General features: G+C 41.3%; 47 protein-coding genes, 1 tRNA gene, 2 pseudogenes and 1 riboswitch. Of the genes and pseudogenes, 27 read left to right on the top strand and 23 right to left on the bottom strand.

What is annotated here, in order from left to right; translation table 11 throughout:
* Nucleotides 1-140: 140 nt before the first annotated feature.
* Complete coding sequence (locus V7K67_RS09765) at nucleotides 141-5861, bottom strand: PAS domain S-box protein (protein ID WP_335166312.1); 5721 nt, start codon at nucleotides 5859-5861, stop codon at nucleotides 141-143.
* Between the two features lie 687 nt (nucleotides 5862-6548).
* Between V7K67_RS09765 and V7K67_RS09770 the strand changes: the two genes are divergently transcribed.
* The gene (locus V7K67_RS09770; protein ID WP_334731561.1) at nucleotides 6549-7052 is read left to right on the top strand and encodes an Hsp20/alpha crystallin family protein; all 504 of its coding nucleotides are present in this window, start codon (nucleotides 6549-6551) and stop codon (nucleotides 7050-7052) included.
* Between the two features lie 127 nt (nucleotides 7053-7179).
* Here the strand turns inward: V7K67_RS09770 and V7K67_RS09775 are convergent, their stop codons facing one another.
* Nucleotides 7180-7539 carry a Rieske (2Fe-2S) protein gene (locus tag V7K67_RS09775; RefSeq protein ID WP_179068165.1) on the bottom strand — a complete coding sequence of 120 codons (360 nt, stop codon included), beginning with the start codon at nucleotides 7537-7539 and terminating at the stop codon, nucleotides 7180-7182.
* A 300-nt stretch (nucleotides 7540-7839) separates the two neighbouring features.
* Between V7K67_RS09775 and V7K67_RS09780 the strand changes: the two genes are divergently transcribed.
* The 5 genes from V7K67_RS09780 to V7K67_RS09800 all read left to right on the top strand — a co-directional run bounded on the left by V7K67_RS09780 (nucleotide 7840) and on the right by V7K67_RS09800 (nucleotide 14115).
* Nucleotides 7840-9708, top strand: coding sequence for a vWA domain-containing protein (locus V7K67_RS09780; RefSeq protein ID WP_334731560.1), 1869 nt, complete (start codon nucleotides 7840-7842; stop codon nucleotides 9706-9708).
* Between the two features lie 114 nt (nucleotides 9709-9822).
* Nucleotides 9823-10866, top strand: a complete 1044-nt coding sequence (gene gap, locus V7K67_RS09785) for a type I glyceraldehyde-3-phosphate dehydrogenase (protein ID WP_334708841.1) — start codon at nucleotides 9823-9825, stop codon at nucleotides 10864-10866.
* A gap of 319 nt (nucleotides 10867-11185) precedes the next feature.
* Nucleotides 11186-12616 (top strand): pyruvate kinase, encoded by a 1431-nt coding sequence (pyk, locus tag V7K67_RS09790; RefSeq protein WP_334731559.1) that lies wholly within the window; start codon nucleotides 11186-11188, stop codon nucleotides 12614-12616.
* Between the two features lie 239 nt (nucleotides 12617-12855).
* On the top strand, nucleotides 12856-13860 hold the full coding sequence (locus V7K67_RS09795; protein WP_334708843.1) for a transaldolase: 1005 nt from the start codon (nucleotides 12856-12858) through the stop codon (nucleotides 13858-13860).
* Nucleotides 13861-13947: 87 nt separating this feature from the next.
* Nucleotides 13948-14115, top strand: coding sequence for a hypothetical protein (locus V7K67_RS09800; RefSeq protein WP_334708844.1), 168 nt, complete (start codon nucleotides 13948-13950; stop codon nucleotides 14113-14115).
* 19 nt (nucleotides 14116-14134) lie between these two features.
* Here V7K67_RS09800 and V7K67_RS09805 read toward each other — a convergent pair whose 3' ends face one another.
* Nucleotides 14135-16285: a PAS domain-containing sensor histidine kinase gene (locus tag V7K67_RS09805; RefSeq protein ID WP_335166315.1), complete on the bottom strand. Its 2151-nt coding sequence runs from the start codon at nucleotides 16283-16285 to the stop codon at nucleotides 14135-14137.
* Nucleotides 16286-16747: 462 nt separating this feature from the next.
* On the opposite strand from V7K67_RS09805, the gene V7K67_RS09810 reads away from it, so the two are divergent.
* The 3 genes from V7K67_RS09810 to V7K67_RS09820 all read left to right on the top strand — a co-directional run bounded on the left by V7K67_RS09810 (nucleotide 16748) and on the right by V7K67_RS09820 (nucleotide 18448).
* Nucleotides 16748-17098, top strand: coding sequence for a TniB family NTP-binding protein (locus V7K67_RS09810; RefSeq protein WP_335166317.1), 351 nt, complete (start codon nucleotides 16748-16750; stop codon nucleotides 17096-17098).
* 266 nt (nucleotides 17099-17364) lie between these two features.
* Nucleotides 17365-17844 carry a type II toxin-antitoxin system antitoxin SocA domain-containing protein gene (locus tag V7K67_RS09815; RefSeq protein WP_334731556.1) on the top strand — a complete coding sequence of 160 codons (480 nt, stop codon included), beginning with the start codon at nucleotides 17365-17367 and terminating at the stop codon, nucleotides 17842-17844.
* Nucleotide 17845: 1 nt separating this feature from the next.
* Nucleotides 17846-18448 (top strand): type II toxin-antitoxin system PemK/MazF family toxin, encoded by a 603-nt coding sequence (locus V7K67_RS09820; protein ID WP_335166319.1) that lies wholly within the window; start codon nucleotides 17846-17848, stop codon nucleotides 18446-18448.
* 289 nt (nucleotides 18449-18737) lie between these two features.
* On the opposite strand, the gene V7K67_RS09825 is transcribed toward V7K67_RS09820, so the two are convergent.
* From V7K67_RS09825 to V7K67_RS34330, 3 genes are all read right to left on the bottom strand, one after another.
* Nucleotides 18738-18810: transfer RNA gene (locus tag V7K67_RS09825), tRNA-Arg, on the bottom strand.
* 58 nt (nucleotides 18811-18868) lie between these two features.
* A complete protein-coding gene (locus V7K67_RS09830) occupies nucleotides 18869-20074 on the bottom strand; it encodes a murein hydrolase activator EnvC family protein (RefSeq protein WP_334731564.1) in 1206 nt (401 codons plus the stop codon).
* A gap of 144 nt (nucleotides 20075-20218) precedes the next feature.
* Nucleotides 20219-20638 carry a DUF2752 domain-containing protein gene (locus V7K67_RS34330; RefSeq protein ID WP_442943801.1) on the bottom strand — a complete coding sequence of 140 codons (420 nt, stop codon included), beginning with the start codon at nucleotides 20636-20638 and terminating at the stop codon, nucleotides 20219-20221.
* A 227-nt stretch (nucleotides 20639-20865) separates the two neighbouring features.
* Between V7K67_RS34330 and V7K67_RS34335 the strand changes: the two are divergent.
* From V7K67_RS34335 to V7K67_RS09860, 5 genes and pseudogenes are all read left to right on the top strand, one after another.
* Nucleotides 20866-21516, top strand: a pseudogene (locus V7K67_RS34335) (CHASE2 domain-containing protein).
* Between the two features lie 166 nt (nucleotides 21517-21682).
* Nucleotides 21683-22657 (top strand): L-histidine N(alpha)-methyltransferase, encoded by a 975-nt coding sequence (gene egtD / locus V7K67_RS09845; protein ID WP_334731551.1) that lies wholly within the window; start codon nucleotides 21683-21685, stop codon nucleotides 22655-22657.
* A 41-nt stretch (nucleotides 22658-22698) separates the two neighbouring features.
* A complete protein-coding gene (gene ovoA / locus V7K67_RS09850; RefSeq protein WP_334731550.1) occupies nucleotides 22699-24030 on the top strand; it encodes a 5-histidylcysteine sulfoxide synthase in 1332 nt (443 codons plus the stop codon).
* Between the two features lie 19 nt (nucleotides 24031-24049).
* Nucleotides 24050-24544 (top strand): DUF427 domain-containing protein, encoded by a 495-nt coding sequence (locus V7K67_RS09855; RefSeq protein WP_334731549.1) that lies wholly within the window; start codon nucleotides 24050-24052, stop codon nucleotides 24542-24544.
* Between the two features lie 3 nt (nucleotides 24545-24547).
* Entirely contained in the window at nucleotides 24548-25906 is a 1359-nt protein-coding gene (locus tag V7K67_RS09860) for a hypothetical protein (protein WP_335166322.1), read from the top strand.
* On the opposite strand, the gene V7K67_RS09865 is transcribed toward V7K67_RS09860, so the two are convergent.
* Nucleotides 25901-27457 (bottom strand): glycine betaine ABC transporter substrate-binding protein, encoded by a 1557-nt coding sequence (locus tag V7K67_RS09865; RefSeq protein WP_335166324.1) that lies wholly within the window; start codon nucleotides 27455-27457, stop codon nucleotides 25901-25903. The genes V7K67_RS09860 and V7K67_RS09865 overlap by 6 nt on opposite strands.
* A 551-nt stretch (nucleotides 27458-28008) precedes the next feature.
* A complete protein-coding gene (ilvC, locus tag V7K67_RS09870; protein ID WP_334709877.1) occupies nucleotides 28009-29004 on the bottom strand; it encodes a ketol-acid reductoisomerase in 996 nt (331 codons plus the stop codon).
* A gap of 264 nt (nucleotides 29005-29268) precedes the next feature.
* Between ilvC and V7K67_RS09875 the strand changes: the two genes are divergently transcribed.
* From V7K67_RS09875 to V7K67_RS09890, 4 genes are all read left to right on the top strand, one after another.
* Complete coding sequence (locus V7K67_RS09875) at nucleotides 29269-30195, top strand: DUF4349 domain-containing protein (RefSeq protein WP_334731547.1); 927 nt, start codon at nucleotides 29269-29271, stop codon at nucleotides 30193-30195.
* A 234-nt stretch (nucleotides 30196-30429) separates the two neighbouring features.
* Nucleotides 30430-31785 (top strand): NAD(P)/FAD-dependent oxidoreductase, encoded by a 1356-nt coding sequence (locus V7K67_RS09880; protein ID WP_335166327.1) that lies wholly within the window; start codon nucleotides 30430-30432, stop codon nucleotides 31783-31785.
* Nucleotides 31786-32131: 346 nt separating this feature from the next.
* The gene (locus V7K67_RS09885) at nucleotides 32132-33367 is read left to right on the top strand and encodes an LL-diaminopimelate aminotransferase (RefSeq protein WP_334731545.1); all 1236 of its coding nucleotides are present in this window, start codon (nucleotides 32132-32134) and stop codon (nucleotides 33365-33367) included.
* A 148-nt stretch (nucleotides 33368-33515) separates the two neighbouring features.
* Nucleotides 33516-34247, top strand: a complete 732-nt coding sequence (locus tag V7K67_RS09890) for a Uma2 family endonuclease (RefSeq protein ID WP_334731544.1) — start codon at nucleotides 33516-33518, stop codon at nucleotides 34245-34247.
* A gap of 11 nt (nucleotides 34248-34258) precedes the next feature.
* Here the strand turns inward: V7K67_RS09890 and V7K67_RS09895 are convergent, their stop codons facing one another.
* On the bottom strand, nucleotides 34259-35578 hold the full coding sequence (locus tag V7K67_RS09895) for a voltage-gated chloride channel family protein (protein WP_335166329.1): 1320 nt from the start codon (nucleotides 35576-35578) through the stop codon (nucleotides 34259-34261).
* Between the two features lie 95 nt (nucleotides 35579-35673).
* Nucleotides 35674-35758: riboswitch (Fluoride riboswitch) on the bottom strand.
* Between the two features lie 108 nt (nucleotides 35759-35866).
* Here V7K67_RS09895 and V7K67_RS09900 point away from each other — a divergent pair.
* Together V7K67_RS09900 and V7K67_RS09905 are read left to right on the top strand one after the other, a co-directional pair.
* The gene (locus V7K67_RS09900) at nucleotides 35867-36517 is read left to right on the top strand and encodes an IS607 family transposase (protein ID WP_335166331.1); all 651 of its coding nucleotides are present in this window, start codon (nucleotides 35867-35869) and stop codon (nucleotides 36515-36517) included.
* A gap of 9 nt (nucleotides 36518-36526) precedes the next feature.
* Nucleotides 36527-37603 carry an RNA-guided endonuclease InsQ/TnpB family protein gene (locus V7K67_RS09905; protein ID WP_335166333.1) on the top strand — a complete coding sequence of 359 codons (1077 nt, stop codon included), beginning with the start codon at nucleotides 36527-36529 and terminating at the stop codon, nucleotides 37601-37603.
* Nucleotides 37604-37813: 210 nt separating this feature from the next.
* Here V7K67_RS09905 and V7K67_RS09910 read toward each other — a convergent pair whose 3' ends face one another.
* Nucleotides 37814-38797, bottom strand: coding sequence for an RNA polymerase sigma factor, RpoD/SigA family (locus V7K67_RS09910; RefSeq protein WP_334709869.1), 984 nt, complete (start codon nucleotides 38795-38797; stop codon nucleotides 37814-37816).
* Between the two features lie 475 nt (nucleotides 38798-39272).
* Here V7K67_RS09910 and V7K67_RS09915 point away from each other — a divergent pair, with 475 nt between their 5' ends.
* The gene (locus tag V7K67_RS09915; RefSeq protein WP_334731542.1) at nucleotides 39273-39401 is read left to right on the top strand and encodes a hypothetical protein; all 129 of its coding nucleotides are present in this window, start codon (nucleotides 39273-39275) and stop codon (nucleotides 39399-39401) included.
* Between the two features lie 18 nt (nucleotides 39402-39419).
* On the opposite strand, the gene V7K67_RS09920 is transcribed toward V7K67_RS09915, so the two are convergent.
* Entirely contained in the window at nucleotides 39420-41150 is a 1731-nt protein-coding gene (locus tag V7K67_RS09920; protein ID WP_335166344.1) for an ATP-binding protein, read from the bottom strand.
* A gap of 148 nt (nucleotides 41151-41298) precedes the next feature.
* Nucleotides 41299-42093 (bottom strand): glutathione S-transferase family protein, encoded by a 795-nt coding sequence (locus tag V7K67_RS09925; protein ID WP_334731541.1) that lies wholly within the window; start codon nucleotides 42091-42093, stop codon nucleotides 41299-41301.
* 649 nt (nucleotides 42094-42742) lie between these two features.
* Here V7K67_RS09925 and V7K67_RS09930 point away from each other — a divergent pair.
* A complete protein-coding gene (locus tag V7K67_RS09930) occupies nucleotides 42743-43600 on the top strand; it encodes a fasciclin domain-containing protein (RefSeq protein ID WP_335166336.1) in 858 nt (285 codons plus the stop codon).
* A 103-nt stretch (nucleotides 43601-43703) separates the two neighbouring features.
* Here the strand turns inward: V7K67_RS09930 and V7K67_RS09935 are convergent, their stop codons facing one another.
* From V7K67_RS09935 to hemL, 4 genes are all read right to left on the bottom strand, one after another.
* Nucleotides 43704-44006 carry a hypothetical protein gene (locus V7K67_RS09935; protein WP_334731539.1) on the bottom strand — a complete coding sequence of 101 codons (303 nt, stop codon included), beginning with the start codon at nucleotides 44004-44006 and terminating at the stop codon, nucleotides 43704-43706.
* A gap of 115 nt (nucleotides 44007-44121) precedes the next feature.
* Nucleotides 44122-44424, bottom strand: coding sequence for a hypothetical protein (locus V7K67_RS09940; RefSeq protein ID WP_334731538.1), 303 nt, complete (start codon nucleotides 44422-44424; stop codon nucleotides 44122-44124).
* A 129-nt stretch (nucleotides 44425-44553) separates the two neighbouring features.
* Nucleotides 44554-45462: a polysaccharide deacetylase family protein gene (locus tag V7K67_RS09945; protein WP_334731537.1), complete on the bottom strand. Its 909-nt coding sequence runs from the start codon at nucleotides 45460-45462 to the stop codon at nucleotides 44554-44556.
* A gap of 561 nt (nucleotides 45463-46023) precedes the next feature.
* Entirely contained in the window at nucleotides 46024-47322 is a 1299-nt protein-coding gene (gene hemL, locus V7K67_RS09950) for a glutamate-1-semialdehyde 2,1-aminomutase (RefSeq protein WP_334706124.1), read from the bottom strand.
* A gap of 300 nt (nucleotides 47323-47622) precedes the next feature.
* Between hemL and hisIE the strand changes: the two genes are divergently transcribed.
* Together hisIE and V7K67_RS09960 are read left to right on the top strand one after the other, a co-directional pair.
* On the top strand, nucleotides 47623-48273 hold the full coding sequence (gene hisIE, locus V7K67_RS09955) for a bifunctional phosphoribosyl-AMP cyclohydrolase/phosphoribosyl-ATP diphosphatase HisIE (RefSeq protein ID WP_334731536.1): 651 nt from the start codon (nucleotides 47623-47625) through the stop codon (nucleotides 48271-48273).
* A 267-nt stretch (nucleotides 48274-48540) separates the two neighbouring features.
* Nucleotides 48541-48684, top strand: a complete 144-nt coding sequence (locus V7K67_RS09960) for a hypothetical protein (protein WP_334731535.1) — start codon at nucleotides 48541-48543, stop codon at nucleotides 48682-48684.
* Nucleotides 48685-48800: 116 nt separating this feature from the next.
* Here V7K67_RS09960 and V7K67_RS09965 read toward each other — a convergent pair whose 3' ends face one another.
* Nucleotides 48801-49922 carry an alpha/beta hydrolase gene (locus tag V7K67_RS09965; RefSeq protein ID WP_335166346.1) on the bottom strand — a complete coding sequence of 374 codons (1122 nt, stop codon included), beginning with the start codon at nucleotides 49920-49922 and terminating at the stop codon, nucleotides 48801-48803.
* Nucleotides 49923-50090: 168 nt separating this feature from the next.
* Nucleotides 50091-50564, bottom strand: a complete 474-nt coding sequence (locus tag V7K67_RS09970; RefSeq protein ID WP_334731533.1) for an MFS transporter — start codon at nucleotides 50562-50564, stop codon at nucleotides 50091-50093.
* A 485-nt stretch (nucleotides 50565-51049) separates the two neighbouring features.
* Between V7K67_RS09970 and V7K67_RS09975 the strand changes: the two are divergent.
* Together V7K67_RS09975 and V7K67_RS09980 are read left to right on the top strand one after the other, a co-directional pair.
* A pseudogene (locus V7K67_RS09975) lies at nucleotides 51050-51241 on the top strand (DUF2811 domain-containing protein); the annotation flags it as partial.
* Nucleotides 51242-51798: 557 nt separating this feature from the next.
* Nucleotides 51799-51981: a hypothetical protein gene (locus tag V7K67_RS09980; protein ID WP_334706120.1), complete on the top strand. Its 183-nt coding sequence runs from the start codon at nucleotides 51799-51801 to the stop codon at nucleotides 51979-51981.
* A gap of 217 nt (nucleotides 51982-52198) precedes the next feature.
* On the opposite strand, the gene V7K67_RS09985 is transcribed toward V7K67_RS09980, so the two are convergent.
* Nucleotides 52199-52918, bottom strand: coding sequence for a response regulator transcription factor (locus tag V7K67_RS09985; RefSeq protein ID WP_334706129.1), 720 nt, complete (start codon nucleotides 52916-52918; stop codon nucleotides 52199-52201).
* A 648-nt stretch (nucleotides 52919-53566) separates the two neighbouring features.
* On the opposite strand from V7K67_RS09985, the gene V7K67_RS09990 reads away from it, so the two are divergent.
* Complete coding sequence (locus tag V7K67_RS09990) at nucleotides 53567-54193, top strand: CPP1-like family protein (RefSeq protein WP_334706119.1); 627 nt, start codon at nucleotides 53567-53569, stop codon at nucleotides 54191-54193.
* 266 nt (nucleotides 54194-54459) lie between these two features.
* Here the strand turns inward: V7K67_RS09990 and V7K67_RS09995 are convergent, their stop codons facing one another.
* From V7K67_RS09995 to V7K67_RS10010, 4 genes are all read right to left on the bottom strand, one after another.
* The gene (locus V7K67_RS09995; RefSeq protein ID WP_334731531.1) at nucleotides 54460-55152 is read right to left on the bottom strand and encodes an HAD family hydrolase; all 693 of its coding nucleotides are present in this window, start codon (nucleotides 55150-55152) and stop codon (nucleotides 54460-54462) included.
* 67 nt (nucleotides 55153-55219) lie between these two features.
* Nucleotides 55220-55660 (bottom strand): GNAT family N-acetyltransferase, encoded by a 441-nt coding sequence (locus tag V7K67_RS10000; protein ID WP_334731530.1) that lies wholly within the window; start codon nucleotides 55658-55660, stop codon nucleotides 55220-55222.
* Entirely contained in the window at nucleotides 55657-56799 is a 1143-nt protein-coding gene (gene hppD, locus V7K67_RS10005) for a 4-hydroxyphenylpyruvate dioxygenase (protein WP_335166341.1), read from the bottom strand. Before hppD ends, V7K67_RS10000 begins: the two co-directional genes overlap by 4 nt.
* A gap of 106 nt (nucleotides 56800-56905) precedes the next feature.
* Nucleotides 56906-57610 (bottom strand): SDR family oxidoreductase, encoded by a 705-nt coding sequence (locus V7K67_RS10010; RefSeq protein WP_334731528.1) that lies wholly within the window; start codon nucleotides 57608-57610, stop codon nucleotides 56906-56908.
* Nucleotides 57611-57671 lie beyond the last annotated feature (61 nt).

Genomic DNA, 57671 nt, shown 5'->3' on the forward strand with positions numbered 1-57671 from the left:
GTATGTCCCATATTACAGCAGAAAATTCGTCGCTCATTCCTGCTTCATAGTCTTTTTAATTTGTCAATACTCTCTACTCGACCGGCGCTCTAGGGGACTGCGGGGGGTATTATTATGTGTATCTTCATACAGAATTGGTATTAACTGGATAATACTCCAGCAATACTCGTCAATTCCATAATTTTTTCAAACTGAAAATCATGAGCTAAATTCTTGATGAAATTTCGTAGTGCAGTATTTTCTGAAGGGATTTGCTCAACCAATTCTAAAATCAAATCATCACTGCATTGGGCTGCCGCAGTGTACAACTGTTTCACCCATTCAGATGACATTTCAGATAATAGAGAAACTAAATCGGTGAGCGTCAATATCGATTTTGAACCTTCTTCATTTGTGTTTGTTAGCTGATAGCTTTCTTCTTGGTAAATATACTGAACTCCTAAATATTCGCTTAATTTTTCTAGTAATTGTTCTTCGCGGAAAGGCTTATTAATATAATCATCACAGCCTGCTTTGATCGTTGCTTCTCGTTGTTCTTCAAAGGCATTAGCAGTTAAAGCAATAATAATAGTTTTGCGATTTTGAATTGAGGTTTCTTCTCTAGCTTTAATAATTCTTGTGGCTTCATAGCCATCCATAATTGGCATCCGCATATCCATTAAGATTAAGTGTGGTTGCCATTTCTGCCAAAGTGCGATCGCTTCAGTACCATTTCCTGCTTCCTGGACTGCAAAACCAATGGATGTCAGAATTTTCACTAGCACTAAACGGCTATCTGTAGCATCATCAACTACTAAAATGCGGTATTCGCTTTGAGCGGGAGCTAAACTAATAACCTGGCATCTAGTTTTTTTGACTTGGATTTCGCTAGCTGTGGCTAGATTAATTTGAATATCAAAAGCAAATTTACTTCCCTCGTCAATAGTGCTGGCGACGCTAATATTTCCCCCCATTAGTTCCACGTATTTGCGGCTAATTGCTAAACCTAGTCCTGTTCCCTGTTGCGATTTTCTTCCGGTTTCAGTTTGCCCAAAAGCTTCAAACAGTAGGTCAATTTCTTGTGGCGCAATACCGCGACCGGTATCTTGTACCTCGAAGATTAGGGATTGGGGATTAGGGATTGGGGATTGGGCATTGGGGATTGGGCATTGGGGATTAATTATTCTTCTCTGCTCCCCTTTCCCCAGTCCCCAGTCCCCAGTCCCCAGTCCCCTTTCCCCTTTCCCCAGTCCCCAGTCCCCAATCCCCAGTCCCCAGTCCCCAGTCCCCACCCGCAGCGTTACCCTCCCAGTATCGGTAAATTTGATGGCATTTCCCAGGAGATTAAGTAAGACTTGACGCAGTTTACTTTCATCCGCTTGGATGTACTGAGGGAGACGAGATGTATATTCAAAGACTAATTCTAATCCTTTGGAGGTGGCACGGAAGCGCAACATTTCTTCGAGGTTTTCCAAGAGGCGAATTAAGTCAAAACTGTTGAGATTTAATGTTATTCTGCCAGCTTCGATTTTAGACATTTCCAAAATGTCGTTGATTAAGTTGAGGAGATGTTCGCCGGCACGATTGATGATTGCTAGATTTTGCTGATGTTCAGTGGATAAAGCATGATCGTGGCTCATGACTTGGGTAAAACCAAGGATGGCGTTAAGTGGGGTACGCAGTTCGTGGCTCATGTTAGCGAGGAATTCGCTTTTGGCGCGGTTAGCAGCATCAGCAATGATCACAGCTTCTTGCAATGCTTGTGACTGTCTTTGAGTTTGCGCTAGCAATTGTGCTTGCTGTAAAGCAACACCCAATTGATTGCCAATTTGAACCACGATGTTGATTTCTTCTGGTTTCCATTGGCGGGAATCGGAATTTTGATAACTCGCCAGTAATCCCCAAAGCTGACTACCATACAAAATGGGGACAATAATGTAGGCTTTGGCCTGAAAGCGCTCTAAAAGGTTGATATAAGTAGGATGAAATTCAGCGTTGTAAATGTCTGGGACACAGCGAAAACTTGTACCTGGGGTTGCTTGCAGATCGGGATCTTCTACTGAGTTATTTGCACTATCCAAAATTTTTGCTAGGCAACGGCCATCTTGTAAAACACCCTCTGTAAAATTGGGGTGATTGTTGTGTTCTTCTATGAGAGAAATCCAACCATTACCCACTGACTCGGAGACAAATTCGCCATTCCACTGGGGATTGAAACGATAGACAACAACACGATCGCAGTCAAGTACTTGCCGTAATTCTTCGGTTGTAGCTGCAAATATCGTCTCTAGATCCAGTGTTTGGCGCATTCTTTGAATTACTTGAGCGATCGCTTTTTCTCTTTCTGCACTCTCACACAAGGCTTCTTCTGCTAATTTTCTCTCAGTAATATCTGTAATTGTACCAATATAGCCTTTAATTTCTCCATCATCTCCAAATTCTGGCAAAGCCTGACAAATTACCCAGACGACTGTACTATCATTACGTAAGAAGCGATGTTCGCATTTATATGTTGACTTACCAGATGTTGCTTGATTCCATTTCAACAACAGCTGCTTGCGGTCGTCTGGATGTACAGCATTTGCCCAACCTGTTCCCAGAGACTCTTCTATACTGTATCCAGTAATTTCACTCCAGCGTTGATTAAAATATAAGGCATTGCCATTAATATCAGTATGAAATATACAAGCTGGTGAGGCTTCTGCTAGAAGTTGATATCGTTGCTGACCTGATTGCAAAGCTAATTCTGCCAATTTGCGATCGTTAATGTCTGCCCAATAACCAACCCATTCGATGGGGAAGTTAGCTTCGTCACGAATTAACCTCATCTTTTCGTAGAACCAGTGATAAGTTCCGTCAACGTGTAACCAACGGTATTCGTAAGAAATATACTCCTGTTCAACAAAATGGGAAAATTTTTTCGAGATGAGTTCAATATCTTGGGGATGGACGTGATGAAGCCAAAAACTGGAGTTATTGATAAATTCCCGCGCTTCGTAGCCTACCATTTCTTTAACGTTCTCACTAATAAAGGTAGTGCCGAAATCTTCTGATATTTTGCTGCTATAAATGACCACAGGGCTAGAGGTGAGTAGATATTGTAGGCGTTCGTTGGCTAAACGCAGTTCTTGTTCGACGTGTTTACGATAGCTAATTTCTACTAAAACTGTGCCGACACCAGAGGGGCGATCGTCTTCACCAAGAATCGGAAAATAAGAAGCTAAGAAGTGGCGGATAATATCTGGTTCTTTAATTGATGCACCGCTTAATTCCTGATTGATAATGGGTTGACCAGTCAACAAAACCTGTTGATAAATTGGTTCCACTAGAGGGGCGATGTGAGGTAAAATTTCATGGATAGTTTGGCCAATATGATCTTGCTGAGGTACTCCATTAATCTCTGCCAGCAGTTGATTGATTTGCACAAACCGCAGTTGTTTATCTAAAATGTTCATGCCGACGGGGGCACTGCTAAAAAAGGCATTGAGGCGAGCTTCTCTCAGTGCTAATTCTTGTTCTAGGGTTTTGCGCTCAATCAACCCACCCAACTGAGCCGCAACAGCACTGACTAGCAAGAGCAAACGCCGATCGACCAATACTGAGCTACGTTTAAAAAATACTAAAACAGCTAATACTTGGCTTCCGGCCACTATGGGAACACCAAAACCAGCTTTTAATCCTACCTTGGCTGCTTGTTGCGATCGCAAAAAAATTGGCTCTGTAACTTTAGAAACATCTTCTATCCATTCTGGTTCCTCGTTTTGCCAAACTCTTCCTGGTAGTCCCACTCCCAGAGCAAATTTGATAGCTTGGCTTTGGCGGGAAAATTCTGCTAAACTACACTCCTCACTGTACCAACCTAGACTGTGTTTTAAAACAGTCCCATCTTCATTAGGTATCCATGCTTCACCAAAATCCCAGCCAATGGTTTGACAAATTAAGCGCAAAACTACTCCTAATGCGCTTTTGACATTACTGGCGCGAGTGATAGCTTGGGTTGTCAACAGCAGTAAACGGCTTTCATTTTCTGCCTGCTTGCGTTCAGTAATATCTTTCGCTGTGCCCAGTACGTAACAGTGCCCATCAATCTTAATCATTTCCGCACTCAACAGTGTTGTCCTGATTTCTCCTGTTGTCGTGCAGACATCAATCTCAAAGTTGCGGATGGCTTTTGTTTGTTGCAAGACATGGGTGAGAAAATTATATTCTTCTGGATTCACCCAAAAATTTAATTCTTCATCGGTGCGATTGATCACCTGAGAACGAGAATAACCAAAAAACCGACAAAAGCTGTCGTTAACTTCAATATAGTGTTTGTTGGGAATCTTAATTAAGGCAATTGGATCGGGAGATGACCGAAAAGCTGATGCTAACTTTTCTTCAGAAGCTCGTCGCGCTGCTTCTGCCCGTTGGCGTTCTTTTGCCTCCAACACCAAGGAGACTAAATTGCCCAAAGAGCGAGCAAAATTTTGGTCTTCTAGCGTCCAATGATGAGTAACTTTCACTGCCTGCAAACATAAAACTCCTACGGTCTTTCCTTCCAGCCGAATGGGTGTATCAAGTACAGAGGTAATGTTTAATCTTGAGTAAGACGCCGAAAATTCTTTAGTTCTGGGATCGGTATGGGCATCATCTGCGGCAATTGGTTGTTCTTGCTGCAAAGCTGCAAAATAAGCTGGATAGTCTGCTGCTGATAAGGAAAGTCCTTGACTATGTTGATTGCGACTACCTTCAAATAGATCGAAACACTGGATTTTCATGCCTGTTTTGTCATATAGCCAGACACTAGCTCGTTCCATCCCAATATTCTTGACAGCTGCTTCTGTAATTTTACTTAAAGCTGTTTTTAAATCACCCTGATAAAGTGTCTGATTTTGTGCCAATTGCGTGAGGACTAGGTTATGGTTGCGGAGCTTAATTGCACTTTCTTGGAGTAATTTTTCCACTCCTCGACGCTGCGTAATATTACTAGCAGTGCCAGTTATACCTATAACTTGACCTTCTTCGTTGCGTAATGCGATCGCATTAAACATTAGATAAAGTAAAGTACCATTTTTAGCAACACAGGTAGTTTCATGTTGAAAGATCGACTTTCCCTGAAGAACCCGCTCAAACGCTACTTTATCTTGAGCAACTTGTGTAGGCGAGATGAAATCAGTCAAGACACGCCCGATCATTTCTTGGGGTTCATAGCCATAAATCTGTTTGACTGCTGGGTTGACAAAGGTAATTAGTCCGTTAATGTCTACCGACCAGATCATATCCTGGGATGTTTCCACTAAATGGCGATACTGAATTTCACTCTTCTTCAGGGCAGCTTCGACTAAAAGGCGTTCGCTTTGGTAAACCTCTCTACAAATGGCTTTGCTAAGGCTAACGGGAATTTCTTTAAAAATATCTTCTATTTGTCTGTTGCGAATATTTAACTCAACTGCAACCAGTTGACGCTCTTGAATCTCCTGTTGCAGTTGAGAATTTTGTGCTTTTAATTGTTTTTTCAGCCTTTGGATATTGAGTTGATTTTGTACGCGTAATAAAACTTCTTTAGTTCGGAATGGTTGAGAAATATAGTCAATATTGCCTAAATCGAAAACATCGTTTTTTTCAAAAAATTCATCTAAAGCACCGAAAAAGATTATCGAAATCTCTTGAGTTTTATCGTTAGCTTTCAACCTTTGACAAACTTCATAACCATCCATCTCCTGCATCAAAAAATTTAGCAAAAGCAAGTCAGGAGGAGAAGCAAGCGCCTCATTAATTGCCAATTCTCCAGAAATAACACTTTGCACTTGATAACCTTGGTGTTGAAGGATGTCTGATAAAAAATGTAAATTCTCTAAGTTGTCATCAACTAATAAAATTTTGATTTTTTGAGCATCCATATCAGTTCCTAAGTTAATTTTCAATCAAGAATAATTTGTTGAATCAAACTGAACATGAAATCAGAAAGCAAAACTCTATCACCAGATTGTAAATAAAATCATCGTTCCTTACCACCATATCTTCAGTATAGAGTGTATAGAAAAATTTCAGATTAAGCAGGATAACATGTTAATACTGCCAAATCTCTGTGACGCAAGAAGATCGAAATACAAAGATACAACAACGCGGACATTGCCCATACTCCTTGTTGATTTGATGGTTTGGCATTCACTGCTTGTTCTTTTCCATTTACAGCAAGCTACGTGTAGTGTATCTGTCAATACAATAATCAGCGGCTTTAGCCCTTAGTATTGGGCTAGAGCTTCTGAGTACAAGCGAATGTAATTAAATTTACATTACGTAACGCAGTTTAATTTATTATTGCATACTTAGTTTGATATCAGCTATTCTCAAGCTTTTCATCCTTTTTTTGTTTGATACGGTAAATCCAACCGATGTTTGTACGGTTTACCCAACTGTTTTGAGATTTTGATTTTATTAAATTATTTACTAGAGAGAAGAAATAAAGCTCCTCTCAAAAAAACTAGAGGTTCGATAATTACTTAAATATCTGAAACTTCTAGATACCTCTAAAACTTTGTTTGATTACCCAAAATTGAATTAGAAAGTTAAGGAGAGATTGAAATATGGCACTCATTCGTTGGGAACCATTCCGTGAAATGGAGATTTTGCGTCGTCAAATGGATCAACTCTTCTCTGATCTGACAGTAGCCGAGCGCGGCAACTCTGAGATTTCTCCATCATCGAGAACAGCATGGGTTCCTGCTGTTGAATTATATGACAATGGTTTCGAGTTGCTATTAAGAGTTGAGATTCCAGGTGTTGAAGCTAAAGACTTGGATGTTCAAGTCACTCAAGATGCAGTTTCGATTGTTGGCGAGCATCGTTACGAAAAGCAGTCCCAATCTAACGCTAAAGTTCATTCTGAATTCCGGTATGGTAAGTTCACTAGAGTAATACCTCTACCAATCAAAGTTCAGAATCAACAAGTTAAGGCAGACCTAAAAGATGGGATTTTAATTTTGACTTTACCCAAACTGGAGCAAGAGCAAAGCAAGGTATTCAAAGTCAATTTAGGTCAATCTCAAAGTGCTAAAGCTTCTATAGAAGCCGGCACAGATAATACATAACCCAAAATTACATCGCAAGAAAGTGTTCAAACTGCGTAAATTTTAATAGAAACCCCAGCTAAATTTATTAGCTGGGGTTTTTCTTTTTTTGACTCAGAATCGTTTCAGCAAATTCAGGGAGAGGGTATTATTCCTCTTGTACATCAACCCAGATGCTACCTTCTTCCACACGAATTGGAAACACTGGTAAAGTCTTTGGTTGTGAAACTAGCGAGAGTACCTTACCTACACCAGGAGGCCAAGAACACCAATCTTTGACCTCACCAGTCCGCAGATCAAAAGCACTGTGATGGAAAGAACAAACAATTGCCCCACTTTCGGTTATTTTCCCACTCTTCAGCGGTAATTTTAAGTGAGGACAGGTATTATCTACAGCATAAAGCTGATTTTCGTGATTCAAAAGCAGAATTTTCCGGTTGCCAACTTTCACCACTTCTCGCGCACCTGGGGAAAGTGCTTCGACTGCCAGAACTTTAGTCCAACTCATTAGGTTCTCCTCTCCTAATATATCTGCTTTCAGTTTCCCGCAATTGTTACCAATGCGATCGCCTTTCAGTACCAGAGAGTGGAGAAGGTTAACAATTCAAAATTCAAAAATAAAGTCAACAGATCGCCAACTTCTCCCGAAAAAGCGATTGTTGGTGAAATACAAAAACTATAAAATCTTACATCGAATCCCATTTTTACACTGAAAAAACTTATTTCTGGGTAAACTAAATAAAGCACCAACTGTCCTAGCATCATAAGGCTTGTGGCTTCTAAAAGACAATTTGAAGGGATATAAAAAATGATTAAGACAAGTTACGAATTTGACCAGTCTATCCTCCCCGCAGGATCTTCATTAAAGACTAATATTCTGCTACGTTTTCGTGTTGACATAGCTGAATCTCCCCGACGTAACCTTAACCTTTCTCTTGTGATTGACCGTTCCGGCTCTATGGCAGGCGCGCCCTTGCATCACGCCCTGAAAGCTGCTGAGTCTGTAGTAGATCAACTTGAGCCAAATGACATTCTCTCAGTAGTTGTTTACGACGATGAAGTGGACAGCGTTGTGCCACCCCAGGCTGTGACTAACAAAGCTGCACTCAAAAATTCTATCCACAAGGTCAGAGCAGGCGGTATTACTAACTTATCGGGGGGATGGCTCAAAGGCTGTGAACACGTAAAGACGCAACTCGATCCGCAAAAAATCAACCGGGTTCTGTTGCTTACCGATGGTCACGCCAATATGGGCATTCAAGACCCCAAAATACTGACAGCGACATCGGGGCAAAAAGCTGAGGAAGGCATTATCACGACTACCTTAGGTTTTGCTCAGGGTTTCAATGAAGACCTGCTGATTGGGATAGCAAGGGCCGCCACAGGCAACTTCTACTTCATTCAGAGCATCGATGAAGCAACCGAAGTGTTTAGTATTGAGTTAGACAGTCTCAGAGCAGTAGTGGGACAGAATCTCAAGGTGACATTGGAATTGGCTGATGGTGTCAGCCTGGTTGATACCTTAAGTCTTGCTAAAGTTAGCCAAAATGATGCTGGTCAAGCTGTTCTCACCTTGGGAGAACTGTACGAAGGTGAAGACAAACTTCTCGGTTTAAGTTTAGCGATCGCCAGCGCTCAAGTTGGTGATTTACCTGTGATGAAGCTGCATTACAGCGCCGATGTTGTGCAAAATGATGTTATTCAAAATATCTCAGCTACAGCAGATGTCATCGCCAAAATTGGCACCGTTGAGGAAGCTGCTTTTGCCTCTACCAGCCAGATCATTCTTGAACTGAGTCGCCTCACCATTGCTAAAGCCAAAGAGACTGCCCTTAGTCTCGCTGAACATGGCAAGCATCAGGAAGCGGAAGAAACCCTCCGTGCCCTTGTGAAAGATTTGCGAGATAAAGGGTTGAACGAGAATTTTGAAATAGCTGAAGAGATCGATCAGCTTGAGTATTTCGCCGGTCGGATCGCCCAAAAAGCTCTAGGCAATGCTGGACGGAAAGAGATGCGCGATCAGACTTACCAAACGATGACGCGCAATCGCAGCGATTTGGTGGGTCGCGGTGTAACTGCTGGCGATGAAGTGTACGCAATGCCGATTGTCAATGAAGTTGGTTCAGGTGTTGAATTGCATTGCGTTCGTGAAGGGGGTAAGCTGCGGGTGAAAGTCGTATCCGCAGGCTACGATTCCACCAAGAACGTCCAGTTTCCCCGGGCCATTCGTGCCGAGGGGGCACGCTATGTTGTTGAAGGACTTGAACTTTCAAGCGATGCCACTTTCTATCGTGTACGTGGTAATATCACCCGTTTTGCTCAACCTGGTGAAACAGATATTTTCATTACCCCTAGACAATCGAATTTCACTAACACGGGTAAAGCTTCCAAAGGCCCCGCCAGTGCCGCCGATCTTCCCTCAACTGATAGTGTCGGAGACAGCATTTTAGTTCAGTGTGTTAAAGATGGCAGCAAGCTACGCGCTAGGGTAGTTTCCGACGGATATGAACCAGATTGGAACATGCGTTTTCCGCGATCGGTTCGGGAAGAAGGAATGCTTTACGTCGTTGATGAAGTCAAAACCGCTCCTGATGGCAAGTCTTATATTGCCTGTGGTGAAATTAAGCGATTTGTTCAACCAATCCCCAATCCCCAATCCTTAAAAGATGCCAAGTAAACATGACTTAACCGACTGAGACTGTCAGGATCAGAGAGTAAAGAGTAAAAGGCAATCTATTTTGACTTTTAACTTTCTCCTTTTGTTCAACTTTCCACAACGGGAGGTTTAATCTTGACTAAATTAAAAGTCGGTATCAATGGCTTCGGTCGAATCGGGCGACTTGTGCTTCGGGCTGGTCTCGATAATCCCAACATTGAGTTTGTAGGCATTAACGACCTAGTACCACCAGATAACCTCGCTTATCTATTAAAGTACGACTCAACCCACGGTAAATTAAAGCACAATGTTGAAGCCAAGGAAGACGGCATCCTCATTGACGGGCACTTCATTCCTTGTGTGTCAGTTAGGAATCCTGCTGAGTTACCTTGGGGAAAATTAGGTGCAGATTATGTGGTGGAATCTACGGGACTCTTCACTGACCACGAAGGAGCCGCAAACCACCTGAAAGCAGGTGCAAAGCGAGTGATAATTTCCGCTCCCACCAAAGATCCAGATAGAGTTGCTACCCTGTTGATGGGTGTAAATCATCACCTGTTTGACCCCAGCAAGGATATCATTGTTTCCAATGCTAGCTGCACTACAAACTGTCTAGCTCCCATCGCTAAGGTCATTAATGACAACTTTGGGTTGACTGAAGGGTTGATGACCACAGTTCATGCTATGACTGCCACTCAGCCAACTGTAGACGGCCCCAGCAAGAAAGACTGGCGGGGTGGTCGAGGTGCATCTCAAAATATTATTCCCTCTTCCACAGGTGCAGCTAAAGCCGTAGCACTGGTTTTACCAGAATTAAAGGGTAGGTTAACTGGTATGGCATTACGAGTTCCGACTCCTGATGTCTCTGTAGTTGATTTAACTTTTAAAACTGCCAAAGCCACCAGTTATCAGGAAATCTGTGCTGCTATGAAGGAGGCTGCCGCAGGTTCACTATCAGGTATTTTGGGTTACACGGATGAAGAAGTAGTTTCCACAGATTTTCAAGGCGATACCCATTCCAGTATCTTTGACGCCGGCGCTGGGATTGAGTTGAATTCTAACTTCTTCAAGGTAATTGCCTGGTATGACAACGAGTGGGGTTACTCAAATCGCGTGATTGACCTGATGTTGTCTATGTCACAGAAGGAAAAACTCGCCCCGACTGCGGCTGTGGTTTGATTAGTCATTGGGAATTGGGCATAGGGCATGGGGCATACAAGTAAAAAGAACCAAGTAAAAAGTAAAAAGAAAGATAAATTCAATATTTCTTTTAACTTTTAACTTTTAACTTGTTTCTTCCCCAGTCCCCAGTACCCAATTTGGGATTTGGGTCAGATGGTAAATACCCTGAAAATAAAACGTAATCTAGTATCTTTTTTTAACAACCCAGTGATATGAAGCACGTGTAAATTTGGATGTTTTGGGCGATGTCTACGACGGGCTACGCCTACGCTCAAAGCATCCAAATTTGCAGGTTACTCCTCAACCCCCAATCCCTATGCGTCGAACCAAAATCATTTGTACTGTTGGGCCGGCTACATCTGCACCTGAAAAGCTGCAAGCCTTAGTAGAAGCTGGAATGAATGTGGCACGGTTAAATTTTTCCCACGGAGCTTATGAATTCCACGCCCAAACGGCTCACTATCTCAGACAGATTAGCACTGAGCGGCAAAAGCCGATCGCAATTATGCAAGACTTGTGTGGCCCCAAAATTCGCTTGGGAACTTTACCACCGGAAGGGTTAAATCTGGAATCTGGTACTGAAGTCACTTTTGTTTTGCAAGAAAAGGGTGAGAGTATTGACGAAATACCTCTACCATTGCCGACTTTGTTCGCAATGATGCGACCAGGCGAACCAATTTTAATTAATGATGGTCGCGTCAAGTTGATTGTTACTGCTCGCGATGCCGATCGCATTCGGGCACAAGTAAAAATTGGCGGTTTAATTTCCACCCACAAAGGGGTGAACTTGCCCCAAACTCCTTTACCTGTCAGTTCCATCACCGAAAAAGACTTGCTGGATCTCCGCTTTGGCATTCAGTTGGGTGTAGACTGGGTAGCGGTGTCCTTCGTGCGATCGCCACAAGACTTAGAACCCGCCAGACGAATGATTGAAGCCGCTGGTGCTTCGATTCGTTTAATTGCCAAAATCGAAAGAGCAGAAGCAGTAGAGGAGTTTGACTCCATTCTGAAGGTCGCCGACGGCATCATGATTGCCCGTGGCGATTTAGGCGTAGAAATACCCATTCATGAAGTCCCTCTGATTCAAAAAGATATAACTCGCCGTTGTAATCATGCTGGCAAACCGGTGATTACAGCCACGCAAATGCTAGAATCGATGATCAGTTCCCCCGACCCTACCCGCGCCGAGGCAACCGATGTTGCCAACTCTATCCTCGATGGTACGGATGCAGTAATGCTTTCTGGTGAAACAGCTGTCGGACAATATCCCGTCGCCGCTGTCCAGATGATGCACAATATTGCTGTGCGGACAGAACAGGCTCTAGATGAAGGTAGCAGACATTCCTGGTGTCATGAGGCAGGTAGTCTCAGCGTCACCGAATCTGTGGCAGAATCGGTATGTCGCATCGCTTATGAAACAGGCTCACGGGCAATTCTCTGTAACACTTCTTCAGGGAGTACAGCGAGAATGGTGTCTAAATACCGCCCAACTTCTCCAATTATTGCCCTAACCCCTGACATCACCGCTTATCGCCAGCTAGCCCTTTCTTGGGGTGTGGAACCTTTACTGATTCCACCAGTCCACAATGCCGAAGAGATGTTTACCAATGTGGTGAACACAGTTGTAGATATGGGTCTAGCAAATAAGGGCGATAAGGTGGTAATTACCTCTGGCGTTCCAATTGGTAAATCGGGAACAACTAGTTTAATCAAAGTGCATTCCATTGGACAGCCAATTTCGGCATAAGGCACTTAGAATAAGGCTGTGGCTCTCAATAGTAAGCAAACTTGGGCAATGATTCCAAAACAGAATTGAAGGGACTGGGGACTAGGGATTGGGGCTGGGCACTGGGAAAGAGAATAATAACTCCTAACTCCTAACTCCTAACTCAGCACTTCTAACTCCTAACTCAGCACTTTTCACTCAGCACTCACTAAAGACCTGGGGAATTAAGTAAATCCTAAACAAACATCACGGAGTATTTTATGTCTAAGAATTTACTGGAACAATTGCGAGAAGTGACTGTTGTGGTCGCAGATACGGGGGATATCCAGGCAATTGAAAAATTCAAACCCCAAGATGCCACCACCAATCCTTCTCTGATTACTGCTGCGGCGCAGATGCCGGAATACCAGGGAATTGTTGATCAAACTTTACTTCAGGCAAAGAAAGATGCTGGAGCCGGAGCTACCCAAGCACAGATAGTTTCTCTAGCTTTTGACCGTTTGGCAGTTGCCTTTGGATTAAAGATTTTACAAATTATTCCCGGTCGCGTGTCTACAGAAGTGGATGCTCGCTTGTCTTATGATACCGAAGCTACCCTGACTAAAGCACGGGAATTAATTGCCCAGTATAAAGCCGCTGGAATTGGCCGCGATCGCGTTTTAATTAAAATTGCCACCACCTGGGAAGGCATTCGCGCTGCGGAAATCCTGGAGAAAGAAGGTATTCACTGTAACCTGACCTTGTTGTTTGGTCTTCACCAAGCGATCGCCTGTGCCGAAGCTGGTGTTACTTTAATTTCTCCCTTCGTTGGTCGGATTCTTGACTGGTACAAAAAAGATACTGGACGCGATAGCTACCCAGTAGCCGAAGATCCAGGAGTTTTGTCTGTCACCAAAATCTACAACTACTACAAGAAATTCGGCTATAAAACCGAAGTTATGGGAGCTAGCTTCCGTAACCTTGGTGAAATTACTGAACTTGCAGGTAGTGATTTGCTGACAATTTCACCATCGCTTTTGTCTGAATTGCAAGCAACCGTTGGAGAACTACCACGTAAACTTGACCCTGCTAAGGTAGCAAACTTGGAAATTGAAAAGATATCCATTGACAAAGCTACTTATGACAAACTGCACGCCGCCGACCGCATGGCAACTGACAAACTAGACGAGGGCATCAAAGGTTTCACCAAGGCACTAGAAGACCTTGAGAAACTTTTGGCAGACCGACTGGTTCGCCTTGAAGGAGAGGTAGTAGCAAGTCATTAGGGACTTCCAATTAAAAAAAACATCGAAGCATGATAGTGCGTTACGGCTTTAGCCGTAACGCACTATCATTTTATAGATAATTTATACGTGCATATACTACCAGGTTGGCGTGGCGCATTTCCAAATTGTTCGCATGAATTGACAGATGCAACATATCCAGAATTTGATAACCCGCAACTTGGGTTAATAGTGGGTTCTACACTCTTGTTAGTCTCAACAGTTGGCGAGGCTGTTGGTGATGGTGAGCCAATATAGTTGTTGAATTATCGTCTTCTTAGTCTCCTAAAGGCAAGCTAATAGGAATCTCAATTTGAAACTCAGTTCCTTGTTCTGGTATTGATAAACACGTAAGTTTTCCTTTATGCTTCTCTACTATAATCTGATAGCTAATTGATAACCCTAACCCTGTACCTATCCCTACTGGCTTAGTCGTAAAGAAGGGGTCAAACAATCTTTTTAGCACATTCTCTGGTATTCCTGCTCCATTATCAATAAACCGAATCACCACTTTTCCATCAGGAGATACTTGAGTACAAATACGGATAATACTGGGTACTTCTTGCATCTGTTCAATAGAACGCTTTGCATCCCGTTGTTCTAGTGCATCTAAAGCATTAACCAGAATGTTCATAAAAACTTGATTGAGCTGCCCTGCATAGCATTCTACTAAAGGTAGCTTGCCATATTCCTTGATGATTCCAATTGCTGGACGGTTATGTTGTACCTTGAGGCGATGTTCTAGAATTACTAAAGTACTGTCAATGCCTAAGTGAATATCCACGGCTTTACATTCCGCTTCATCCATACGAGAGAAATTTCGCAATGAAAGAACGATTTGTTTAATTCGGTCTGCCCCCATTTTCATTGACAAGAGTAACTTGGGCAAATCCGCCATTAAAAATTCTAGGTCAATAGCTTCTATCTGTTCTTGAATGACATTGACCGGATGAGGATAATGTTTTTGGTAAAGCTCAATCAAAAGCAGCAAATCGTTAATGTATTCGTTAGCAGGCTGAATGTTGCTGTAGATGAAGCTCGTAGGATTATTGATTTCGTGAGCCACTCCAGCAACCAATTGACCGATAGAGGACATTTTTTCGCTTTGGAGCAAATGAGCTTGGGTGCTTTGCAGTTCTTTAAGAGTGCGCTCTAAATCTTCCGCTTTCTGCCATAAAGTTTCTTCCACAGCTTTGAGTTCGCTGATATCCCTGGCGATTGTCGAGAAATATTCAACTTCTCCATCAGGTGATTTGTGAGCAATAATCAGTTGGGATATGGGAATTTCTCGTCCATCTGCTTTTAAAATAGCCGTTTCTCCAACCCAATCACCGACTCGAGATGATTCTGGTAATCCTTGATTCTGGATAATTTCATTTGCCCATTTCGGATGATTTTGGGATAAATTTCTCCCCTGAAGGGATTCTTCTTCCCCTAGCTCTAACATTTTGCGAGCTGCTTTATTAAAATAAAGAACCCGCCCAGTTAAGTCAGCAGTACTGATAAAGTCTGGTGCTGCTTCTAGAATTGCTAACAAGTTCGCCTGTTCTTTCTGAGCTTGTTTATGCTCACTAATATCACGACATACGCCAACAGTCATTATGACTTGACCTAGTTCGTTACGGATAGCAGATTTGATTGTATGGAATAGGCGTACTTCCCCATCGTACCGAGTTACTGGCTCTTGGGGAATTTCTAGGGTCTTTCCACTTTCAAATACGTAAGCATCATCTTTGATATATTGCAGGGTATGATCAGGTTCGCTGAAGGGTGCATCAATCATATTTTGAAGCTGTGACTCACTCATACCGTAATAATCACGGAATGCCTTATTTGCCCAAATAATTCGAGATTTCGCACCTTTAACCAGCACCATATCTGTAATTGCATCAAGAATTTGCTGATAGGTCCTTTCGTTTTCGCGCACAGCGCTTTCAAAAGACTTTACTTTTGTAATATCCTGCACTGTTGAGACAATACTAATTACCTTGCCATCAACGTTAGTTATCGGAGTGTGACACCAATCACAAATAATCACTCTTCCATGTTTTGTCACGTTCTTACTGAGATTATTACCTCCCACTTTTTTTTCAATTAATAACTCCATTATTTTGATGACCTGTACTCTCTCACTTTCTGGCACAATTATTTCTGATACCTGGCAACCGAGTGCTTCACTTTTGCTGTATCCAAATAGTTGTTCAGCAGCCGGATTCCATTGTATTACTTGAAACGCTGTATTCCACTCAATTAAAGGCAAAGGATTACGTTCTATAAGTAACAAAAATTTATCTTGCAACTGTTTCAAATCTGCCTCTACTAATTGATGTTCAATTTCCTGAACATTTCTACTGACTTCATCAACTTTTAGCACTTGGTTTACAGAAAGATTGTTATCGGATTGAATGCCTTGCTGTTGAAAGTTCATTCTGTCTAACTGACTAATAGATTTTTTGGGTTCTCAAATCTAGGATTCCCTATTGTTTAGGTAATGTAACATTCCTCTTTCTGATAATATCCATCTGTTGGAAATCGTAGTAGAAAGAGGACAATTCATTATGCAGAAGTATGTCTATTGCATGTCTCCAAGAGTTGGTAGCAATGCAGAAGTGAACCCACCCTTAAAAACGTGGGATTGATTTCGGAACGCCAGTTGACGACAGTTGCCTCAAGCCGGGAAATCTGCCCACGGCACTGTCTCCTTTAATTAAATTAAGCATCTCTAAAGATGCCAAATTGACCGGTGGCAATGTTGATTTATCTTTTTCAACAATTATATCTATATCACTCGTAGAAGCATTGAAAGCGGTCTTTTAAATGCGTTAATAGTGAAAAATTACAGGCGGAGATTCAACGATTAAATCGTAAAGGTTTTGTCCCACTTGAACAAGTGCAAATTCTCCATGATTGGTTGGAAGGAAAGCGCCAATCAAGACAATCTGGGCGTGTGGTGGGTGAATCGAGAACGGGTAAAACTATGGGTTGTGATGCCTATAGGCTTAGGAATAAACCCTCTCAAGTTGCAGGAAAACCCCCAATTGTACCTGTGGCCTATATCCAAATTCCCCAGGAGTGCGGTGCTAAAGAATTCTTTGGGGTAATTTCAGAGTACCCGAACTGTGGGGCAAGGTTCAAATTTCCAGCATTGTGGGTGGATTGTTGGTGTCAAAGGTGCTTTGTGTCGTCTACGGAAATGGTAAAGTGGCAAAAGGCTATTCACCGAAATGCGACAAGTCCATGAGACACTTACAACACATGAGATTTTAGTCAAAGATTGTGTCGGTTACATTAATGGTGTACTATTATATTAGTACAGATATACTGTGGTCTACGATGAGTAAGCCAAAAAGTGTTAAGGATTGCAAAAAAAACAACTATAATTAACCGATAGAAACATTGTATAAAATCTTTATATTTTATTAAATAAAAAGGATTATGAATCTTTATATACATTTATATTTGTTCATTAATTAGACTATTTTGTGGCAGTTAACAGAGAGAAAGGTCATGTTGAATAAACTAATAAAATATTTTGTCTACGCGACAAAAGGGTATATTACAAAAACACAGCTGATCAAGTTTTTGTATTTAGCTGATCTTTACTCTGTTAAGTGGACAGGAAAGCAGCTGACTGATCTAGATTGGTGTTATTATCAATTCGGCCCTTGGAATGAGGGTATAGATGCTGCTTTAAATCAAATGAATGGGAAAGAAATTATTCAAGAATCTCAGGAAAATGCAACATACATTAGACCTATAGATGAAGCTGCTCAAGTAGATGATTTGCAAATACCTCTAAGTCTTAAGTTCATCCTGGATAATATTCGGAGAGAGTGGGCTGGCGCAGATAAACTGAATCAGTTACTAGAGTATGTATATAGCACTGCTCCAATGCTGGAAGCAAAAAATACCCATCGACCAGAAGAAAAAGTTAAACTTAACTTACAAGCAGAAAGAGAAAAATTAGTCAGTGAATTAGGATTGTAAAGTGGCTGGACAAAGACCTAGACAAGGTTGGATCTATTCCATAAATCCCTATAGGGTATCTCTTCGTTGCAAACTGGGTCATGTCCATATTTATAATTTAGATGAGCCAGGTGAAGTAGAATGTCAAACTTGTACTGAGAATATTAATTCAAGTAGGGTTTTCAGAGGGATACATCCTTATATCATCTGGACAAGCGATCAATTTCAAGATGAATCTGGATATATAGCAACGTTTTCCGTTATTCCTCTGACTTCACAAGGAACATTTAACGGTTTACCAACCACATATCCAATTAACTCTACAATAAAAAATGGTCTTGATAAAAATTCCTACGCTTTAGTTCATCAAATATGTACTGTTGATGCTAATTGCTTCAAAGACTCATCACCAAATTGGTTAGATAGAATTGGACAATTAGATAAACCAGATAAAGACGCTATAGAAGAACGATTAAAGTATTTTTTGAATATTCAAGAGAATCCTAGTGAAGACTGGTTTGCTCAAAATGCGTCTCCAGAATTTTTAAAAAAAGTCTTTGATTATCTACCTGAAGAAACCAAAAGTTTAGTCATAGAAGAATTAATAAACAATTTAGGCTTATAGTAAATAGGATATTTATCATTGACAACTGTTTTGTACTGCTTCTCCAATTCTTCACGTTCAACCCAACCTACAAATATTCTTAACTTTGATGCCTAAATTACTACAAATCAGGCAATCTCCGCACTGCTGACTCGATTTTATCTGGTTAACCTTGCTGCATGATTTTTTGTCAAAGCAAATACTATTGATTTACTAGGACCAATCTTTTGTCCTGGTGCTAATTCTTGATAATTCTCCCAAGCCAATCTATCAAATTCCTTGCATCATTAGTTAGTTAATGTACAGGTAACGAGCGCGGAGGGATTTGAACCCCCGACCCACAGAACCGGAATCTGTTGCTCTATCCACTGAGCTACGCGCCCTCATTATTCCCGATTATAGCACGTCTGTGATAAAATTTGCGGTTGAATTGGCAATGAGTTAAAGATAATCAGTAGGGTTGACTGGTGTACCATTTCGACGAACTTCAAAGTGGAGGTGGGGGCCAGTTGAGAAACCCGTGGAACCGACAGCACCGATCGCTTGTCCGCGTTCAACTGCTTGTCCTTCAGTGACATACAACTCGCTGGTATGACCGTAGAGTGTCGTCAGACCATTGCCGTGGTCGATAATTACTGCTCTGCCATAACCACCATACCACCCAGCAAAAATTACTTTTCCTGAATCGGCTGCCCGTATTTTACTACCATAACTAGCGGCAAAATCTAACCCAGCATGAAAGCGACGATAGCCAAGAATAGGGTGTATCCGCCATCCGAAGGGACTGCTAGTAGGAGCATCGCTGGGATATGCCATTACACCAGTTCCTCGGATGATGATGCTTGTACGGCTGTTGGTTTTGCTTTGCGCCTCTTCTGTTGCTCTAGCTTCTGCTACCTTTTGTTGAATCAAGACTTCCAGGTTTTTGGATTCCCTTTCTAGCTGATTTTGTGCCGCTTCCAAGGCCAGGCGATCGCTATTTAGACGTTGAATCAATTCTGATTGCGATTGCGCTTGGGTTTGATAATCGGTTTTTTGTGCCAGCAGTTGCTCACGAATCAAGGCAATTTCGTTTTTTTGCTGTTCTACTTCCGTTTTTTGTTTATCGATCAGCTTTGCTTGGGTGTTGAGTTTTAGCAAAATTTTCTGGTCTGCCTGATAGACTAACTTCAGCTGATGACGACGGCTGAAAAAGTCGCTGATATTTTCGCTTTCAAGCAAAACTGCCCATCCAAAAGAAGCAGGCGATCGCTGGAGATAACGCAATCGTGCTACTGTTGCTACTTGACGCTCCTGATATGAACGTTCCGCCACATCTAAATCAGCTTCTAACTTCTGGAGACGTTGGGCGGCGAGTTGTAATCGTGATTCGCTCTCTTGAATGTAGCTATCTGTAGTTTGCACATTTTGCTTTAAGCCAGTGAGGTTTTTTTGGGCCTCTCGTTGGAGATTAGTTAAGCGATCGCGATCGTTAACCACACTCTGATGCTGCTGGTTCATTTGTTGCTGCTGTTGTCGCAAATTATCAATGGATCCTGTAGATGTTGCGTAGGCTGGAATTAATGACAAACAAATACACAAAATGCAACAAAATGCAATAGACAAATAGCAATAAATCTGCTTTTTTTCTAGAAATCGCGCTCTCATAGTGCGAAGCCCCACCACAACTATGCTTTCAAACACTATGAGGATTATTCCCAAAATCTGATTCACCCACTCCAACGCATTATTAAATTGGTCTGCCAAGTTGTAACACAAGAATTCTAGCTATGTCAGCATTGAGCAGATATATTAGCAGGTGGTATATATGAGTACACAATAATAGGGAGTGGGGAATGGGGGAGAAATCAATTCGAAATTCAAACAGTTGTATCTAGAAACACCCGAATAACTAAGCCACAAGTAAGTAACTAACTGAATCAAGTCAAACCAGCAAAGTCCTGAAGATTTCCAGAACAATAACGGAAACCTGAGAAAAAATTGAGCGATCGCTAAAGCTACAATTAAAATTCCAGCTTTATTAAAAGCCAAAGCAGCATCCAGATCAAAATGGTACAGAGAAACAACACTTCGTGTTAAACCGCAACTTGAACAAGGTAGATTGGGATAATTTGTGGCAATATAGCTTGGAACCGTAGGTAACTCGAAGGGGAGATAAGCCTCTACCTCGCCTGGAATAGAAACCCCAAGCGGGTAGAGTAAAAAAATCATAGCGAGTACAAGTAAGCCGTAGTTGACATATCGATACTCTCTGTAGATGTCCGGTAAGTAGCTAAATTTTTGGAAGCTTAAGACATCAATACCCGCCCCACCATTGATGGTAAAAATCTCCGAATTCAATCTGAAATTCGAGCAAGATAAGAAGGTTTAATTGATTAGTCAATATTTAGTTGTAATCAAAAATAACAATCTAAAATTTACAATAAACACGATGTATGATGCGGCGAATTTGGACAAAAATTAATTTAGCCAATAATAATATTTGGCGCATAGGGTTTACCACAATTGCATTCGTAACTTCCCTGCGCCTAGTGGGTTCGTTACGATTTTTGGAGTGGACTGTATTTGATACATTTATGCGGCTGCGTCCCGAAGAACCAATTGATGAAAGGATTCTGATTGTAGGTATTAATGAAAATGATATTAATAGGATTAAAGCCTATCCAATTCCTGATAAAGATATCGCCGCCTTATTAAATAGACATCTCCGAAAATGAATGTAGAGACGTAGCAGTGCTACGTCTCTACAAGGACTCTGGATAACGCATATTTAATTTCTGGAGATGTCTAATAAATTAAAAACTTATCAACCTGCTGTAATTGACACAGATGGCAAGCAGCGTCGAAGTTTATTAGCTACTTCAAATTTACAGGGAGAATGGAAATTTTCTTTTACATTAAAGTTGGCAGAAACCTATTTAAAAACTAAAAATATTTATCTGGAAAATGTAAATTGCGACCCCTATGGTATGAGATTTAATGCAACTAAACTTCCCCAATTGCAGCCTAAGTTAGGCAGATATATACAAGCAGATGCAGGAGGTAGTCAAATATTAATTAATTTTCGCAATCGACGCCAACCTTATTGAACTATTCAACAAATATTAAAATATTCAAATCCGCCTTGTTACTACACTAAGTTGATAAGGTTTTAGTACTATTAGAAAAACTAATTACTTAAAAAGAAGTATTGCCATTAAACAATAAATCTGTCATATTTAAGAATCTAATTTAAAATTAAAAAGTATTTACATTATGTTAGCAACATCTATAAAAATTCTTAATGAGCATTATAAATCTCTCAATAATGAGGGTATAGATGTCATTCAAGGATTAACTCAAAGTCCAAAAACCTTACCTCCAAAATATTTTTACGATGATTATGGTTCAGAATTATTTGAACAAATATGTGAATTACCAGAATATTATCCAACACGAACAGAAGCATGGATTTTACGCCAATATGCCGATGAAATCGTTCAGATCACAGGTGCTTGTGAACTTGTAGAATTGGGCAGTGGTAGTTCTACAAAAACAGAGTTTTTGTTAGATGCTTATCAAAAACTTACTAGTTGCTGTAGATATATACCCATTGATGTGAGTCGGGGAATCCTTAAATCTAGCGTGCTAAAGCTACAGCAAAAATATCCAGCTTTCTTTATTGAGGGATTAATAGGAACCTATGAACAAGCACTCATAAAACTGGAATCAACCTTTGCACCATCACGATTGATTTTTTTCTTGGGTAGTTCTCTCGGTAATTTTAACCCACGAGAATGTGATGATTTTTTAAGACAAATTACTAAGACTTTGCAGGTAGGAGATTACTTTCTTTTGGGGATTGATTTACAAAAACCCAAGGAAATTTTGGAGCCAGCTTATAACGATAGTCAGGGGGTAACAGCTGCTTTTAACATGAATATACTTTCTCACTTAAATTGGCGTTTTCAAGGCGATTTTGACCTCAGTTTATTTACCCATCAAGCTATTTATAATCAAACTGATGCTCAAATAGAGATGTATCTGCATTGCCAAAAAAGTCATAAAGTATCTCTAGAAGCATTAGATTTACAAGTGTTGTTTGCAGATGAAGAAAGCATTCTTACCGAAATTTCTCGCAAGTTTGATTTAGTCATTATGCAAAAACAACTGGAGACACACGGACTTAAAACACTTAATACTTGGACAGATCCCAAGCATTTATTTGGATTAATTCTTTGTCAAGCTTAAACTTTTTTTACATTTTTGTAAATATCAATTTAAGTGACAATATGAATAGTTTTTACTCTACTTATCCGCCAAAACTTGATAGTTGCAATAATCAAGTTATCCTCGATTACTTTCAGAATGCTTGGCAGATGGAAGATGTGTTATTGAAAAGTCTGGTTGGGGAAGAGACATTTTATCTCAATCCCGACCCTTTGAGAAATCCACTAATTTTTTATCTGGGACATTCGGCTGTTTTCTACATCAATAAATTAATTCGGGTGGGATTGTTAGAAAAACGCCTCAATCCAGAGTATGAAATTCTGTTTGAAATTGGAGTTGATCCAGAAATACCAGAGCAGTTGAATGAAGCGATCGCTCATCTGCAATGGCCGCAAGTAGCACAGACTTGGGAGTATCGAGAACAAGCATATTCTGTAATTTCTGAACTAATTAAAACCACCCCAATTACTCTGCCAATTCATCCCAATCATCCTCTTTGGGCTTTAATGATGGGGATAGAACATCAGCGTATTCACATTGAAACTTCTTCAATGTTAATTCGCCAACTGCCAATTGAGAGAGTGAAACGTCCCCAAAACTGGCAATATGCCCCTTTTAATGGTTATACTCCCCAGAACGAAATGATCGAAGTTGCTGGTGGGGTAGTAAAACTCGGAAAAGCCTTTGATGATTCAACCTATGGATGGGATATTGATTATGGCGATCGCACTGTTGAAGTTGCACCTTTTTTCGCTAGTAAATATCTAATTACCAATGGCGAATTTATCTATTTTATCAAAGCTGGTGGTTATGAAAATAAAACTTATTGGGATGAAGAATCTTGGCGTTGGAAAACTGAAAATAATATCAAATATCCCAAATTTTGGATACCAGAAAATGGTAATTCTAAATATAGAGCCATGTTTGATGAAATTGACTTACCCTTGGATTGGCCTGTAGAAGTCAATCATTATGAAGCAATGGCTTATTGCCGTTGGCAAGGGAAAAATACTCGCTTAATGAGTGAATCAGAATACCATTTAGCAACTTACGGTGGTAGTTTATTAGATAATATAGAAAATTACAATCTCAATTTAAAATTCGGCTCACCTAGTCCCGTCGGTATGTTAGAAACAGCCAAAAGTTATTCTGGATTGTACGATTTGCGTGGGAATGTTTGGGAATGGTTGAATAATAATTTAAATTCCTTATCAGGATATCAGCCTCATTTTCTCTATGAAGATAATTCTGCTATCTTTTTCGATACCAAACATTATATGATGTTAGGAGGATGTTGGATAACTAATGGTACAGAAGCTTTAAAATATTACCGCAACTGGTTTCGTCCCAATTTTTATCAACATGCGGGTTTTCGGATTGTTCGAGATATCTAATTGGAGCAAATTATTAACTATGAGACCAAATCCAATACCACCAAAAACTGGTCAAGAATCAGTTTGGAATTACCCACGTCCGGCTATTTTAGAAGATACAAATAAGCAGCTTCGGGTGATTTGTAATGCTATTGTTTTAGCAGAAACTAACAGAGGTAAAAGAGTCTTAGAAACTAGCCATCCTCCTGTGTATTACTTCCCTCCCGAAGACATTAAGCTAGAACATTTGATCGCAACACCTAAAAAAACTTGGTGTGAATGGAAAGGCTGGTGTCAATATTATGATGTCAGCGTCGATGATAAGTATATAAATCATGGTGCTTGGCGATATTTTGATCCTACACCAAACTTTTTGCCAATACAAGAATACTATGGCTTTTATGCTGGTTTTATGGACGCTTGCTATGTCAATGATGAGCTAGTGACACCGCAACTAGGTGACTTTTATGGGGGATGGATTACTACTGACATTGTTGGCCCATTTAAAGGTGAAGTGGGAACGAAAGGGTGGTAATTGATGAAAATTGCAGTAATCAAAATAGATGGTTTAACAATTCATGAACATCATTTAGAAATAATATACAGTGCAGATAAATTCAGATTTTCAACAAAAGTTTTCTTTCATGAAATATCTTTCTCAGCACTGATAGAAAAATATTCTCAACAATTAATAGAACGCATTGCTGCCCATATTGCCTTATTTGAAGGCATGAAATTATGTTCATTGTTTCCCAAATACTATGATGTTTCTATAATTGCTGAAAGTTTAGCACAGCCTGTCTTGGATTTATTTGTCAAAATATACCAAGGTGTATTTGCTCAACATTGGTATGAAAATAACGTTACCAATTATCCGCAACCAGAAATTATCTATTCACAGTCTAGTTTAGGAGCAAATAACCCTGTTCCCATATTAGGAGATAATTCTACCATCCTGGCTAGTTGTGGCGGAGGTAAAGATAGTTTTCTCGCCATGCAGATGTTAGAAGAATCAGGTATTGCTTTTGCCTCAATGCAATATTCTCATAGTATTTATGGTAAAGCCGATATTCAGCATAACTTCATTTCTGGAGTCTTAGAACACCTTCATCCAGTTAAAAGCTATAAAATCTCGATTTACGATGACTTTATTGATTTTCCCTTTCTCCAACTGTATTTTCCCGAAAATTCAGGAATTACGGTACCAGAAACTCCAGTTTCCATCTTTGAATCACTATTTTTAATGTTGGATGGTGGATATAATTACTTATCTCTCGCTCATGAGAAAAGCGCAAATACTGGAAATTTATTCTGGGAGGAGTTAGGAAGAGAAGTTAACCATCAATGGGGCAAAGGTTTGGTAGCAGAAAAAATTTTAGACCAATTTATTCAAGAAAATATTTTATCTAATTTTAAATATTTCAGCCTTTTACAACCGATCTACGACTTTCGCATCTTTCAAAACTTTAGCAGATATCCTGAAGTTCTACCCAAAATTCATTCCTGTAATATTAAAAAACCTTGGTGTAAAAAATGCCCAAAATGTGCTTATGTTTGGGTGGGTTTAATGGCTTTTTTCAAACCGGATATTGTTGATGCAGTTTTTCAATCAAATTTGTTTGACGATCGAGATTTACTACCTATTTTTCGAGAAATGCTAGGCTTGTCGCAGCATACACCTTTTGAATGTATTGGCGAAATCGATGAAAGCCGTTTGATGATGAAAAAATGTTTAGAGAAAAATTTATCGGGTAAAGCCTTGGATATGTTTGCTCAAGAAATCTTATCAGACACTACTATTGATTGGCAAAAAATAGAGCAAAAATATAATTATGTTTATGAAACAGAACACTCTATTCCCGATTTGTTATTTAACCAGATTAAAGGGCAGTTATAATTGTCTTTCAGACTTAGATGATAGTTGAGGTTTAGACTCAATAAACTCATGGACAACTTGTTCAACAGGTCGAGATTGATTGTCCACCTGATAATTCATCTTTTGAATTTCTTCAGTTGAAATTAAACCAGCTATTTGACTAATGGCTACTCGTAACTCTGGATATTTTTTCAGTGTTGCTTGATTGAAGATCGGGACAGGTTGATATGGAGGAAAGTATTTTTTGTCATCTTCTAAAATGACTAAATTTAGAACCGGAATCAACCCATCAGTAGAATTGGCTGCGATTATATCTACTTTATTTTCTGCTAAGGATTTGTACATCAATCCTAGCTCCATTTGTTGAGGAGGATTGGCAAACTTTAAGCCATAAGTCTTAGCTAAACCTAGATAGCCATCTTCTCGTGCGATAAATTCATACCCAAATCCTGCTCGCCATTGGGGAGTATATTTAGCTGCTTCTGAAAGAGTTTTGATTTGCAGACGTTTGGCATCTGTGCCTCGAATAATCATAGCATAGGTATTATTAAATCCCAAAGGCTGCATGACTTCTAATTTAAATTTATGATCGTAGTCTTGTTTAACTTTTTCATAGACAAATTGAGGATTACTGATAGGTTTCTGTTTTAAGATAGATGTAAAACTTGTTCCAGTATATTCTACATAGCCAGCAATTTGACCTGTTTTTACAGCTTCATGACAGATAAAAGTTCCGCCTAAATTTAAGCGTCTATCAACCCTTAATTTAGTATGTGCTTCAATTTGTTGAGCCAATAATTCTCCGAGAATAACTTGTTCAGTGAAATTTTTAGAGCCAATCACAATTGTTGAGGGTGTTAGCCAATAGGTTAAGGCAATTAATCCCCCAACAAGTAATGTTAATATGCTCAAATAAACGACGAATTTACGATTAATTTTGAAATTTTTTTCTATTTGCTGTGTCAGATTTTTTTCTAACCATCCGAAGAGCAAATCTGCACTTAATGCGATCAAAGCTGCGGGTATTGCTCCAGCTAGAATCAGCTGATTGTTAAGCGTAGAAATCCCCCGAAAAATAAACACCCCCAACCCACCGCCACCGATGGCCGCTGCAATGGTAGCAATTCCCACAGAAATCACTGTAGCTACCCTAACTCCGGCTAAAATCACACCTAAAGCTAGGGGAATTTCTACTTGAAACAGCAATTGACTATCTGTCATTCCCATTCCCCGTCCAGCCTCTCGAATCGCCGGATCGACACTATTAATGCCAATATAAGTGTTGCGAATGACTGGGAGCAAAGCATAGAGAATTAAGGCAACGATAGCAGGAATTTTGCCAATTCCTCCGATAAATGGCACAGAAATAAGAAAGCCAAATATAGCTAAACTGGGAGTAGTTTGAATAGCGTTAGTTAGACCGATAATAGGTTGGGCTAGTTTCGGCTGGCGAGTGATGAAAATGCCTAAAGGAATGCCGATGGCGATCGCCGCCACCATCGCAATTACAACTAATATCAAATGTTCTCCGGTGCGGAGGAGAATTTCTAGGACATATCGGTTGAAAAACAAGGTTATCTCCCAATACGATTCAGTTATTTTAACCACATATATTTATTACCAAGCCCCCTCGGGGCGGGAACTCTTAACAGGGAACTCTTAACAGGGAACAGAAAAAAAATTAGCCCCGAATACAGGGTTTAAAGCCCCTAAATTTATTTATGAAAAGAGATAAAAATATTTGAAACGAGATGGCGTCAGCCACGATGTTTCAATGTGTCCTTGTACAAATCCCCTGATTTTAATTATGGGGATTTCCCTGTTGCCTGTTGCCCGTTCCCTGTTCCCTTTTAATTTTGCTTATATTAAATTCCTCAACGAGGATTATAAAAAAGTATTAAATCTCTTTCCCTCCCCTTTATAAGGGGAGGGTTAGGGTGGGGTAAAACCAGAGTTCAAACCCAAATTCCAAGCTATTTCAGACTTGTGTGTACACCGTAGCCGATGCCTTGGGGAGGTGTTGGGGGTGGGGTGTTAGGGACTTTTGCAAGAGGTCTCTACAAGAGACGCGAAATTGGACTGGGCTTGGTCTCGCTACGCTCACGCGTCTCTACATTATTTTCTTAAGCCTTTTTCAACCAGCTAAACATCGCGCGTAAATCTTTACCAACTTCCTCAATTTTGTGTTCAGCTTCTTTGCGACGCAAGGCGGTAAATCCTGGTTTACCAGCTTGGTTTTCGAGAACGAATTCTCGTGCAAATTGCCCAGATTGAATTTCGCTAAGAATCTTCTGCATTTCAGCTTTGGTTTGTTCGGTGACAATCCGCGGGCCACGGGTATAATCGCCATATTCAGCGGTATTAGAAATGCTGTCGCGCATTTTGGCTAAACCACCTTCTACAACCAAGTCAACAATCAGCTTTACTTCATGCAGACATTCAAAATAAGCCAATTCCGGTTGATAACCAGCTTCTACCAAAGTTTCAAATCCAGCTTTGATTAAAGCGCTTAAACCACCGCACAATACAGCTTGTTCGCCAAATAAATCTGTTTCGGTTTCTTCACGGAAAGTAGTTTCGAGAACACCAGCGCGAGTACCACCGATACCTTTGGCATAAGACATGGCGCGATCGCGTGCCTGACCACTGGCATCTTGATAAACTGCAAACAGCGCTGGTACACCTTCACCACTTTCATAAGTCCGGCGTACCAAATGCCCCGGCCCTTTGGGTGCTACCATCACCACATCTACGTTAGCTGGTGGTACAACTTGCCCAAAGTGAATATTGAAACCGTGGGCAAAGGCTAACACATTTCCTTCTTCTAGATTGGGTTCAATCTCGTTTTTGTAAATCGTTTTTTGGACTTCATCAGGTAACAAAATCATGATAAAGTCAGCAGCATTAGCAGCATCGGCAACATTTTTCACAGTTAAACCAGCTGCTTCAGCTTTTGCGACTGACTTACTACCCGGATATAGTCCCACAATCACATTCAAACCACTATCTTTGAGATTGAGAGCGTGGGCATGACCTTGGGAACCATAGCCGATGATAGCAATAGTTTTTCCAGCCAAAAGGTCTAAATTGGCATCTTCGTCATAATACATCCGGGCCATAGAAGCATCTCCTGTCAGCAAGCATTGTCATTAATTGGCAGACTTATGATTTTACCTCAAATTGAGTAACCACAGATGAACTGTCAAGCATTGAATTTATCTCTTTGAACTGGGGATTGGGGATTGGGGAGATGAGGAAGCAGGGGAAGAAGAACTATTAATTATTGCCCAATGCCCAATGCTGTTACATAAATCGCAACAATACAGGCTTTGAGTTTTACTTCGGCAATACTGGGGTTAACTTCATCCATCTGGGGGTAGATTATGTATACTTCGACTAAATTACCGCGCACATCTGCTTTATTTTTAAGTGCGTTATTGGGAGGGGTAATTTTCACCAGTTGCGCCTCTTCCGAACGGTCAATAAATCGGGCTTTACCTCAAATTGCAGCCGATGGCGCGGCAAATCTAGCATCTGCACCTGCTAGTGAAAGCAGTATTTCCCAAAAGGCGGAAGCTGCACCAATTACTCGTTCTCGTCCCCAACTCATCAAAAAGGCAGCAATCTCTTTGACTGTCAACTCTGTAGATCAAACTATTGATGCTGTTTCGCAAATTATCAATAAGCAGCAAGGGGATTTAATCGGGTTGAAACAACAACAACCCAAAAACGACAACCCGCGTTACACAGCAACCATACAATTGCGAATACCAGAGAACCTGCTGGAATCTACCTTAGAACAACTAGCTAAATTGGGCACTGTCGAGAGTCGTAATATCACTGCCGAAGATGTGGGCGATCGCTTGGTGGATTTCCAAGCTAGATTAACTAATTTGCAAAAAACTGAAGCCAATTTGCAAAAAATTATGGATCGGGCAGGTTCTATTAGAGATGTGCTTAGTGTTTCCCAAGAACTGAGTAATGTCCGAGAAACCATAGAACAAATTGATGCCCAACTGAAAAACCTCAAAAATCAAGTTGCTTATTCCACTATTACGCTGAACCTAGAAGCAGCAGTTTCTAGCACCAGTCCCCAACCTGCCTTCGGTTTGCAAGTTCAGGAAACTTGGAAGAAGTCTACCCATTCTTTGAGTGCATTTTCCATTGGCTTACTCAAACTGGGTATTTGGTTAATTGTTTACAGTCCCTATTTGTTAATTTTTGTTGCTCTCATCTATGGCTTTAGCCGTTGGCGGCGAACTCATTCACCACGTCTAACACAGACACCAGAATCAACTACTTCTGAGTGAACTTGCATAAACCCTACATCTACCTTTGATAAATCTATACAAGCAAAGAGGGATTCAAATATTCCCAGCACTAATAGTCTGAATCTTTCTCTTGAAAAGTTTTGTTTATCCTGTAGCCTTAATCACTTTAATACTTTTTCAAATGTAAAGAGCAATACAAAATATGTGATGACATTTTTGATACAAATTTGTTAAGAATAGTTACAATAGTCGGCATACACGATAATATTTCTTATGGTAAATTCACTTGACAATAATCCACCCCATCAAGTAATTATTGTTGGCGGTGGTTTTGGTGGACTTTATGCAGCAAAAACACTCGCCAAGGCGGCAGTAAACGTTACTCTGATTGATAAACGTAACTTTCATCTATTTCAACCCCTTTTATATCAAGTCGCCACAGGTGCCCTATCTCCCGCTGATATCTCCTCACCGTTGCGTTCTGTCCTCAGCAAGAGCAAGAATACGAAAGTGCTGCTGGGAGAGGTGAATAATATCGATCCAGAAGCCAAACACGTGACTGTGGGCAACGAAGCAATAGCTTACGATACGTTAATTGTCGCCACAGGTGCAAAGCATTCCTACTTTGGCAAAGATAACTGGGAAGAATTCGCCCCAGGCTTGAAAACTGTAGAAGATGCCATAGAAATGCGTAGCCGGATTTTTTCGGCGTTTGAAGCCGCAGAAAATGAAACCGATCCAGAAAAACGCCGTGCTTGGTTAACTTTTGTAATTGTGGGTGGTGGACCAACTGGTGTAGAGTTAGCGGGTGCGATCGCAGAATTAGCAAACCAAACTCTCAAAGAAGATTTCCGCAACATCGACACCTCAGAAGCCAAGATTTTGCTATTAGAAGGGCTGGATCGGATTTTGCCACCCTTTGCGCCAGAGTTATCACAAGAAGCGGAAGCATCCCTGACGCGCTTGGGGGTGGTTGTCCAGACAAAAACACTGGTAACAAATATTGAAAATGATGTTGTTACCCTCAAACAAGGCGATGAAGTTAAAGAAATTGCCTCAAAAACAGTATTATGGGCAGCAGGTGTGAAAGCTTCCGCAATGGGAAAAGTACTAGCAGAACACACAGGTGCGGAATGCGATCGCGCTGGACGGATTATCGTTGAACCTGACTTAAGTATTAAGGGACATCCCAACATTTTTGTAGTTGGCGACTTAGCAAATTTTTCTCATCAAAATGGTAAACCGCTACCTGGTGTTGCACCTGTAGCCAAGCAAGAAGGTGAATATGTAGCAGCATTAATTAAACAGCGGCTTGCAGGTAAAAATTTGCCACCCTTTGCTTATACCGATCATGGTAGTTTAGCGATGATTGGGCACAATTCTGCCGTGGTAGATTTGGGTTTTATCAAGCTGAAAGGTTTCTTTGCATGGCTGTTTTGGCTGGTGATTCACATCTACTTCTTAATTGAATTTAACAACAAATTAGTAGTAATGATTCAGTGGGCGTGGAACTATTTCACCCGTAATCGCGGAGCAAGATTAATTACAGGTCAAGAATCAATCACGCAGTTTGGAATTAGCGATCGCAACAGTTATTCAGCCGAGAATAAACAGCCGATAAATGTCTAATTAGTCATTAGTCATTAGTTATTAGTTATTCTCCCCCCATAGGTGTCAACTTAAGCTTGAAATAGCTTATCTGTTGGCTTCCATACCCGCCCGGAAATAAATTTTCGGGCTAATAGCTTAAGTCTACTGAAGTAGACTGGAGATTTTTGGCAATATTTAGTCATCTTCAGATGACTTTAGCTATGAGACGGGAATTTCAATTCCCGGCGGACGAGCGGTTTCACGTTAAGTTGACACCAATGTTCTCCCCCTTGCCCCCTGCCCCCTGCTCCCCTGCCTCTTCCCCACTCCCCGCCCTCATAAATTAGCAGTAAGCTATTTGAGGGCGTTTTTCATAATCTACATAATGGCAACTATTAACAACAACTACCTGAAACTGAAAGCGGGTTATCTGTTTCCAGAAATTGCTCGACGGGTGAATGCCTTTGCAGAAGCCAATCCTGGTGCTAAAGTCATCCGCCTGGGCATTGGTGATGTTACCGAACCGCTGCCAGAGGCTTGCCGCACAGCGATGATTAAAGCTGTAGAAGAAATGGGCGATCGCAATACCTTCAAAGGCTACGGCCCAGAGCAAGGCTACGCTTGGTTGCGGGAAAAAATTGCTACTCAAGATTTCCAAGCGCGGGGAGCCGATATAGATGCTTCGGAAATCTTTATCTCCGATGGTTCCAAGTGCGACACAGGCAATATTCTAGAAATCTTTGGTCATGACAACATAATTGCTGTTACCGACCCAGTTTACCCCGTGTATGTAGACACTAACGTTATGGTGGGAAATACTGGGGATGCCAACGATCAAGGCGAATTTGAGGGTTTAGTTTATCTACCAATTACGGCTGATAACAACTTCACCGCCGAGATTCCCGCAAAGAAAGTCGATTTAATTTATCTCTGCTTTCCCAATAACCCCACTGGCGCAACTGCTACCAAGGAATATCTCAAAGCTTGGGTAGACTATGCCAAAGCTAATAACTCGATTATTTTCTTTGATGCAGCCTACGAAGCTTACATTACCGATCCAGCGATTCCTCACTCAATTTATGAAATTGAAGGTGCAAGAGAAGTTGCGATCGAATTTCGGTCTTTCTCCAAGAACGCAGGCTTTACAGGAACCCGTTGCGCGTTAACTGTTGTACCAAAGACACTCACAGCAAAAGCCGCCGATGGTTCTGATGTTGAACTATGGAAACTTTGGAATCGTCGCCAGTCTACCAAATTCAACGGCGTTTCTTATATCATCCAACGTGGAGCCGAAGCGGTTTACTCCGAAGAAGGACAAGCGCAAATCAAAGGATTGGTGAGTTTCTATCTAGAAAACGCCAAAATTATCCGCGAGAAACTCACAGCCGCCGGATTAGCAGTGTATGGAGGCGTGAATGCACCTTACGTCTGGATAAAAACGCCTAATGGTTTATCCAGTTGGGAATTCTTCGATAAATTGCTGCAAACTGTCAACGTTGTCGGAACCCCTGGTTCTGGCTTTGGTGCTGCGGGTGAGGGTTACTTCCGCATTTCGGCGTTTAACAGCCGGGAGAATGTTGAAGAGGCGATGAAACGGATTGCAGAGAAGTTTAAAGTGTAGGCGATCGCTTTTGTTAAACTCATTCTATTAGTCTAAAGGTTACGGTGGGCTGTATATCCACCGCAACCTGATAGATTTTGAATTTTGAATTTTGTTAGCGCAGCGTTAGCGAGTCTGCGAGCGTCATTTTGAATTGGAGCGAAGCGATGTGACTGCTGCTATCCCCGTTTTCAAAGCTGTTAGCCAGATGCAGTTAGCACCTGGTAGCACGGTGACTATTCCTGATGTTAGCTGGGAAGAATTTGAATCTATTTTACAAGAATTGGGAGACAAAAGAAATACACGAATTGCCTACAGCCAGGGTACTTTAGAAATTATGGCTCCTTTACCAGAACATGAAATTCCCAAAGATTTAATTTCTGATATTGTCAAAATATTGCTCAAGGCTAAAGATATCAGATACCAACCTTTTGGTTCTACGACCTTTAAACGGCAAGGTTTAGCAGGAGTTGAACCTGATGCTTGCTTTTATATTCAAAATTATCAACAAATGATTGGTCATCGCCGCTTACAATCTGATGATCCGCCGCCAGATTTAGCAATTGAGACTGATGTCACATCAAAAACTACTCTCGATGCTTATGAAGCCATTGGAGTCCCAGAATTATGGGTTTACGATAGCGGGAGTCTTTCTATTTATTTGCTGAAAGAGGGTAAATATATAAAATCTAACACCAGTCCTAATTTTGAAAATATAGCTATTACTCAAATTATTCCTGCTGCTGTGGAACGTAGTTGGCAAGTAGGAAGTTTTCAAGCTTTGGAAGAATTGGAAGCCGCCAGGGCAAGTAATAATTTAGACTTTTCAAACAACCTCTTACTTTATACAAGAACGCTCCCGATTGTATATCCATTAATTGCATCAATAAATTATTTCTGAGAATTACTTCCTCATTCTTCGCCATCATCAGGTAAATCAACTTTTGGCTCAATTTTTTCTCGTCCATAATTAGCCAAAGTCACCCCTTCTTCTAAATATACAGCAGAGTATTTACTCAACCCAATACGCTGTGATGAGTAAATTCCTGAATGGCCTGAAAATAAATAGCTCACTATACAGCCAAGACCAATAAATACCCCCGATTCCAGACCAAATAGTTCAATTCCCATTAAGGTTGATGCCAAAGGTGTATTTGCTGCACCCGCAAACACACCTACAAATCCCATTCCTGCTAAAAGTGGTGCAGGTAATGCTAAAAGCAACGATAAAGCATTACCTAAAGTTGCACCAATAAAAAACAAAGGGGTCACTTCCCCACCCTTAAAACCGGCTCCTAAAGTTAAAGCAGTCAAGCCCAATTTGGCTGCAAAATCCCAAGGAGGTAGCTGAGTGAAAAAAGAATCAACAATAGTAGGGATACCAAGCCCAATGTATTTAGTTGTACCACTCAACCCAACAATTGCTGCTATCATCGCACCACCTATAAAAGGACGCATTGGAGGATAAGATATTTTTGCTTTAAAGAAGTGACTAATTTGGTGAGTTATTTTAGCAAAAAATCTTGCGACAATTCCAAAAATTGCACCTGCGATAATGGCAGAAATCAATCCCCAAATTGTGAGCGTCGGTATAGAGGGAGCGTGTCGGTATGCTGTATGATGTAAACCTAATAGTAAGGTGACTTGATTTCCAACGATCGCGGCAATTAAAGAAGGAAAAAGAGCATCGTAATGAATTTTACCAATGGCTAAAACTTCTAGACCAAATACTGTTCCAGCTAAGGGAGTACCGAAAACGGAAGCGAATCCTCCACTGATACCTGCTGTTAACAAAATTCGCCGATTAGCCCCTTTAAAATGCAATATTTTAGTTAACTGGTCTGCCAAAGAAGCACCCATTTGTAATGCTGTACCTTCACGACCGGCTGAACCACCAAAAAAATGGGTAAGGTCTGTTCCTAGTAAAACTAGAGGAGCCATACGGAAGGGAATAATATTTTTGGGGTTATGAATTTCTTCAAGTAAAAGGTTATTTCCTGCTTCTACAGTCCGACCAAATTGATGATAAATCCAACCACTTAAGAAGCCGCCAAGGGGAAGCAAGGCGATAATCCACCGATGCGATTCTCGCCAATCAGTTGCCCATTCTAATGATGCTAAAAGAGCCGCAGAGGCAGTTCCAGCAAGAATGCCGACCACAAAAGAGATGGGCAACCACTTAATTAGATGAGGTAACGCAATAAATGGTTCAAACTGACGAAAGTGTTTCATACCATGACTCCTTGAAGTGCGATTTGTAGACAAATACTTTCTACAGGAGAGTCAGGTAATGCATTTAGCCAAGCCCTACTCTCCCGCAGTTAGCAAGGAAAGTAGGAGCCATCAGCCTTCCAATTGAAAGTTTATCGTGTTGGAAAGGCGGTTTTGGCGAGCTCCATCGCCGTTAATAGTTCACTTAATAGTACCATTTTTGCTGTAGGTCAATGGTTATGGAGCGCTCACTTAGTTGACAAATAAATAGACAAATATATACACTCATAGACAAAACTGTGGGTGTATATGTTTAAGCCTCATGAATTTGCTCCTAAGATTGGAGTATCGGTCAAAACCCTACAAAGATGGGATGCTGCCGGAAAGCTCCCAGCTAAAAGAACTTTGTCAGGGCATCGTTTCTACACCGAAGATGATTTATTGATAGCGCAAGGGTTAAAACCAATTGAGGAAAAGCGAAAGGTTATTGTTTACTGCCGCGTATCTTCCAGTGGTCAAAAGCCTGAACTCAAAAATCAAGTCATAGCGATGGAGACTTTTTGTCTGAATCGTGGTTTAGCCGTTGATGATTGGGTATCGGAAATAGGGGGAGGGTTGAATTTCAAAAGGAAGAAATTCTTGTCAATCATGATGTCCATGCTTAAAGGCGAGATTTCGACAATTGTCGTAGCCCATAAAGATAGAATGTGCCGTTTTGCTTTTGAATTTATTCAGGAATTAGCTACTTCTGTTGGCTGTGAGATTGTAGTTGCAAACCAGGAATCACTATCCCCACAGCAAGAATTAGTTGAAGATTTGATGGCTATTATCCATTGCTTTTCCTGCCGTCTATACGGATTGCGTAACTACTCTAAAGAAATAAAGGATCATCTTAAAAAAACTATTGACAATCCTACCCAGTCTATGAAAAAATTTGACAAGAAAGAAATCCAGTGTTGAGGTCGAGCAATGCTTTTATCCATCAAAACAAAGTTGAAACTGAGTAAAAACCAAGAAGTAATTATGTGTAAACACGCAGGCATTGCGAGGTTTACATATAACTGGGGTTTGGCTACTTGGAATAATCTTTACTCATCTGGATTAAAGCCTAACAAATATATCCTGAAAAAATTCTTTAACAACCACGTAAAACCGGAATTTACATGGATTAAGGAAACGGGTATTTGTCAAAAAATCACCCAATACGCTTTCGATAATTTAGGTGACTCTTTCTCTAGATTCTTCTCGGGTATTGGTGGTTATCCTAACTTCAAAAAGAAAGGACACCACGATTCTTTTACTATAGATGCTAGTGGAAAACCCATCCCAGTCGGTGGTAAATCAGTAAAACTGCCTACGATTGGTTGGGTAAGAACTTACGAAGGTTTACCCCACACAACCTGTAAATCAATCACAATATCACGCACTGCTGATAGTTGGTTTATTGCTTTGGCTTACGAGCAAGATCGCGTTCCGACTGTTAAGCCGCACGATGTTGTGGGAGTCGATTTAGGGGTCAAGGAACTGGCTACGCTCTCTACTGGGGTGGTGTTTCCTAATCCCAAACACTACAAAACTAATCTAGAAAAACTCAGAAGACTATCTATTCGGTTTGCTAGAAAAAGTTTTGGGTCTAAGAACAGATATAAAGCTAAAATCCAACTCGCCAAACATCATGCTAGGGTAGCTAATCTCAGAAAAGATACGATCCACCAAATCACTACTTTCTTATGCAAAAACCACGCAAAAATAGTAGTAGAAGATTTGAACGTTTCTGGGATGCTAACTAACCATAAATTAGCCCAAGTCATTGCTGATTGCGGTTACCATGAGTTGAAACGCCAGTTGGAATATAAGGCTAAAAAGTTCGGTTGTGAAATCATCATTGCTAGCCGTTGGTTCCCTTCTAGTAAAACCTGTTCTAATTGTGGATATATTCAAGATATGCCTCTCAAAGAAAGAACTTACAACTGTGGAAGTTGTGGTCATTCGATGGACAGGGATTTGAACGCGGCAATTAATTTATCACGGTTGGCTTCATCGTGAAAGCTTACTGAGGGATAACCGCTCCCATGCTCCCGTTGAAGTAAGAAGTAAATATCTAGACTTGTCTAGGATTTATATAGCAGTTGTACCAATTTTATACCAAAGCTTCAAGCGATCGCCTGTTAAGTTTTCAGCAAAAAAATCGCCCCCTGAATTCAGGAGGCGCATCACCAAGGTGGTGTAGAGACGCGAAATTCCGCGTCTCTAGTTTTAACTAGCAACGTATTCTTTGACATTGGCACGACGGCGACGCAGATGAGCTAAAGCTTGATGCTCTAACTGACGGACGCGTTCACGGCTGAGACTCAATCTCTCACCCACTTTCGCCAATGACATTTCATTACCATCTTCTAAACCAAAGCGCAGGGCTACAACTTCTCGCTGTTGCGGAGTTAGTTCCGCTAGCAGGTTGTTCAAGTCTTGGCGTAAGAATTCCTGGTTGGTGTAATACTCTGGTGATGGGCCATCATCTTCGAGCATTTCTTGCAACTCGGTATCCTGGTTCTCACCAACTCGCACATCCAAAGACACTGGTTGACGAGCCATATTTAGGTACTCGCGAATCTGAGCAGGTTCTAGTTCTAGTGCTTTGGCAATTTCGGCTGGAGTCGGCGATCGCCCCAAGGTTTGAGCTAACTCGCGTTGGACTTTTTTGATTTTGTTCAGTTTCTCGGTAATATGAATCGGTAAGCGTATGGTACGACCTTGTTGAGCGATCGCGCGGGTAATTGCTTGGCGAATCCACCAGTAAGCATAAGTCGAGAACTTATAACCCCTCATTGGGTCAAATTTCTCTACACCCCGCTCTAATCCTAGTGTTCCTTCCTGAATTAAATCCAGAAACTCCATATTCCGCTTTTGATATTTTTTGGCAATAGCAACGACCAAGCGCAAATTCGCTTCGATCATTTTTTGCTTTGCCCGCTTACCTTGCGCGACCGTTTGCTGTACCTCGGTTTCCGATTGTTGAACGTGATCAGCCCACTCTGACATATTCGGTTCGCGTTGCAGTTTCTTCGCCAAAGCTTCCTTGGCGTCGATCAGCGTCATCATTTGCTGTACCTGCTTCCCAAAGACAATTTCTTGTTCGCGGGTTAGCAGTGGTACACGACCAATTTCTCGCAGATAGGTTCGCACCATATCAGCCGTGAATTTGGTATTGAGGTTTTCTGTTTGGGTATTGATAGTAGGCATTGGTGCGATGTCCTCTACTCCGTAAATATAATGTATATTTTCTTACTAAGATGCCTGGAAAAAGTAGTACATCTATCACGAAATATCGGGAGCTACCAAAAGCAATTAATCAGTTGATATAGCCGTTGTTATGACGGTAAGCTCCCAATGATAGGTTCCCCTACTTCCCTAAATTTTTAATCTTTTATAAGCACGCTAGTTGTTTTTGAGAATTTTTGTTTTGGGCTGTTACTAATACCAATAGGCAAATCCGAAGTCGGTATGAGTTCTACTTAACTTTATAGTACGACAAATCAGGCAGATAGTAAACTATCTTAAGATAAAGCCTAGAATTATAATTCAAAAGCGGTAGTTAGAGAAAAATTTTAAACTTCCTTGAAATTACTTACTATATCTATAGTGACGCCAAAAACCCCTCTTCTGTTGCCAAAAACTAGCCGGATAACCGAACTGAATTGGCTGTGACAATGGAGGGATGTTACGAATTGGGCATGGGGACTGGGGACTGGGGATTGGGGATTGGGGACTGGGGATTGGGGACTGGGGATTGGGGACTAGGGATTGGGGAGATGGGGAAGAAGAACTATTAATTATTGCCCAATGACCAATGACCAATGACTATCTAAAATCCCAGGTCGGCTTTGGCTAGTTCAGCAGCGGCGAATACTTCTGCATCAGGTTTTTCTTCCCAGGCTGGTTCACCAATTTCTTCGTAAAAGGTTGCGTCGTAAGGTCGGGTACGTACTACTACCGGCATAGGAACGGCGTGGCCCAAAATTAAGGCTTGTTGTTTCGAGTCTAGCTTTGCCAACACCGATCGCAGTCCACTACCACCAGATACACCTGTAAAAATTGCGTCAATGTCTTTTTCATCATTCAGCAAAGCGGTAATGCGAGTCCCAATCTGGGACATAACTTCATTATCTATGCCTGATGGACGTTGATCAACTACCAAAAGTGTGACAAAATACTTACGCAGTTCGCGGGCAATAGTCCCAAAGATGGTACTTTGTACCACAGCCGGGTCTAAAAAACGATGCGCCTCTTCAATGGTAATCATCAATGGCGTGGGGCGATCGCTAGGATTTTTGCTTTGCAGAAATTTATCTGCTTTCTTGACGTAATGCTCGTGAATACGCCTGGTGATCATATTCGTCACCAACATATAAGAGAGCATATTAGACTGGGAACCAAATTCTATCACAACATTCTTCCCAGATTCCAGGCATTGCACAATTTTACTAATGTAATTCTGGGGGCAAACTGCTCGCATATACTTCAAGCTATCCATCCGCAAGAGTTTGCGCTGCAATGCCATAATCGAGCCTTTGTGTCCGCGCTTCTCGTCGCAGAACATCTCGATTTCTTCGTTGGTCATATTTAACAGCTGGACAATCCAAGACTTGCCAAATTCGCTGTACAAAATATTAGCGTTATCTAATGCTGCATCAGAGAGTCCTAAATCTCGGCTACATAACTTAATATCTTCAACTTCTATTTGCTCATAGCTCAAATAAAGTTCTTGAGCATCACGCACACCACGACGCTTGGTCGATTCTGGGTCAAGGGTGTAAACTTCTACTTTACTAGGAAAAAGTTGCTTTAAGCCTTTAACAGTATTGACGTTTTTACCTTCTGCAACGGCTTCCCAGCCATACTCCGAGTGCATATCAAAAATCAAATTTACTGCCGCATTTTTACGGATAATGCCAGCTAAAAGTAGCCGTGTGAGAAAGGATTTACCAGTACCAGATTTCCCAAAGACCCCATTACTCCGTTCCACAAAGCGGTTTAAGTCGATACAAACGGGCACATCCATATCCAGAGGTTTGCCTATGGAAAAGTTGCGCCTTTGGGGGTCATCTTCCCAACCAAATACCCGACGAAAATCGTCAACACTGGCTTCGTAAACTTGACTAAAGTGGCTAGGAATAGTTTTAACAGGCAACAATTCCATCGTCGTGCTGGTTTGTGGCACAAATGAAGCCAAACCCGTCATCGACGGGATAAAGGGATTTGCCGATTTACCATTTGTTGGGGAGAAAGATTCTTCAGATTCGGGAGTAAACATCAACATCGGCGCGAGGTTGATAGTACCGTAAGTACCACTTCCGGCTAAAACATCTCGTAAAAAAGTGTCTTCCCAACTGGGGGGATTAGCAATAATTCGGGCATTAGCAGCTCCCAATGCGACATCTGTCAGCATACAAAAAAAACGCGATCGCATCCCTTGCACAACGAGAAATTTACCTACCCGCATATCTTCTACAGAAATGTCAGGATGCAATCGTACTTCTAAACCTTCAGTTAAAGAACCTTGAATGACCGAACCTAATGGCTGTACCGAATTCATCTGATTAGTCATTTGTTATTTGGGCATTGGGCATTGGGCATTGGGCATTGGGCATTGGTAATTGGTAATTGGTTATCTCTGTTCCTTGTCTTTTTGTCTTTTTGTCCCATACCCCATGCCCCATGCCCAATGCCCCATGCCCGATTACCTAATCAATCTGAATCGAAGTTGGCGCACCCCCTGTTGCTGAAGTGCTGCTGATTAAAGGTTTGCGGAATTGAGTGTAAAGGCGATCGCGCCAGGTAAAGAATGGTTCATAATCTATATTCTCGGCAAAAATTGGCAATCCTTTTCCTCTGATAGAAGCTGGTAAATCCAGATAGGGGCCAGGGGGGAACTTGAGCAATATCGATAAGCCAGCCACCGCTAAGTCAGCTAGAGTCGGCTCATCTCCTGTTAAATAGGGACTATCTGCCAATAATAACGTCAAGGCTTCCAAATCTTGTTTTAAAGATGCGATCGCTGACTGTATCACATCTGGACTGTAACCAACGCCAAAACCGAACAGTGTCAGAAAATCACTAGGTACTCCTCCAACCAGACTTTTAAATATATCTGGTGTTGAAGTGGGTAATAAAGACTTACGGAAATTTTGATCTTGACTTATAGCCGCAAATAGTGCTTTGCGACCTTTAATGCCGATGGACTCATCCGCCCATTCTTCTATTAATAAAGTTAAACCCCGTTGTTTAGGATCTTGCGGTATTATCGGGCGATCGGGATACTCTAAGTCTAAATACTTAGCTATCTCGGTAGAATCCGCAATATATTTATTACGATCCTTTAATACCGGGACTTGTCTTTGACCAGTCAGCCGGAACAGTTCTACCTGTCCAATCCCCGGTGTCACCTCTATTTTGCGGTAATCTAGTCCTTTAAAATCTAGAATTAGGCGCACTTTCTCTGAGTATTGAGAGAGTTCCCATTGGTATAATTCCAGCATCTGTTGGATACCTTGTAACTGGTCAACTTCTTAGCTTTACAATTGTATCTTTACTTTAAGTAATTTTTATTGGCATTAGTTGCCGAGTTGTCTATTTAATTGACATTCTGGTTTAACTGATGCTTGCTTTTTGGTAAGGTTATTGATTTTAAAAATATTGTTATGTTGTTTTCTGATTTACTAAATCATTGAATTTGGTATATACAGCAGATTTCAGGTAAATGAGGTACAAAATTTCATAAAAAAGCCATATAACAAGAGACTTTAAACTCTGTTCCCTATTCCCTATTCCCTGCTGTATGTACAAGTTAATAGGAGTTTCAAAGCCTCTCGATCTTTCGGCGAGAGGAATGGAAGTGGGATTTTTATTATACTTTGCGACTTTTCACACATTCTTAGAATTTATGCTACACCTGCGGGGTTTTTAACTCTTTTTGGTGTGATGGAGAAAATTTGCTCAATTTATATTGAATATATGCTAAATATATTGCATACTTGTCAGCGTCAGTCAAAGTTAGACATTTTACCTCACCAGCACAAAAAAATCTTCTTGGAAAAAATTTTAACTTCCCGCTTCGGTTAGATTTTGTGCATAGCAAAATGTTATAAATCTTTATGTAATGTGTGGACAAAAAGACAAACAAAATTTATGAAGACAAATTACAGCAAATTGCTGACCACCTTGGCAGGCATAGCCGGATTTACTAGTTTCAACTTTCTCATTAGTTTACCATCTGATGCAAAATCGGCACTAAATCCTAACCCCGGTATTTTTAAAGAAGCCCCATATAATCAGGGTCAACGCCTTCAAGCAGACGCTCAATACACACCTAGCGAGACCGCTTCTGAAACAGAAAAGGGCAATACCAAACTCAAACCAGTAGCACAAACAAGTGGTGGGACGCTAAATCCCAAACCAAGTATTTTCAACGAGCCTCCCTATAACCGTGGTGGTGCTACACCTACTGAAGCTGTACCCACTACCCCAAGTACTACCCCAGAAAGTCAACCTACCACACCACCAACAAAAGTACCATCGACTGGGACACCTACTAAAACTCCACCAGGACCAGGAGCAAGCGACAATCAAGGCAAAAACTTGTTAGCTTTAGCAGAGTCCAACGCTTCCTTTACCACCTTAACCAAGGCTTTGAAAGCAGCAGGATTGACCGGAGCCTTGCAAGGCAAAGATAACTTAACTATTTTTGCACCCACTGATGCAGCTTTTGCTAAATTGCCACCAGATGCTTTACAAGAATTGTTAAAACCAGACAACAAAGAAGTATTGATCAAAATCCTAACTTACCATGTAGTATCTGGTAAGGTATTGTCCACTGATTTGAAGTCTGGTGAAGTTAAAAGCCTTGAAGGCGGCACAATCAACGTTAAGGTTGATCCTGCTACTGGTGTAACTGTCAATGATGCTAAAGTAACACAGGCAGATATCACAGCCAGCAACGGTGTAATCCATGCAATTGATCAGGTGATTTTGCCTCCTGACTTGTAGCTTTCTGATATCAGTACACCGAGGACATAACTAGGTTGGATAAGGTATTAATAAAAACCCCGTTCAGATGTTAATTTTGGACGGTTTTTTGTAATAAGAGAAATCACTGAGGTATAGGCAGACTGCCTTGTAATATCATCTGACTTGCTCTAGCTTGACAGCTGGCGCAGGCGCAGCCAAACATCTGCATGGCAAGCTGTTTAACTTTTTCGTTAGCACTTATTGATGGGTATTGGGGATATTCTTGTGAAACGGGTGCAGCAGCTGCCTGTGTGTCAGTGGGTGTTAAGGTAGGATTTCCTAAATCTTCGGGAGAAAGCTTCTTCGCAAAAGCTGGATTGACAGTTAGTAATGTTAAAGCTAAAAAGCTTGAGCCACAAAACAAGGCCATAACAATTTTATTCATGATTTACACCAGTAGTAGACTAGATATTTAAGTTGAGCTTAGACGAAAAAACTATAAATTGCCATAAAAATTCTCAATATGAATATCTGTGGTAATGTCATTTCACACACTAGTTTTATTTAAGCTCAGGGAAACTACCTTGCAATACCATCTGACTTACACGAGCTTGACAGGCGGGGCAGTCACAGCCAAACTGCTGTATAGCAAGCTCTTCGAGTGATTGAGTAGAGTTAATTGATGAAAATTCGGGGGATTTTTTAGTTACAGATGTATTAACTGTCTGCGTCTGCTCCGAGTTCAACCTGGGAGAGGTTAAATCCTGAGGAGAAAGCTGTTTAGCAAAAGCTGGATTGACAGTTAAGAACGACAAGGCAGAAAAGCTAGAACAGCAAAGCAAAGCCATTACAATTTTATTCATGATTCCCCTGAGTGCTAAAACTCATAGTTGAGTTTAGATCAATAAAACTACAAATCGTCAGAAAAATTCAACTTGTTTTTAGTTACCGAGCGGCGATTGACAGAGCCGCTAATGTAATCGAAATCACAATTACTTTTTGTTTGCAATCCGCTTTATCTCTTTATCCTGCATTTCTAAGAGTTCAGGGATAGTAACAAAGCTATAGCCCTGCTTCCGAAAGTTAGCAATAATTTCTGGTAAAGCTTGCACAGTTTTAGAGCGATTACCACCACCATCATGCATCAGCACAATTCCACCTGGTTTGGCCTGCCTGAATACATTATGAATTAATTTTGGTACAGCCGGACGCGAGTAGTCTACAGAGTCAGATGACCAGAGAATGATGGCATACTTGCTATTTCTCGCGTAAGCAGCCACCCCATTGTGCATGATTCCCCCTGGTGGTCGAAACAAATTTGTTTTAATCCCTGTCAATTGATAAATCAGGTCTGCTGTGTGGTCAATTTCATAAGCAGCTGCTTGTGGATTCAAGAATTGATACCAATGATGCCAAGTATGATTGCCAATTACGTGACCTTCAGCAATCTCCCGCTTTACTAAGCTTGGATAATTCTTCACATTTTGCCCAATGAGGAAAAATGTCCCTTTGATCTGATTTTGTTTAAGAATATCCAGTACTTGCGCGGTACTCTGAGGCCATGGCCCATCATCAAAGGTGAGAGCAATTACTTTCTGTTCGGGAGTAAGTTTTGCCGCCTCAATTACTTCCCCTTGAAAGCGTAGTGGTACAGTATATGAGAGATTCTTTATTTGTGCCTGTTGCTGCCAAATTCTAAGCATGGTCGCTTTTAGGTCTTCAATCAGCTGCTGAGTTACAACCTTGCTTGGTAGATTGCTTACATTTATATTGTCTGTACTTTGAGCTTCAGAGGAGTTTGACTTGATAAACATCATCGTGCCAACACTCAAACCAGTACTCAAGACTAGCAATGTAACCAATATTTTTTTTAGACCAAAAAATGACTTTTTATCCTCCACTTCATAGCTCCTTAAAGGGTAGAACCATCTTTTTTCACAGGAATTCTGGCAATTTTTTTATACTCTGGTAAGCCTTGCTACGCAAGCTACAGTATGATTGGTGTTTTTTTTAAGTTAGCTCCAATCCTGACTCTGAAAAAATGCCTTACCCGACGGATAATCTAATATCTATAAGTAAAATAGTAAAATCCTCGCTATGAAGGTGAGAGCCTTCTTATGCGTTAATTTTTGTAGACTATGGGGATGAGGGGAATTTCGAGAACTGTAAAAGGCAATTAATCTTGCCTTCTTAACATGAATATATTTAATGTAGGTTAAATATTGCATATCCTATTGACGAAGCCATTGCAAAATTATGACGAAGATGTGACCTTCCTTAGGTGATAACGGCACAGAGCAGACCCGTTAAAAAATTTTTTTGATCCCCGACCGTCCAAGATGAGTTAATACCAGTTGCTGCTAAAAATTCTACAAATAAATCATCTATTTTGTGGGGCAGGCATCTTGCTTGCCCCACAAAATGCTACAGGATACTTTTTTATTTGGAAATCCTTTAACAGGTTACAGGCTCGATATTACATCCCGTGCGACTGCTAAAGTCTGATCAATATCCTCCTCGGTGTGAGCAAAAGAAGTAAACCCAGCTTCAAATTGAGAAGGTGCTAAGTAAACACCATGCTCTAACATCCCGCGATGAAAGCGTCCGAATTTGGCTGTATCAGACTTTTTCGCATCTTCGTAGTTATGAACTGGGCCAGAAGTAAAAAATAAGCCGAACATGGCGCTGATTTGACCGCCGCAAACTGCATGACCATTTTCTTTGGCAATTTGCAGCAAACCGTCTCCTAGTTTTTTAGTAATCCGGTCAAGATACTCGTAAGTACCTGGCTTTTGCAACAATTCTAAAGTCTTAATGCCAGCAGTCATTGCCAGAGGATTACCTGAAAGTGTACCCGCTTGATATACGGGGCCGGCGGGAGCAACCATTGACATAATATCCCGACGACCACCATAAGCTCCCACTGGCAAACCACCACCAATCACCTTGCCTAAGGTTGTTAAATCGGGAGTGACGCCAAATTTTTCTTGAGCGCCACCGTAAGCAATGCGGAAGCCTGTCATCACTTCATCAAATACCAATAACGCTCCATATTCGTGAGTTAGTTCCCGTAATCCTTCTAAGAAGCCAGCATCAGGCGCAATAAATCCAGCATTGCCGACGACTGGCTCAAGAATGACACCGGCAATCTCGTCGCGGTTTTCTTCAAACAAAGCTCTGACGGCTTCTAGGTCGTTGAAAGGCGCGGTTAGAGTGGTGCTAGTTGCTGCTTTAGGTACTCCCGGTGAGTCTGGTAAGCCAAGTGTGGCAACCCCAGAACCCGCCTTCACTAGAAACGTATCGGCGTGTCCGTGGTAGCAGCCTTCAAACTTGATGATTTTGTCTCGGTTGGTGAAAGCCCGCATCAGTCGCAAAACTCCCATACAGGCTTCAGTTCCAGAGTTGACAAATCTGACCATTTCGATACTAGGAACTGCATCGATGACCATTTCTGCCAAAACATTTTCTAGGACTGAGGGAGCGCCGAAACTGGTACCTTTTTCTAAGGCTTCATGTAGCGCTGCAATGACTTCTGGATGAGCATGGCCACAAATAGCTGGGCCCCATGTGCCTACATAGTCTATGTATTGATTGCCATCTACATCCCAAATATATGCGCCTTTAACACGATCAAAAACGATGGGTTGTCCACCCACAGATTTAAAGGCACGAACTGGAGAACTGACTCCTCCAGGCATAAGGTTTTGAGCAGCGGCAAAGACTTCTTGTGATTTTGTTGTTTTAATTGTGGTATTTACCAAGGTTCATCTCCTAACAGTGGGCAATAAAAAGCTCTATCCTAGAATAGGGTCAAACACTGCTTAGAATTTCTATCCTATAGAATTAGCTGAACCAAAAAAATAACGATATGTTATGCAAGTTCATTCAAAACTTGATGATTTCAGGCATAACAGGATCTTCGGCAAACTGTATGCTTTCATCAGTATGGGAGTATATCACAGCTAGATAAAATAGTTAAATTCAAAAAAATATCCCAGTTGCCCTATTGTGAATGGTATCGTGAATCCATAAGTTATTCTCATTAGAGCAAACTAGTCGGTATGTCTTCTAAGGATTCGCGATCGCTGCATTACACTATTCCGGTAGAGCAAATTCGCTATGATGAGCGGGGTCTAGTGCCTGCAATTGTCCAAGACTATCTGGATGGTACTGTCCTGATGATGGCGTGGATGAATCAAGATTCGTTACAAAAGACTTTAGAAACTGAAGAAACTTGGTTTTGGAGCCGTTCTCGACAAGAATTATGGCACAAGGGAGCAACTTCGGGACATCTTCAAAAGGTGCAAAGTATCCGTTATGACTGTGATAGTGATGCGCTGCTCATCGGTGTAGAGCAATTAGGAGATGTTGCCTGCCATACTGGAGAGCGCAGTTGTTTTCACCAAATAGAAGGGGAAATTGCCGCACCACCAGGGGATACATTGTCGCAATTGTTTCAAATAATATGCGATCGCCGTGACAATCCTACTGAAAGTTCTTATACCTGTAAACTATTTGCTGGTGGCGATAACAAAATTTTGAAAAAGATTGGTGAGGAAACCGCTGAGGTAGTAATGGCTTTTAAGGATGATGAAGCAGATGCGATCGCAGGTGAAGTCGCCGATTTGCTATATCATACTTTGGTTGCCTTAGCTCACCATCAAGTTGATTTGAAATCGGTATATCGCAAGCTCCAAGAACGTCGTCAATAGAGCAAAAAAACAAGTCACGTCGCTTCTCTACGAGACGCCAAGGGCGAACGAACGCTCCGAATTCAAAATGACGCTCTCTACGATACGCTAAAAGCGAACGCAGACTCGCTAACGCTGCGCTAACAAAAATAAATTTAGTTGCCCTGTAAACGGACTTCGTATTTCTTGCGCCCTTCGGGTTCACCAGTCGCCTACAGCGCTAGTTCACTGTGCCACTTGTTATACATTTTTTTGCTTCTCCATAAATAAATTTAGTTGCTCTGTATCATGAGTCGTTTTCGGTCATCTTATTTTAATTGGCAGCAACGCACTCAACGACCACTACCAGATACCGTTAAGTTTGCACTCTGTAATTTTGAACGAATTTGGATTGCTGATGGCTCAACACTAGAAGCCTTATCCGTAAGCTAAAAAGCCTGGAAGACCTGAAAACAGGTCAACTAGCAGGTAAGATTTGTGCTGATTGTTCATTACCCATTGAGTTCACTGAGATTGATTTTTGGTTGTGTCATGTTAATCAAATCTCGTTATATACCTAGAATCTTTAATAAAGCCTGCCGATAAATATTTATTCCCTCATTATTTAAATGAGCACCATCTTCTGAACTGAAATCATCTTTCAACGCATTATTCTCATTTAATGATTGAACCTGTTGTATTTCCAATGGTATATGATTTTTAATTGCAACTTGATTCATCACAGTATTGATTTGCTCTACCCGAAGATTTGTTGCTGAAATACTTGGATCTTTACTAGCGGCAACTGTTGAGTAAAAAGCGGGAATTAAGAATATTTGATTACTCCCAAGGCTTCGCACTAAGGAAATTGAATCTTGAAGTTTGTTCGCAAATAAGGAATCACTTAATCCATACCAGGCATCATTCCCCCCAATAGCAATCACAGCTTTTTCGCATTTAATTTTAGTTGGAATGAGAAGTTTTAGTTGTTCAACAAGTGAAATCCCGCTTATCCCATTTAAGGCAAAATTAAAAGTACCTTTCCCCAGAGTATTACCCATTTCGGCAGTTACAGAATCCCCAAACAAGCAAGCCTGGAATTGCTTTCCTTGAGTAGCAAATTGCTGATATTGAACTTCAAGTTGCCATAAAGGTGTAGAACTTAAGTTATCTTTAGGTGGTATTTCAATAGGAGATAGATTTAACTTACTTGCTATTTCTAAGACTGCTGGAACATTAATAACTAGTCTTTGACTAGGATATGCTTCCAGAAAGCTGATGATCCCTAAACCCTCTTGAGAATTCGCCCCGATGATTACAGCCGCGTCTAGTGCTTGTACCCCGGCTTGGTCACGACGGGCGATACCTTGGGAAACCGCAGATAGAATTTCTTTAGCTAGTTTTGTATTTAACAGCTTATCCAAAGCCACAATATCAAGAGATGCTTTTACTTGTAGCGCCTGATGAAACTCTTTTTGTTCTTCCCGACTGAAAAATTTGAGAAAAAATTGCAAATCAGAAGAAACTTCTTCCCTTTGTGCATACTTACGTAAATCAGCAACAGGTAGTGATTCTTCAAACACACCATAGCGAAAAATAATTTTCTCAGCGGCAAAACAGGGCATTGCAGTCGTCCTCAGTAATACGATGCAACTACATATACTCAGCACCAGATGACGTAAATATCTCATAAATCCTAATTGTTTGCGTAGCGTTTTCTGTAGATAGGCATTGCCGACGATACAAACAAAGCCATTGGGTAGTCTTACCAACTCTACCAATTTTCGAGAGCAGCGATAACAGCCAAAGCTTCACCGATAGCGCCACGGAGAGGAAGTCAGAATCAATCAGTGGGGGATTCAGACCCGCCGTCGAGCGATACCTTCGGTGAGCTTCGCTAACGCAAAAGTTTCCCGGCGATTGTCAATTTGGCTAGCATCAGCAACAACAGCTTCAGCCGCCGGCCAATAGAAACCTATTCCCAAACCGCTAATCAAGCTACCAATTATCAAAGTAGTGAAATTATTGGTTGCAGCACCAATTGCTGAAATCGCCGTGGCTAGCAATAAAGTGCGGCGGCGTCCCCATTCTCCCGAATCAGCCAAAGAACCACCTCCAATCCGCCCAACGATGCCGGAAATCGAGGCGCTACCCAAGGCTACCCCAACACTGGTTGTAGATAAACCAAGTTGATTAACAAAAAAGATGGGGGCGTAAAACAGGGTAAAGCCAGTACCAACTTCCGAGAAAAATCTACCAATTGCGAAAATCCAGACCTGGGGATGTATCGAGGGCAACCACGATGATAAATGAGATTGAGAAGCTAATTTCATGAGTGTAAATGTCATGATTTGATGACATTTTTGTAATTCTTATCATTGGCTACTATTTTCCTCACTCATTCCACAGAGTTTCCACAGAGATTTTAGCAGTTTTCCACAGGTGCTATACGAGTTAATAGGCTTCTTGCCATCTGACTGGGGATTGTTAATTATAAGTAGCAAAGAAGTTTAAGGACTGAGTTTTTGTGAAGTTAAGTAACGAAAATTTACCTTCAAGTCCTATTCTCTCGTTCGCATTTATTTTTTATACAATCGTTTTTAACATTTCGCAGCATTGACAAACCCACCCCCTCTTGGCGCACAATGATGCGGCTTGCTTTTGTAATCCGTTCAACCGTTGGCATCAAATGTGTAAAATATATTACCAATAGATGTAAGCGTAGATTGTTGGGATAGCGAAAGAGCGTGTGAAGTCCTAAGCCACTTCACCGCAAGCAACTTGTCCCTCTTGATTATCCTCATAGGAGGAAAATCTCATGAAAGCAACGGTTAGCATCTTTACAGAAATTCCCGAAACACTCCACGAATCCTTAAAAAACTACTTAGAAACCCATCCTGATTGGGATGAAAACAGAGTATTGACGGCGGCGCTATCATTGTTTTTACTCCAAAATGGAGATAGCGATCGCCGTGCTGCCCGAGTCTATCTGGAAACTTTGTTCCACCACTCCTCAGTAGAAATGCCCTGCACCGACTTACCAGCAACAGTTAATTTACTAGACACCCCATAGATACCAATACTGCTCGGATAAGCAGGGGAGGCAGGGGAAGCAGGGGAAGCAGGGGAAGCAAAACTCAACGCCAGCCTCCATTTCTCCCCCGGCTATTGAACAGCTTGCCTCAACCAAGAAATTCCAAAACCTACGCAGTATTGCCATAGGTACTGGTATGAAAGGCGTTATTCTGGCCCATGCCCCATTAACGGGATTTTAAGCCAATAGCAATCGGTAATATTACAACAAAAAAGATCAGTAGATTCTGATCTTTAAAAAGGTTCCAATAGTTTCTTCTGTTGCCAAAACTAGTTGGTAATAGCGCAAGATTTAAGTAGTATATTAGCTGACCGTTAGTACTTGTTATATAGCGGTTTTCTCTTGGATACAAACACATTCGTCGGTTAGTACAGCCAAAACACAAGAGGAAATTCTTGTTTCTAGCCTCTGGCTAGAAATGAACATCATTAGACTTCTTGCAGAAGTCGGGCAAAGGGCAAGGGGTAAAAGTTTTGCATTTTACCCTTTCCCCTTTTACCACGAGAGTGCAAAAAGCACTTTTGCAAGAGGTCTATTGGGCTGCTGCCGCAAATTCAGAAGGCGGTAGCCCCCCAATAAGCATTCCAGCCAAAGACTGGGAACCAGAGAAAGCTTTTTCTGTATTTGAGGAATATCTACCTATGTTGATTGTCTAAATTTGTCTTTTACTAAAGTCAAAGAAATTCACTAAGTAGGTCGGCAGAATAAAATCAAACTATGTTAACAAAAATGAACGAGGCTGAAACCCTCTTCCCTCCTACCTTCTGCCTCCTGCCTCCTGCCTTATCCCAACGACAAATATTGACGCCCACCTACTTAAATATCTGCCCCAAGAGTCAACAGTCAAGAGTTAAAAAACTCTAGACTATAAACTCAGGACTTGGCTTCCAATTGCTGGGGGTGGGCAGGAGATTCAAACTTATAGCCTACGCCACGTACAGTTTGAATTAATGCCGGCTGACTAGCATCAATTTCAATCTTCTTGCGAATTTGGCCGATATGTACATCTACAACCCTCTGGTCGCCGACATATTCATAATCCCAGACCTCTTGGATAAGTTCTGCGCGCCGCCAAACTCGGCCGGGATGACTGGCTAAAAAATGCAACAAGTCAAATTCCAGAGCAGTTAAAGGTACTGGTTGATTATTAAGTGCTACCTCCCGTCGCACCGGATCAATCATAAGTTTTTCAAATACCAAGCGTTTCTGCTCGGCCGTAGTTATCACTCGCTGACGCCTCAAAATAGCTCCAACTCTAACTTCTAACTCTCCTAGCCCAAAAGGCTTGGTGAGATAGTCGTCAGCACCTTTAGCAAAGCCACGAATTTTGTCAGCTTCGTCAGCACGGCTAGTCAACATCAGAACAAAAACACCATTACGACTTTGCATCTCTTGGCAGAGGTTAAACCCTGTGACATCTGGTAGATTCACATCTAGAATCACCAAATCAGGGTTAAATTGCTCAAATAGAGCTAAGGCTGTCTTTCCATCTTCGGCAGCCTCCACCTGATAGTTCTGCTTAATCAAAAAGCGTTGGATTAAATTCCGAACCGCAGGGTCGTCGTCAACTACAAGAATCTTGGCGGGAGCCATGACCATTACTTTGCACAAAAATTCGTAAGATTAACAAGAGAGTTGCGTAAAAACGCAGTTGCCACTTTGGCACTAACTAAGAATCTACATGGCTACGGTATAAGAATCCTGATCATTCAAAAATAAATACTCTAATCAGGATTGTGGGCGATGAGAACGCGAAATTTCTGTTAGCCACAGTATATAAGCGCTCTGACTTTAGTCGCAACAGTTCTTGATACCAAGACACCTCCTTGATCCCAGTTAGGTGGTAACTTAAAACGTTTTAATTTTAAATCGATATGCGGATATATACCACAAGCGATTATTCAGTATAGTTAAAAAAACTCTATTAGGGCACTGTAAGTTTCCAAATTTGAAATAGGAAAGTTGATTTTTTCATAAAAACTATGCATTTTTAGGTACTCTCCGATCAAATTCTAGATTAGAGCCAGAATTAAGCAACGGCATGAGGGTATACACGGAGTTATAGCGATATGTTAAAGTGACTATAGTTGAAATTACAAAGTCGATCCAACTAACCCGTGCTACTATCCTGGTAGGGCATAAAGTAGATCGAGATTTTAGTTTCGATCAAAATAAAACCTAAAGCTGTTTTTTCTTCGACATAAAGACTGCCGCTGACTGAGGCTGAAGTAATAAACTCCCATGAGCGATCAAAATCCCTACGAAAAACTTGGGGTATCAGAAGAGGCTAGCTTCGATGAAATTCAGGATGCTCGTAATCGCCTATTCGAGCAACACAATGGCGATGCCAAGCATTTAGAAGTAATTGAAGCGGCTTACGATGCGATTTTAATGGATCGCCTACGGATGCGCCAGGAAGGTAAAATCAAAGTCCCTGAACGCATCCGGTTTCCAGAGTTGCGAGTGCAATCGCCTCCTAAAGAAAGTCCAATCCCTCGCCAGCAGTCACCTGCATGGCTGCAACGGCTGATCGATGAACCATCGCCTGCGGATATACTCTTACCAGGAGCTTGGTTTCTTGGTTTGAGTTCTATTAGCCTGTTCTATCCAGAGGGAGGCGAGCAGGTTTTACAGTTAGCACTGGTGGTTGGTGTAGGCACTAGTATTTACTTTCTCAATCGTAAGGAAGGCAAATTTGGCCGGGCAGTTTTACTCACCCTGGTTAGTTTAATAATTGGCTTAATCGCTGGGGGGCTAGTTGCTATCTGGCTTTTACCACAAATACCATTCCTCAATCTGTCATCGAATCAGTTCTCTACTGTACTGACATTTATATTTTTGTGGTTGGTTAGTAGCTTTCTACGCTAAATCGATGCGGTAAGGAAGCTTCTAGAAACTTCTAAAAAGAATACATGATTGATTTCTCTTGGTTTTAACACGCAGTAAGGGTGCATATACGTGTACCCTAACTATGGGTATGGTAATAAAAGTATAATTATTGATATCATCTCCGCTTAATTACTTAATTAAACCCCAAGAAATCCCCCCGCCCCGAAAGCGAGGAAGAGATTAAGGGAAGCGCTAATTATCTGGATATGATATTGATTCAAGCTATTGCAGCCTACAGAGTCTTTCTAGACAAGGCGTTTAGATTCTAGGAATAAATCTACAGCAGTGCTAAAGTCTTTAACTATTAAGTCGGGCTGGTAAAGTTTCAATTGGGTGCGATCGCGAATCCCACACTCTACAGCCATCACTTTAATACCATAATTTTTCGCAGCGGTGATATCGGCTTCTGTATCTCCCACCATCCAGGTATCAGCAGCGGGGGGCAGTTCTTTTAATGCCCTAGCCATTAACAAGGGCTTATCTTCAATATCGCGAGTTTTCACGTAGTCGTTACTCAAGCAATAACAACGGTTTTCTGGGAAAAATCTACCTAAATCGTATTTTTTGAAAGCATAATCTAGTTCTCGAACTCGGCGCATGGTCATAACTGCTAAATCAATTCCAGCTTGTTGAATTTTTAACAGTGCATCCACAGCACCAGGCGCGAGAGTATCATAGTTGAAATAATGTTCTGTATGCACAGTTTGCCGCCGTAATTGGGCGAATTCTTGGGCTTGGGCTTCGTCTAACCCTGAATTTAAGGCGATTTGTTTTTCAGGAATGCGCGATCGCTTTAACTCCCAAAATTCTGCTTTCGGAAGTTCTTGTACCACTTGGTCTGGACGACGGGTTTTCTCCAAACAGAATTGATAAACACGGTAGTACCGTTCGGAAACATCAATAATTGGACCGTCGAAGTCAGTAATCAGTCTTAGCATCGGCGGAAAATGTTAATTTTTATTAAGATTATCTCAGATGTACGGCTATTTTTCGAGACTATCAAGTTCAGCTAAGGGTTTTTTGTAACCTCTTTTTAAGAAAGTATCGGCGATAACCAGGGGGAAAATCCTCTAACTCTCCAAAAACTTCATACCCTAAATGCTGATAAAATTCAGGAGCTTGGAAGCTGTAAGTAAAAACATATACGTTTAAGCAGCCACGATTAACAGCCTCCTGTTCTGCCGCCAAAAGTAGTGCTTTTCCATATCCATCACCTCTTAACTCTTCTGCAATCCAAAGAGTACCGATATGAAGCCATCCCAAGCCAATAAAACCTTCCAAGCCACCCACGACCTTTTCTTTTGAATCACGAAGCAATAGAAACAGTGGTGTATATTGATAATCTCCAATTTTGTTGACATTGAATTGGTGAAGTTGCTTATTTACAAAATCAACTTGTTTGGAGTCTGGCTGACTTTCAATTGATATTTTGTACTCAGACATCATTGCAAAGTACCGCGTTTGATTTGTTCGCTTTCAATGGCTTCAAATAAAGCGCGAAAGTTGCCTTCGCCAAAACCTTTAGCTTGCAAACGACGTTCAATAAACTCAAAGAAAAATGTCGGCTGTTCAAAAATGGGCTGGGTGAAAATTTGCAATAGTAGGGGTGCAGTTTGTTGTGCCCCTACGGGAGTATATTCTTGCCAGTCCACCAGAATTTCCTGTTGAGCGATCGCTTCTAGTTCTAGCGGTGATAGTGTAAGTCCTGGACGCTGTTTTAGCTGGGTGTAATAGGTTTCGGGAACCGAGAGTAAGGATAAACCACTAGCACGAAATTTAGCGATCACACTTACAAGATTAGTTGTCCGCAAGGCAATATGTTGAATTCCTGGCCCCCGATTGACATCGAGAAACTCTTGAATTTGAGAATTCCTAGAAGCCGGTTCATTAATTGGCAATTGGACACTACCGTTACGCGAAACCATCACCTGGCTGTGTAAAGCAGAACGATTGGTTTTAATTTTAAATGCTTGCTGGGGTTGAAAATTGAGGATGTTTTCATACCAAGCCACAGCACTTTCTAATTCCCCAACTGCCACGTTCAGCACTATATGATCTATGGCGGTAAAAGTGTTGTCATTGGTCATTTGTCCTTTGTCAAAAACCAATGACGTAGGCGCTTCTCCACGAGACGCTACGCGTAGCTTGCTTCCCCGTAGGGGTACGCCTTCCCGCAGGGTATGACTACTGACTAATGACCTTTCTATCAAAGTATGAGTCAGTCCACCCCAAGCGGCAATCTTGCCACATTTGAGGAATGCCGTACCTATCCAGCGTTCCTGGATGGATTGTAGAATTGTAGCACCGTGCATTTGAGCTAGTGCGATCGCGCCTTCGACATCTTCCACAGCAAAAGCGACATCTGCCACACCAGGGGGATATTGACGCAGAAACTCGGCTACTGGACTGGTAGGCAACAGTGGTGAAGACAGAAAAAAGCAGACATCACCACTTTTTACCACTTCTGTACAAGTATGAAATGAACTGATGCGATCGGCTACTGGTTGAAAACCAAGATGGTGTACAAACCAATCCCGCCATACTTTCGCGTCTTCTACATAGAAATGAACGTGATCAATTTTCATAAATCCTGAAAATACAGCATAACAGCTTATATCTCTGTAAATCCTGCCATTTTTGCTAGATTTTCACGTCCTTCCTAAGCAAGAATTATCTAGGCGTACTCCCACTCTAAAAGAACAGATGACTATCAGGTTGAATATTAATTTCCATTGGTACAGCTTGCGGTTCAGCGGAAAGGGCAAAGAAAATCGCATTGGCAGCAGTTTCAGGACTAAGCATTTTTTTCCGGTCTACTTTTAGGTTGACGTTATCCCAGAAAGGAGAATCTACCCCACCAAAGTAGAATAGCGTGAACTTGATACCAAAACGCTTGAGTTCTTCTGCCATGCACTTGCTGAAACCGACAACACCAAACTTAGAAGCAGAATAAGCCGCTGCCATCCCCATCGAATGCTTGCCCAGAATTCCTACCACATTACAGATATGACCAGACTTGCGCTTTTGCATCTCTTCAGCAGCCGCTTGAGTGGTGTAGAAGCTGCCTTTTAAGTTGACATCTAGCATCTTGTCTAAATCAGCAGGTTCTAGGCTGTTGTAGGGCTTGAGTATACCAGCACCAGCTGCATTCACTAAAATATCGATTTGACCAAACTCAGCGATGGTCTTTTCTATCAAAGTATCTACTTGTTCAGGGTCAGTAATATCTGTAGGAACGCTCAAAACTTCCCCTGCTAAATCATTTGCCAGTGTTGTTAAACGACCGGCATCTCTTGCAGCCAGTACCAACCGGACTCCTGTAGGCGCAAGTTTCTGTGTTAAAGCTGAACCAATACCACCAGTAGCACCGACGACAACAACAACTTTATCCTGCATTGTATTATTTACATTTCTTTACATCTTTTTACATAATACAGAATTACAGGCTCAGGTTGTA

Origin of the sequence: Nostoc sp., assembly GCF_036917155.1 — a bacterium.
In the GTDB taxonomy this organism is placed as follows: domain Bacteria; phylum Cyanobacteriota; class Cyanobacteriia; order Cyanobacteriales; family Nostocaceae; genus Nostoc.

Excerpts from the sequence above, each read along its gene's own strand:
- V7K67_RS09765 (WP_335166312.1), bottom strand. The coding sequence starts at position 5,861 with ATGGATGCTCAAAAAATCAAAATTTTATTAGTTGATGACAACTTAGAG.
- V7K67_RS09770 (WP_334731561.1), top strand. The coding sequence starts at position 6,549 with ATGGCACTCATTCGTTGGGAACCATTCCGTGAAATGGAGATTTTGCGT.
- V7K67_RS09775 (WP_179068165.1), bottom strand. The coding sequence starts at position 7,539 with ATGAGTTGGACTAAAGTTCTGGCAGTCGAAGCACTTTCCCCAGGTGCG.
- V7K67_RS09780 (WP_334731560.1), top strand. The coding sequence starts at position 7,840 with ATGATTAAGACAAGTTACGAATTTGACCAGTCTATCCTCCCCGCAGGA.
- pyk (WP_334731559.1), top strand. The coding sequence starts at position 11,186 with ATGCGTCGAACCAAAATCATTTGTACTGTTGGGCCGGCTACATCTGCA.
- V7K67_RS09795 (WP_334708843.1), top strand. The coding sequence starts at position 12,856 with ATGTCTAAGAATTTACTGGAACAATTGCGAGAAGTGACTGTTGTGGTC.
- V7K67_RS09805 (WP_335166315.1), bottom strand. The coding sequence starts at position 16,285 with ATGAACTTTCAACAGCAAGGCATTCAATCCGATAACAATCTTTCTGTA.
- V7K67_RS09815 (WP_334731556.1), top strand. The coding sequence starts at position 17,365 with ATGTTGAATAAACTAATAAAATATTTTGTCTACGCGACAAAAGGGTAT.
- V7K67_RS09830 (WP_334731564.1), bottom strand. The coding sequence starts at position 20,074 with ATGAGAGCGCGATTTCTAGAAAAAAAGCAGATTTATTGCTATTTGTCT.
- V7K67_RS34330 (WP_442943801.1), bottom strand. The coding sequence starts at position 20,638 with ATGATTTTTTTACTCTACCCGCTTGGGGTTTCTATTCCAGGCGAGGTA.
- egtD (WP_334731551.1), top strand. The coding sequence starts at position 21,683 with ATGTTAGCAACATCTATAAAAATTCTTAATGAGCATTATAAATCTCTC.
- ovoA (WP_334731550.1), top strand. The coding sequence starts at position 22,699 with ATGAATAGTTTTTACTCTACTTATCCGCCAAAACTTGATAGTTGCAAT.
- V7K67_RS09855 (WP_334731549.1), top strand. The coding sequence starts at position 24,050 with ATGAGACCAAATCCAATACCACCAAAAACTGGTCAAGAATCAGTTTGG.
- V7K67_RS09860 (WP_335166322.1), top strand. The coding sequence starts at position 24,548 with ATGAAAATTGCAGTAATCAAAATAGATGGTTTAACAATTCATGAACAT.
- ilvC (WP_334709877.1), bottom strand. The coding sequence starts at position 29,004 with ATGGCCCGGATGTATTATGACGAAGATGCCAATTTAGACCTTTTGGCT.
- V7K67_RS09875 (WP_334731547.1), top strand. The coding sequence starts at position 29,269 with ATGTATACTTCGACTAAATTACCGCGCACATCTGCTTTATTTTTAAGT.
- V7K67_RS09880 (WP_335166327.1), top strand. The coding sequence starts at position 30,430 with ATGGTAAATTCACTTGACAATAATCCACCCCATCAAGTAATTATTGTT.
- V7K67_RS09885 (WP_334731545.1), top strand. The coding sequence starts at position 32,132 with ATGGCAACTATTAACAACAACTACCTGAAACTGAAAGCGGGTTATCTG.
- V7K67_RS09895 (WP_335166329.1), bottom strand. The coding sequence starts at position 35,578 with ATGAAACACTTTCGTCAGTTTGAACCATTTATTGCGTTACCTCATCTA.
- V7K67_RS09900 (WP_335166331.1), top strand. The coding sequence starts at position 35,867 with ATGTTTAAGCCTCATGAATTTGCTCCTAAGATTGGAGTATCGGTCAAA.
- V7K67_RS09905 (WP_335166333.1), top strand. The coding sequence starts at position 36,527 with ATGCTTTTATCCATCAAAACAAAGTTGAAACTGAGTAAAAACCAAGAA.
- V7K67_RS09910 (WP_334709869.1), bottom strand. The coding sequence starts at position 38,797 with ATGCCTACTATCAATACCCAAACAGAAAACCTCAATACCAAATTCACG.
- V7K67_RS09915 (WP_334731542.1), top strand. The coding sequence starts at position 39,273 with ATGTTACGAATTGGGCATGGGGACTGGGGACTGGGGATTGGGGATTGG.
- V7K67_RS09920 (WP_335166344.1), bottom strand. The coding sequence starts at position 41,150 with ATGAATTCGGTACAGCCATTAGGTTCGGTCATTCAAGGTTCTTTAACT.
- V7K67_RS09925 (WP_334731541.1), bottom strand. The coding sequence starts at position 42,093 with ATGCTGGAATTATACCAATGGGAACTCTCTCAATACTCAGAGAAAGTG.
- V7K67_RS09930 (WP_335166336.1), top strand. The coding sequence starts at position 42,743 with ATGAAGACAAATTACAGCAAATTGCTGACCACCTTGGCAGGCATAGCC.
- V7K67_RS09935 (WP_334731539.1), bottom strand. The coding sequence starts at position 44,006 with ATGAATAAAATTGTTATGGCCTTGTTTTGTGGCTCAAGCTTTTTAGCT.
- V7K67_RS09940 (WP_334731538.1), bottom strand. The coding sequence starts at position 44,424 with ATGAATAAAATTGTAATGGCTTTGCTTTGCTGTTCTAGCTTTTCTGCC.
- hisIE (WP_334731536.1), top strand. The coding sequence starts at position 47,623 with ATGTCTTCTAAGGATTCGCGATCGCTGCATTACACTATTCCGGTAGAG.
- V7K67_RS09960 (WP_334731535.1), top strand. The coding sequence starts at position 48,541 with ATGAGTCGTTTTCGGTCATCTTATTTTAATTGGCAGCAACGCACTCAA.
- V7K67_RS09965 (WP_335166346.1), bottom strand. The coding sequence starts at position 49,922 with ATGAGATATTTACGTCATCTGGTGCTGAGTATATGTAGTTGCATCGTA.
- V7K67_RS09970 (WP_334731533.1), bottom strand. The coding sequence starts at position 50,564 with ATGAAATTAGCTTCTCAATCTCATTTATCATCGTGGTTGCCCTCGATA.
- V7K67_RS09985 (WP_334706129.1), bottom strand. The coding sequence starts at position 52,918 with ATGGCTCCCGCCAAGATTCTTGTAGTTGACGACGACCCTGCGGTTCGG.
- V7K67_RS09990 (WP_334706119.1), top strand. The coding sequence starts at position 53,567 with ATGAGCGATCAAAATCCCTACGAAAAACTTGGGGTATCAGAAGAGGCT.
- V7K67_RS09995 (WP_334731531.1), bottom strand. The coding sequence starts at position 55,152 with ATGCTAAGACTGATTACTGACTTCGACGGTCCAATTATTGATGTTTCC.
- V7K67_RS10000 (WP_334731530.1), bottom strand. The coding sequence starts at position 55,660 with ATGATGTCTGAGTACAAAATATCAATTGAAAGTCAGCCAGACTCCAAA.
- hppD (WP_335166341.1), bottom strand. The coding sequence starts at position 56,799 with ATGAAAATTGATCACGTTCATTTCTATGTAGAAGACGCGAAAGTATGG.
- V7K67_RS10010 (WP_334731528.1), bottom strand. The coding sequence starts at position 57,610 with ATGCAGGATAAAGTTGTTGTTGTCGTCGGTGCTACTGGTGGTATTGGT.